The organism is Flavobacterium sp. NPDC079362, from assembly GCF_050267765.1.
GTDB lineage: Bacteria > Bacteroidota > Bacteroidia > Flavobacteriales > Flavobacteriaceae > Flavobacterium > Flavobacterium azizsancarii.
In genome coordinates this window covers 1-55,470 of sequence record NZ_JBNNFM010000032.1, presented here as the reverse complement: position 1 = coordinate 55,470, position 55,470 = coordinate 1, and the positions used below count along the sequence as shown (strand labels likewise).

Below are 55,470 nucleotides of genomic sequence, written 5' to 3'. Positions count from 1 at the left end.
TTACTTCTGTTCTGATTTGCATTTTCTGATATTTATTGACATACAGAAAATAAAAATAATAGTTTTTTACAAAAGTTCCTTACACTCTTGGTTTTAAACTTTGACAAAGTTAGTGCGACTAAAAACTTAAAGCGTAACTTCTTTCGGACAAGGAATACTTAAAGCCGCTGGTTTTGGATAAACCCGGTTATTATACATTCGATATTGTGTCGAAACGGTTCCTCCAAAGAGTTTGTCGTTTGTGAGTTTTAATTCAAATGAAATTTCATATAAACCTGCACTGATTTCCTTGTACGTTCCTTCTCCTGAAATAGAAATAATATGGGTGTTTGACGCACTGGATCCAATCGTTAAATCTTGCGGAATTACCAGAACCGTTCCCTGTGTTTTGCTGTTTCCGTTTTCCGGGAAAAACTCTAAAGCAGAAGTAATATTAAATCCCGGAGATACGGCCGCAGCGTTGCTTTCGTTAGAAAACCATCTTTTTAAACCAAAAGAGTTTACTGTATTTGCCCCCGTAGAAACGTTAAAACCAATTTTAAAGGCATCGTGATATACATCGTCATTAGGGTTTGCTGTTCCTTTGTCGCTATAAAGTATGGCATTTTCATTATCCTTAGTAACCACAACAGGAAAGGTTAAAGCATTAAAGGTCTGCCATGTGCAAGTGCCATTATTGTTAAACCAGTGTTCCCCGTAGGTCAAATAAAATGCATTTGTAGGATCTGTAAATTTTGAAGCTGGATATGCCTGTAAATCTCTGGGTGATTTTGTTGGTTTTACAATCGTCAGGTTAAGGTTTCCGGTTGCATTGTAATTCGGAATATTTACTAAGCTTATTTTGGATTCGTAACGGGCATCGTCATTCTGAAGATCCTCTAAAAGAGTCAGATGATAGGTTATTGAACTTCTGTTGTCGCCATAATCATCATGTGTTAAAGAATATTCAAAACCATTTTGAAATTTAAAAATAGCAGCCTTTTCTATTTCAGAAGGAAAAAATCCGTTTGGGAAGTTAACTTTAAAATCAATTGTTTCGCCAACTTCGCCTTTTATCACATATTGGGTAACCGGAAAAGTATAATTGGTAGTAATGGTTCCCAGATCAATCTTAAAGGTATCATTAGGATAAGTTGAATTTAGATTTCCAATATGGATCTCCGGATCAGATACAGTTTCTAATTTTAAAGTAATACTTTGATTGGCAGTCCATCTTTTATCAAAAGAAACAAAAATAGTATCCGTTACTTTGCTTCCTTCAAAGACTAACTGATTGACCGGATTTACTGTAAAACTATCGTTATCACCAGTTGTTGATACTGCACTGAAGTGAGCCGTTACAGCACCTTTTAAAGGATTAGCTGTTAAAGCAACCGGAATTTTCAAAGTTTTTACCGAACTATTTTTGTAAGTAGATTGAGGGATTAGAATTCCGCTTACTGTCGGATATTCTAATGGAACATTATTACTGTTTACCATGAAGTTAAATCTTAAATAAGGATCTATTTTTGAACCTAATTTATAATCGTCTTTTGAGCATGATGCCAATAGCAATGCTATGCCAAATATGCTGAATATCTTAATAAGATTCATTTTGTTGTAAGTTTGAATTAAGATTAATATTGGATTGTGGTATTGGTAATACGAATTTCAGAGACGGATAAGCCATACCGCAATTTGTCGAAATACAGCCATCATTTCTTGTAATTCCTTTATGGTTGCGAACAAGATCAAAGAATAAATGCCCTTCAAAACAAAGTTCTTTTCTTCTTTCTAAAAAGATATCCTCTTTCAGGTTGGCAGTATTCGTTAATAAAGCGGCATTGGCGCGTGCACGAATGGTATTAACATCGGCCATTGCAAGTGCTGGCTGATTGTTTTCGAGAGCGGCTTCGGCACGAATTAAATACAATTCACTTAGTCTAAAAGCCACATATCCGGCATTATCCTGAAATTTACGCGTAAAATTGTACGGAACAGCCGTTAAAACTCCGTTTACTAAAGTCTGAAGATGTACAGTAATAAATAATTGTTTCCTTATATCATTACTTTCATAAAGATCAACAAGGTCGTTTGAAGCTACATAATGGGCATAAGTGCTTGAAGTAACACCAAAATAATTTGACATTGATGTTGATACGATACTTTCTGAATCCTTTGATACTGAAAATTCTAGCAAAGCTTCAGAAACAGGAAGATCTGGCTGTGCCCATTGGGAAACTAAATCAGTAGCATTTACTAATTTAAATCCGGAATTTGCAATTACGTCATTTGCAGTTTGGTAGGCATTAGCCCAATCTTTTTTGTACAGATATACTCTTGCCAGCAACGCTTTTGCATTATTTTTATTGAAATAAGAATAAATGGGGCCCGCCATGGCAGCAGTTTCAGAATAATTCTCTATGGCTGTTTTTAAATCAGTAATGATTAAGGAATAAGTATTTGTAAGAGTTTCCCTTTTAGGATATTTAAGTCCCGATTTTATCGATTCAGTATTATAGACAATTCCTAAATGCGAAGCATCAGGCGTGTATTCATAATCCTGGCAATAAATCTGTGATAAAACAAAATGGGCATAAGCTCTAATGGTTAAGGCTTCTGCTTGTATCTGCTTTTTTTCGGTTTCAGTAGCATCTTTAAGCTTTGGCGTATATTCTAAAATCAAGTTAGCCTGATTAATAATGCTGTAATTACCACTGTAAAATGATGCAAAATTGCTTGTCTCGGCCATATCTTCAAAAGAATATGCTTCCCTAAGATTAACTCCCGGTGTAATCTGTCCTAAACTGTTTCCTGAAGAAGTGGGTGTAAATTTGATATTTCCGCCTTGTAAATCAGAATAAACAGAAAAACGTTCTTCTCTTACCGTACCTTCTACATTGCGATAAAGACCTTTTAAAGCTATTAAGACACCTTCCTTATTTTGTAGAAGTTCGTCTATAGAAGTTTGTGTTCCGGGTTCCTGCTCCAGAAAATCACTGCAGCTTTGCAATGTAAAAATCAGGAAAGCTATTGTGATATATTTTAAATAATTCATCGTCTTAAAATTTTGCATTTACACCAAGTGAAATTGTTCTTGCCTGTGGATAAGTGTAGCTAAACTCCCGTATTCCGTTCATTCCTTTCGGACTTTTGTCTTTGTACCAGTACAACACATTTGTAGCATCTGCAAAAACAGAAAGTGTATCCAAGAAAATATTTTTTACAGGCACATTATAACTAAGATTAATGTTGCTTAATCGTACATAAGTAGCGTCATAAACATACTTGCTTAAATTTGCCGTAACCGGTACAATTGTTACCGCTGAATACGGTACAATATCTCCTGGATTTCTCCAGTGATTAGCAGCATTTACAGAAAGATTTCTGTTGGATGTATTCGAGTATTTGTCAATTATAGCATCAGATGCAAAGAAATCGCCACCCAATTGGAAATCTCCTCTTAGTGATAAAATTAAATTGCTGAAAAAGGTAAAACTATTATTGAAACCACCATATGCTTTAGCCTGCGTGTCGCCAATAGGTTCCCAGTCTGCTATTGTAAATAGCGTTTTATAAGTGGCTAGGTCATATACCTGTCCGTTTTTAGTAACCAGGTCTCTGCCGGTAGCGGGATCAACCCCCACCCATTTTATTCCCCAGACTGAGGTAGTGCTGTAACCAATTTTTTGTGCCAAAGCAAGTTCTGCTGTAGAGAATTCGCTTCCTAAACCTTTTAAATCAGTTACTTTACTATCTACGGTAGAAATATTAAAAGAAGTAGTCCATTTAAAATTTGTGTTGGTAATCCATTTAATTCTAGTCTGAAATTCAAACCCCTGATTGTACATGCTTGCCGCATTCAACAACATAGAACTATAACCGGTTTCAGTAGGAATATTTCGGGTTGTAATTAAATCACTTTTGTCATCACGATAATATTCTACAGAAAACTCGACGCGATTGAAGATATTAAAATCGATTCCGGCATTAAACTTCGTGTTTTTTTCCCAGCTTAACCTTCCATTTGGAGCAGAGCCCGGAGTAGCACCAGTTCCGCCATTATAATTATTTTGTTGATAATTGTATAAACCCTTTGATCGGTAAGAACCAATTCTCGAGTTTCCTGTTGTACCGTAACTCGTTTTTATTTTTAAAAAGTTAATCCACGAATTGTTATTAAGGAAGTTTTCATTACTAATAATCCAACTGGCTCCAAGGCCGCCATTATTAGCCACATCAGTATCATCTCCGAACACAGAACTTTGATCGCGACGGAAATTGGCTAATACATAATATCGTTTTTTATAATTATAATTTAGCTGAGAAAATAAAGATACTCGCGAGTTATAACTAATTTCCTTTCCAATTACCTGATTACTTGTAGATTCATCCACATCAGGAGTTAATGGATTATCATCTTTTATAGCATTAAAGATCGGATTGATAACATTAGGATTTACAAAACCAGTTCCGGACTGATAATCAAAATCAGTTTTATCCTCAGAAAGTTCAAAACCAACAACACCATCAATAGCATGATTTTTAGTAAGCTGTTTGTTAAATAAAGCTTGTCCTTGCCAGTTCCATTTAGTCGTGTTTCTTTGGTTTAAAAGTCGGCGCCCCCATCTTTTATAAGTGGTATCTTCTAAAACAAAAGTTCCGGGAAACTGACCACTTTCATTTTCAGCCGAAAAATATCGATCCTGATCTTTATCAGTATAGTCCATACCAAACAGCGTAGAGAATTTTATAGCATTACTTAGTTTATAAGAAAGACTTAAACTACCTAAAATGCCATACGTTTTTGCTTCATTTTTGTTTTGCTCTATCGCTGCCAACGGATTTCCTCTCATCATGCCACTAACGCCTAATAATGAGTACGATCCATCCTCATTATAAGGAGAAAGAGTAGGCAGGTAAGCAAAAGAATAAAAGATATTGGGTGCAGTCTTCTGAGTATAACTTGGATTAAGCATTAAGCTGATATCTAGTTTACCGGAACTGTAACCTAAATTGATCCCCGCGTTCAATTGTTTGGTATTGTTACCCATTTGCGGTTCATCAATTTTTGTATAGCTAATATTGGTGCGATATGAAATTTTTGATGTTGAGCCGGAAACATTAAAATTATATTTATTGAAAATTCCTGATTGATTCAATAGACCAAACCAATCTGTATTGACACCATTATAGGGAGTCAGGACGGCTCCCGGAGTAGTATTTTTTACAAATTCGTTCCTAAGCTCATTGTATTGCTCTCCGTTAAGATATTTAATCTGATTGATGGCTGATGAAACCCCAAGCTGATTGGAGAAACCAAATTGTGTTTTTCCTTTTTTTCCTTTTTTGGTCGTGATCAAAATAACACCATTTGCACCGTCAGCACCGTAAATACCTACAGCCGCTGCATCTTTAAGAACTGAAATGCTTTCAATATTTTCGGGAGCGATTTTCATCAGCGGATTACCAAAACTTTCTGTAAAATCTCCGTTTCCGCTAAAATATGCGCTGTCTATTCCGTACTCTTCTCCCATGATTACGCCATCAATAATGATCAGTGGCTGACTTGAAGTTCCCGTTCGTGCACCGGTAAAAGAAGATAAAGTTCCCTGTCCGCGAATATTAATTTTTACCGGACCACCAACACCAGAAGTATTTTCGACCAATACACCGGCGATTTGACCAGTAATCATTTTATCGACACTTTCTGAAGCTTGCTCAACGGCTATATCTTTGGCATATAGGGTAGAAATACTCCCAACGATTTCCTCTTTTAGTTTTGTAGTACCGTAAGACGAAGTAATTACGACAGGATTTAATTCGTCCGTCGCTTCTTTAAGATAAAAAACAAACTGTTTTTTGTCATTTGTTTTTTGCGATTGAGATTCCATTCCTAAAAATCCAACTTCAAGAATCGTATTAGCAATATCATTCCCTTTTAACTCATAAACAAATTTCCCGTTAAAATCAGTTATAGCGCCCATTCCTGTATCTTTTATGCGAATGGTTGCTCCGGGAAGCGGTTGTTTGTCTTTTGCACTATAAACTGTTCCGCTAATGAATCTCTCTTTTTCATCAGAAGATATAGTAGATGTTGGAGCAGGAGCAGCGTTCGTTAATAAAACCTGTTTTTTCTGGATATAAAACGAAATGTTTTTACCGGCTAACAATTGTGTCAGCGCCATTTCTAAAGTGGCATTCTGAACATTAATATCTGCTAACTGATCAGCATCTATTTTTCTGGCGTTGTAAATAATCCTAAAATCAGTTTGTTCTTCAATAGCTTTAATAATCAAACTAATAGGTTTGTTTTTGAGCTGTAAAGTGATGCTTTTATTCTGAGAAAAACCTTTGAAACTGGATAAAAGCAGGGCTAGGAAAAATAGAATTTTCCTTAAATCGGGTATCGTAAAAGTCATGTTTATTTAGTTATGGAAGGTTGGTAATGGTTATTGTATTTCCTTTAATGGAATAATTAAAAGGCGTGTCACGTTTTAGAAGTTCTAAAATGTTTTCGACACTGGATTCGCTAATTTTAATAGTACCGGTAAAATTCTGTCTGGCCAAAACAGTATTTTCATTGATAATTTCGACGTCGTAAGTACGCTGAATTATTTTAGCGATGGTAGAAAATGGAGTGTCTTTAAAAGCAAGTTCACCTTTTGTCCAGGCAGAATAGAAAGCAGGATCAACTTCTTTTGTTGTAATTTTTTTAGAGTTGTTTTGCCAGGTTGCCATTTGGTTAGGCTTTAACAAAATAACATTTTGTTTGTTTTCGACTTCATACATCTGAATACTTCCTTCGACCAGAGTACTGTTGACCGTTGGGTTTTCAGGATACGCACTAACGTTAAATTTTGTTCCCAGAACTTCAACATCAACCTGATTGGCGCTGACAATAAAAGGATGTTCTTTGTCTTTGGCCACTTCAAAAAAAGCTTCACCGGTTAAATACACATTTCTTTTTCCGTTGATGCCAAATTGCTCCGGATATCTTAATGTTGTTCCTGAATTTAAACTCACCACCGTTCCGTCTGAAAGCGTCAATTTGAATCTTTTTCCGTAAGGAACTTTCAATGTATTGTAAACCAATTGCTGATCCTGAACTTTTCCAAAGTAAATGATTTGGTTTGGAAACTTCTTAGCAATTAGATCGCCTTTAGCGTTTACCAATTTTGTATGGTTGTCTTTCGTAATATATTCAGAACGTCCATCAGCTAATTCTAAAACAATTTCTTTTGCTGATTTTGTTTTTTCATTCAAATTGAACGCTAATTTGCTTAATCCGATCAGGACAATAAATACCGCGGCATATTTCAGATAATGAATTATTTTATTTTTTGGTCGAATTAAAACTACAGGAACACTATCGCTTGAAAGATTTTCAGAAAGTGCCGTTAACGCCCAGGTTTTCTTTAAAGTTATAAAATGCTTTTTATTTTCTTCCGAGGCTTCAATCCATTCAAAAAGAATTTGAACTTCTTGTTCTGAAGCTTCATTAGAAAGGTATTTGTAAATGATTTCTGATGTCATATTTGAGTTTTTAAACTTCTCGCTGTAGTAAGTACACTTCAGAATTAAAATACCCTACCTTTTATTTTTAATTATTACAAATAAGGATAAAAATAAGAAATAAATAATCCGATAATTTCGTTTTTAAAATCTTCAAAGCCTTTGTCATATGGGCTTCTACAGCTTTTAAGGTCACTTGCATTTCTTCGGCGATTTCTGCATTTTTTTTATCTTCGTAACGTTTTTTTATAAAAACCTCGCGGGTTTTGGGAGGAAGTTCACTAATCGATTCCTGAATTAAACGTTCTAATTCCGTTAATTCTAAAGTATCAAACTGAACCGAATTTAAGATTTCGATATCCAGTTCCCTTTCTTTCTGATTTAAAATCTCACTTTTAAATTTATCTTTCACCTTATTGTGCCGGATCATATTCAGACATTTCGATTTGGCATAAGTATACAGGAAGGATTGAATACCATTTACAGATTCAACAGTTTCTCTGTTTTGCCATAAATGAACAAATGCCTCTTGCGCAAAATTCTCAGCTTCGTCTTTATCATAAATAAACTGAACGCTGAACGCTGTAATTCGGCGAAAGTATTTGTCGTAAAAATAAGTGAAAGCAGTTTCGTCTCCTTCTTTGAAAGATTCAAAAAGATGTAATTCGAAACTGGTAGTATTGTTCATTATAAAAGGATCACTTTTTTAGAAAGCAATATAGGTAATTTATCCAAAAGACCTTTTTTGCCTGGAAATCGGCAAATATAAAAGTTTATTTATATTAATTCTAAATAAAATTTAAATAAAGATCGTTTTAAAAAATATTATTCAGAATAAGTGTAAAAAATGCCTTTATTTTATACGTTATAATTAAGTTTAGTATTGCTGTGTGTTTTTTGAACCATATAAGTTATAGAATCTCGATGTTTTTTTGAATTGTAAAAATCATATAAGGAAGTCTAATATGAACTTATACGTTAGAACCATTTTAATTATACGAACCAATTTTAATATGAACTTATATAGTGAAGCATTTTTATTAAAAAACAAAAATTGTGCGAAACAACTTTAATAGGTACTTATATAATGTATCAGGTAAAAAATTTCATACTCAAATATTGGTAACTAAATTTTAATTTGTATCATTGTAGTATAGAATAGTATAATAACTTAAAAATTTATTGAATGAGACAATATCCTTTCCTACTAAAGAGCCTGTTTCTGTCCGTTTTATTAACGGCATTTTTTTGCAATCCGGCTTTTGCACAAAATGATATCAAAATGACTTTTGGCAAAAACGGTACTATTACTTATGATGCAAAACAAAAAACAATTGCAGTAAGTCAATCCGGCAAAACTATATTTAGCGGAGCAAAAGCTTCAGTAGTTGTAAATGGTAAAACAATTTCAATAAGTTCTTATCCGAAAGCTGTTTTTGCAAAAGAAACTCTTAATGATGATTTAGGAAAAGGTCTAAAATATACGCTTACTTATAAAGATAAAAGTAAAGCGACGGTAGTTCAGAGTTTTTATACGTATAACGATCAGGACTATTTTATTACTCAATTAGAAATTTTGGGTAACGGGCAACAAATCGCAACCAACTATATTGCTCCATTAGATTTAGGAAAAATTGCTTTTGACAAAATAGAAAATCTGCAAACGGTTTTTGTTCCTTATGATAATGATGCCTTCATTAGTTATAACTCTAAAAAGTTAGATACCATTTCTTATAATACAAGTGCCGAAGTTGGAATCATATTTAATAATACTTCCCGTAACGGTTTTATCGTAGGTTCTCTTGAACATACAATCTGGAAAAGTGCCGTAAAAACGATCAATCAAAACAAACAACCTTTGTTTTCTGCCTGGGCAGGATATTCAGAAAAAGAGAACACACGTGATAGTATTGCCCACGGGATTGTAAAAGCGGATAAAGTTGCTTCTCCAAAATTTTTCGTAGGATACTATTCAGATTGGAGAAACGGTATGGAACAATATGCGAAAACAAATCGCATTGTAGAAAAGCCTTTTGTTTTTGCATGGGACAAACCAACTCCGGTAGGCTGGAACAGTTGGGGAGTTTTGATGGAGAAAATTAATTTTGAGAACACGACTAAAGTGGCTGATTTCTTTGCTAATTCAGTTCCGGAATTTCGTGTTGGCAATACCGCTTATATTGATCTTGATTCGTTTTGGGACAATATGGTTAAAGGTGGTTTTACCGGTGATTTTAGTAAACTAAAAGAATTTGCAGATTATTGCAAAAAGAAAGGTTTAGAGCCGGGAGCATACTGGGCGCCATTTACAGATTGGGGATGGAAAGATGGCCCAAACCGCAAAGCCGAAGGAAGTGATTATACGTTTGGAGAATTGTGGACAAAAACCGGAAACACTTATTTTGATTTTGATGGCGCGAGAGCGATAGATCCTACACATCCGGGAACGCTTAAACGTGTTGATTATGTGATTAATAAACTGAAAGAGTGTGGTTTTAAGATGATTAAAATCGACTTTTTAGGTCACGCAGCTGCCGAATCGACTTCGTTTTATGATAAAAATGTAACTACAGGAATGCGGGCTTATAAAGTAGGTATGGAACATTTAGTAAATGCGCTGGATGGCCAAATGCTTATTTATGCAGCAATTTCTCCAAACATGGCTACATCTCGTTATGCGCACATTCGCCGTATTGCATGTGATGCCTGGAAAACAATCGAGCAAACACAATATACCTTAAATAGTGTAAACTACGGTTGGTGGCAAACGTATTCATACGATTATATAGATGCAGATCACGTTGTTTTTGCTGATGTTACAGAAGGAGAGAACCGTGCGAGATTAATTTCGTCCGTTATTACAGGAACTTTAATTACGGGTGACGATTATAGCAAAGACGGAATCTGGAGCAAACGCGCAAAAGAATGGCTTCAGAATAAAGAAATACTTAAGATTGTAGAAAATGGTGTAGCGTTCCGTCCGGTAGAAGGGAACACAGGAAAGTTGACTACTGAAGTTTTTGAACAAAAAATAGGTAACGATTGGTACATCAGTATTTTGAATTACGGAAATACGAGTAAAACATATGCGCTTCCTTTAGAACGATTAGGCATAAAAAACGGAAATTATAAATTACACGATGTTTTTACTGCAGAAAATATTGAAGTAAAAAACAACACTATAAATCTAAGTCTTGGGGCTAAAGATGCTCGTTTATTTAAAATTGTAAAATAAATTACCGGCATGAATAAATACCTCTTAAGAAAAGCGATACTTGTATGGGTACTCTTTAGTGCATTCAATACAGCCAATGCTGCGGTAATATTGCCGTCATTCTTTACCGATAATATGGTGCTGCAACAAAAAAGTGCAGTTCCGTTTTGGGGAGAAAGCGACGCAAAATCAGTAAACATTAAAACTTCCTGGGATAAAAAATCATATACAGGCAAAGTAGTGAACGGCAAATGGAATGTAGTTTTGAAAACCCCAATTTATGGAGGACCTTATACGATTACCATAAATGACGGAACGATTAAAACGCTAAAGAATGTTTTGATTGGCGAAGTTTGGTTGTGTTCCGGACAGAGTAATATGGAAATGCCATTAAAAGGCTGGGGAAAAATTGATCATTATAAAGAAGAAATATCCAATGCCAATTATCCTCAAATACGATTATTACAGGCCGAACATATAGAAAGTACGCTACCATTAAATACACTAAAAGTACAACACGGCGGATGGAATGTTTGCAGCCCTGAAACCGTAGCTGATTTTAGCGCAACGGCTTATTTTTTTGCCAGAAAGATTTACAAAGAAAAAAATATCCCAATAGGGTTAATTCATTCTTCCTGGGGAGGAACACTAATTGAAGCATGGACAAGTTCCGGAGCGTTAACCACTATTCATGATTTTGATACCGAAATTCAGGCAATGAAATCGGAGGTTGATGCAGCAGCATTATTAAAAAAGTATAATGCTGATATGGAGGATTGGGAAATGAAATTAAGAGGTTCAGATCAAGGATTTGAGACTGGAAAAATAATTTGGGCAACACCCAATTTTGATGATTCATCCTGGAAAACAATGACATTGCCTTCATTTTTTGACAGCAACGGATTAGGCAATTTTGATGGTATTGTTTGGTTTAGAAAAAAGGTAACACTTTCAGAAAATAGTATAAAAAAAGACCTGATCATCAGTTATTATGCAGATGATGATGATATGATTTGGGTAAACGGAAATTATATTGGTGAAACCAAGGGATATAATGTAAAACGTCATTACACAATCCCCTCTCAATTTCTAAGAAAAGGCGAAAACACCATAACCATCAGGGTTTTTGACGGATCAGGAAATGGTGGAATTTACGGAGACGAAAACTTTGCTGCAAAATCAGAAAAAGAAACCATTTCGTTAGCCGGAGACTGGAAATATAATATTGGTGCAGATAGTAAAAATTTGCCTGCTAAACCGTATTTGGCTCAAGGCCAAAACAGACCAAGCGCCATATACAACGCAATGATCGCACCTTTGACAGATTATAAAATAAAAGGAGTAATCTGGTATCAGGGAGAAAGCAATGCAGAAAGAGCATACCAATATCAAAAGTTATTTCAGTTGTTGATAAACGATTGGAGGGATAAATTTAAAGATAAAAATTTGCCTTTTTTCTTTGTTCAGTTAGCCAATTACAAACAACAAAAACAAGAACCGGGAGAGTCAGATTGGGCAGAGTTGAGAGAAGCACAGTTTAAGGCTTTAAAGTTGCCAAACACCGGAATGGCGGTTACAACTGATATTGGGAACGGAGAAGATATTCATCCAAAAAACAAACAAGATGTTGGAGGTCGTTTGGCCAGTATAGCTTTGGCAAAAGTATACAATACCAAAATTGATTATTCCGGACCATTGTATAAATCCTATAGCATAAAAGGAAATACAGCTACAATAGATTTTGACTTTAATAAAAATATAAAAGCGCGAGACGATGCACTTAAAGGATTTAGTATAGCAGGATCAGACCAGAAATTTTATTGGGCAGATGCTAAAGTAGTCAAGGGAAAAGTTGAGGTATATTCTCAGGAAGTACCAAATCCGGTGTCTGTTCGCTACAATTGGGCTGATAATCCTATTGGGAATTTAACGAATGCATCAGGATTACCGGCATCATCGTTTAGAACAGATATTTGGGCAGGAATTACACAAGAAAAGAAATAGAAATAAAAATATAGTAAAAATGAAAAAACATATTACCACTTTAAGGCAATCTTTTGGGATAGCATTTTTTATGCTGGCGAGTTATTGCAGCCCGGTTACGGCGCAACAAATTATCTCAGTAAAAACAAAAAGTAATGCGCTTGTTTTGCAGGTAACTCCCGGAAAAGAATTGAACACCATTTATTTAGGAGAAAAACTGGCAAATGATTTTGAGTACGTAAAAATACAAGCTCAGTTCAAACAGGGAGTAGATTATTCGGGGATTTATAATGCAGCTTATACACCATCGGGTTCTAAAAACTTACTGGAGCCGGCAATTGCAGTAACGCATGCTGACGGAAATAATTCATTGGATTTATTATATGTAGAGCATAAAACAACAACAATAAGTACAGGGGTTTCTCAAACAGAAATTACATTAAAAGATAATGTATATCCGGTTGAGGTTCATATGTTTATTCAGTCCTACTATGATACTGATGTTATCGAGCAATGGACAACAATTAAACACACAGAGAAAAGTAACATTACTTTGAACAAATATGCTTCGGCTAATTTGTATCTGAAAGGATACAACAACTTTTATCTGAATCAATATCACGGAGACTGGGTAAAAGAAATGCAGCCTGAAGAAACAAAACTGACTCACGGTATCAAAGTATTGGATTCTAAATTAGGATCGCGTGCCAATTTGTTTCAGCCGTCGGTTTTTATGGTTTCTCTGGATAAACCGGCAACCGAGGATGAGGGGAAAGTTTTGTTTGCAGGTTTAGAATGGTCAGGAAATTTCCGTACAGATTTAGAATTGGATCCATTGAATAATCTTCGTGTTATTTCAGGGATTAATAATGCAGCGGCAGCTTATTCTTTGGCAAAAAACACAGTATTTACAACGCCTAAATTTTGGTATACATTATCTTCTAAAGGAAGAGGAAATGCAAGTCGTAATTTGCACGACTGGTCAAGGAATTATAAAATTTTAGACGGAAAAGGAAGTCGTTTGACATTGCTGAACAACTGGGAAGCTACTTATTTTAACTTTGATGAAGATAAACTAAAAGTACTTATTGCTGATAGTAAAAAACTGGGCGTTGATATGTTTTTATTAGACGACGGATGGTTCGGAAATAATTATCCTCGTAATAATGACGATGCAGCTCTTGGAGATTGGGATGTAAACAAAAAGAAATTACCAAACGGAATTGGAACTTTGGTAAAAACAGCCAAAGACAATCAGGTAAAATTCGGAATCTGGATCGAGCCTGAAATGGTAAGTCCAGCGAGTGATTTGTACAAAAAACATCCGGAATGGGTTATCAAACAACCAGGAAGAGCAGAACATTATTTCCGTAACCAATTGGTATTGGATTTATCAAACCCAAAAGTACAGGATTTTGTTTATGGAATTGTGGACAATCTTTTTACCGAAAATCCGGAATTAGCCTATATCAAATGGGATTGTAATGCAGTAATTTACAATGCGTACTCGAGCAATCTAAAAGACAAACAAAATAATTTTTATACAGATTATGTAACGGGATTGTATAATGTTTTGGAACGTATTCGTGCCAAATATCCTAAAGTACCTATGATGTTATGCTCCGGTGGTGGAGGAAGAGTGGATTATGCAGCATTAAAATACTTTACGGAGTTCTGGCCAAGTGATAATACAGATCCTCTGGAGCGCGTATTTATGCAATGGGAATACTCTTATTTCTATCCTGCTTTGACCATTGCTGCACACGTAACAGATTGGGGAAAACAACCCATAAAATACCGTACAGATGTTGCGATGATGGGAAGATTAGGTTTTGATATTGTAGTGAAAGACCTGAATGAAAAAGATTTGGCTTTTGTTCAACTAGCGATTAAAAATTATGGTGCATTGAGCAACACCATCTGGCAAGGAGATCAATATCGTTTGCAAAATCCTCTTGGTAATGATGCAGCAGCAGTGATGTTTGTAAATAAAAATGGTAACGAAGCAGTAGTATTTGGTTATTCAGTTAATTCTAGATACGAAGCGGGAACACATCTTCCGATAAAACTAAAAGGATTACAAGCAGGACAAAATTATAAAGTAGAAGAAATCAACGTATATCCGGATAAAAAGCCAGTTGTAGAGACTGCAACTTATTCAGGTGATTTTTTAATGCAGGTTGGAATTAATCCAAATGTGAATTCTTCGAATACAAGTGTTGTTTTAAAAATTACAAAGGCCTAAATCTCAAACATTAGTATATATTTGTATTATCATTTCTAAATAAATACCTATTAAAAACGTTTTATGAAGCAAATTATTCAGCAGATAAAAAATCTTGAATCTATAAATTCCTTCTCTAAACATGAACAATTGGTTCAGGGAATAATTAATTCTATTGATGAAAAAGTAGTAACCAAAGGAGATTTACTTCCGTCTGTAAATACTTTTATAAACGAGTTGGGGTTTGCGAGAGAAACCATTGCGAAGGCTTATAAAGAACTTGTTCATAGAGGCATAATCGAATCTAAAAACCGATTAGGGTATTTTGTTGCTACCAATGATGTGAAACAAGAATTAAAAGTCGCATTGCTGATATTTGCATTTGATATTTTTCAGGAAACGTTTTATGAGAATTTCAGAAAAGGTCTTGGAAAAAATATTCAGTTGGATATCTTTTTTCACCATAATAATTTTGATACGTTCGAAAGTATTGTTCAGAATATAAAAGGAAAATACGGAATGTTTGTTATTGCTCCAATTCCGAGTAAAAAAACGCCGGCTGTTTTAAAACAATTGCCTACCAACAGAGTATTACTGGTAGACCGTTTTATAGAAACAGATGAAGATTACAATTATGTTGCACAAGAGTTTGGAGATTCGTCTTACAATGCTTTTGTGCAGCTTAAAGATAAAATTAAAAAGTACGACGAAATCATTTTCTTTTTCAAACCATCGTCTGCAGAGCCTGATGAAATCTTAAATTCGTTTAAAAGATTCATGAAGGATTATGATATCAAAGGTGTTATAAAAGAAGAGTATGTGTCCGGTTCTCTGGAGAAAGGAAAAGTATATTTTACGATTCACAATCTCGAGCTTTGGGAAATGCTCAAAGACTCCAAAATAAAAGGACTCAAAATAGGTTCAGATATTGGTTTTATATCCCACAATGATGATATCGTAAAAGAAATCATCTTTGATGGCGTTACCACATTCTCAACTGATTTCTCTGAAATGGGAAAAAAAGCAGCTAATTTTGTTCTGAACCGTAAAAAAATTCAGGAGATTATTCCAACCATTTTAGTTGATAGAAATTCGTTGTAGTTTATGAGTGTATTGTCCATTGTTAGTTTTTTACTAATTACCGGTTTTATAGCCTTATTTTCAGCTTTAAAAACACGCACAAAAAAAGTACAAACCACGAACGGGCTTTTTTTTGCAGATCATAATAACAATTTTTTTATAGTAGGAGGAGCACTATTATTAAGTAATATTAGTGCAAATCAATTTATAGGCGAAAACGAATCCATATACACCAACAATATGAGCGTTATAGCATGGGGCGTAAGCTCTGTGTTTGCGATGTTGCTTGTGGCGGAGTTCTTTTTGCCTATTTATTTTCGTACCGGAGCCATGACAATTCCCGATTATCTGGGAAAACGTTACGATAATTCGACCAAAAAACTGGTGTCAATTGTATTCCTGTGCAGTTATATAGTAAATTTATTGCCAGCCGTTTTATATGGTGGTGCAGTTGCTCTTACCGGAATGTTCAATTTTTTACTGCCTTTGCAATTAACCTATTGGCAAAATATCTGGATTATGGTTTGGGTTATTGGCCTGACAGGATGTGCATATTCAGTTCTGGGAGGATTAAGGGCGATCTCTATAAGTGATACTATTTTAAGTGTTGGATTATTGACGATTGGAATTGCTTTTCCATACTTCGGATTTAAATTTTTAGGCAATGGCGATTGGTCAAAAGGATTCCATATTTTGCTTTCTCAAAATACAGAGCACTTAAATGCTATTGGAGGCGCTCATGATGAAATTCCTTTGAGTACCATTTTTACAGGTATGTTTATAATGAACCTTTATTATTGGGGAATGGAACAGTTTATCGTTCAGCAAGCGCTTTCGGCAAAAAGTTTATCACACAGTCAAAAAGGCATGGGATTAGCTTGTCTAGGCAAATTGCTTTGTCCTTTTATTATTAATATTCCCGGATTGATAGGCGTTCACCTTTATAAAAATCTTGAAAACACTGCTGAGGTTTTTCCTTTGGTTGTAAAAGATACATTGCCGGCTATTATGATTGGATTAACTGCTGCCGTTGTTTTAGGAGCAGCAATTAGTACTTTTAATGCAGGATTGAACAGTAGTAGTACACTTTTTGTCCTTAACCTTTATAAACCCTGGTTAGAGAAAAGAAACAAAGAAGTTACAGAGAAACATTTGGTATATACAGGACGTAAATTCGAGATCATTGTTTCTGCTTTGGCCATGTTTTCGGCGCCTTTTATAATGTTTAGTAAAGCAGGTTTTTATACTTATCTGCAACAGCTTGGCGGAATGTTTTGTCTGCCAATTTTTACTATTATTCTGGTTGGTTTTGTTTCGAAAAAAGTCCCGCCGCAAGCCGCTAAAATCGGAATGATATTTTTTATATTTAGTTACATCATCTTTAATTATATATTGAATATTCAGTTGCATTATTTGCATATGCTCGCAATATTATTTGTTTTCACTACAATATGTATGTTGGCAGTTTCTAAGTTTTATCCTAATTATCATTATACCGAAATCAAACTTGAATCTGTTAAACTGTCTCCATGGAAAAACCGTTACTGGTATTTTGGCGCATTGTTGATAGGTATGATAAGTATATTCGTTTTGTTTTCGAAATGGGGAATAGCTTAGGAAAGGATCAGAGGAGCAAAGGGATAAAGGAACAAAAGGTTTTCTTGTAGAGACGTACAGTTTTTTGTACGTCTTTTTTTGTTCGGTACAACCCCAACAGGATTTTAAAACCTGTCGGGTTTAAGAGCGTAAAAATCTTCGGCGATAAAGGTTTTCTTGTAGAGATGCTTTTGCGTCTTTTTTTGTGTTCAATACAAACCCGACAGGGTTTTAAAACCTGTCGGGTTTAACAGCATAAAATTCTTCGGCGATAAATAATCTCTCTTATTTCTGGGATGCATAGGTATGGCAGCGTTCCTAAATATTGTCTTTTATAAGATAAAAGTTTAATTTTTTGGTAACAGAAAGATATTGTAGCGTATTATAAAGTGTTAAATACATTAAAAATTATGTGCTAAAATTCACAAATTAGTCTCTTTGTCAGATTATTAAGAATGGTTTTGAGGCTTTTATCGCTGTTTTTTTTGTGTTTTGTTTAACATTGTGCAAAATGTAATTTGTAAGTTTTGAATTACGAGATAATCTTCATTATCACTTTTTTATAAGAGATGGTGCTTATTTATGCCTGAGATTTCTCTATTTATTCCTTGGTTTATTTATTTTTTTCTTTTTAAAGTTTAAAATTTATACTAAAGCCGAAAAAAAAACTCGAAAAAAATATCAATTTCCTAAAACATAAATTTGGATGTTATGAAAATATTTGTATGTTTGTAATGTTGTAGTATAGTATAGTATAAGTCAATTCGTTTTCTCATATTTTAAATGCTCAATATTCAAAAAACCAAACAAAAGATTTTATTAACTAAAAACCAAATCATTATGAGAATTGCAATAAGATACTTATGCTTCTTAGTAGTTATGATGTCCGCCGGTACACTTTATTCCCAAACCATCACCGGTAAAGTTACAGATAATGAAAATTTACCACTGCCCGGTGCCACAGTACTTGTAAAAGGCACACAAAACTCAACCGTAACTGATATTGACGGAAGTTACAAAATTACAAATGTTAAATCAGGATCTTCTTTAGAATTTAGTTTTATTGGATTCAATTCACAAAGTGTTTCTGCCAATAATGCAGTTGTAAATGTTGCATTAAAACCAAGCTCACAGGAACTAAATGAAATTGTTATTGTAGGTGCAAAGGTAAAACGTAGCGATCTTACGGGTGCTGTGGGAAATGTTTCGGGCGATAAATTGACTGAAACACCAACGGCCAACGTTGTACAGGCATTGCAAGGACGTGCGGCTGGGGTTTATGTAACACAAAGTGGTAAACCCGGAGATAGTGGTGATATTAAAATTAGAGGAAATAACTCGATACAATATGGTACAAAGCCAATATTTGTAGTCGATGGTCTTATTATAGAAGGTGGATTCGAATCGATCAACCCGAATGATATTGCTAACGTTGATATTTTAAAGGATGCATCTTCTACAGCTATTTACGGAGCCAGAGGAGCAAACGGAGTTGTTGTAATTACGACCAAAAAAGGAACAAAAGGAGAAGGTAAAGTAAACTTTGATACCTGGGTTGGATTGTCTGAGTTTAGTAAAATGTTACCATTGATGAACGGTCAGCAATTATTTGATCTTAGAGTTGACGCTTTTGCGAATCAATACATGGATCAGAACCCAACAGGAGATCGTGCTGCTTATATCAACCAAATTAAATCTGACGGTTCTAAGGTATTTGCTCCTTATGAATTAGACTCTTATAGAAATGGTAAAAGTTATAATTGGTTAGATGAGATCAAGCGTACAGGTGTACAGACGAATTATAATCTTTCATTTTCTGGAGGCGGAGACAAAGGTTCCTACTTTATGAGTTTCAGTTATGCTGATCAGGATGGTTTACTTAAAAATTCTTCCTTTAAAAGATATAATGGTAAAATCAACCTGACACAAGATGTAAAAACATGGTTGCAGGTAGGTACAAATACTACTTTTTCAAATAGCAAAGCTACTTACATTAATGATAGTGCTTTTCCTAATGCTTTAGGAGCGAATCCTTTATTGCCAATTGATCTTAATGCAACGTATTTGAAATACGGAGATGCTTTAAATTCAGATGCTTACAATCCTATAAGAAGTTTAACTATAGATGATAATAGTACAAAGAACCGCTTGATGTCAAGTAATTACGTAAATATTAAAGCAGCTGAAGGATTAAATTTCAGGACTACTTTTTCTGTAGATGTTCTTGATCAGGCTAACTTTAAATATTATCCATCAGATACAGGACAATCGATAAGAAATTCTGCAAGCGGAGAAGCAAATCACTATAGATATAGTGAGTTAAACTACCAATGGGACAATACGGTAACCTATAATAAAACAATTGGTAAACATGATTTAAATGCGCTTGGAGCTTTCTCAATTCAAAAAAACACAAATAACAACTCTGAAGTTACTGCAAGAGGATTTGCATCTGATGATTTTACTTATATGTATTTGGATGGTGCTTCGCAAAAAAATAATTTCACACTTAAATCTGATTTTATAACGACAACATTAATGTCATATACAGGAAGATTAAATTATTCTTACGATAAAAAATATTTCGCAACCGTTACAACACGTTTAGATGGTTCTTCTCGTTTTGGAGGTAACAATAAGTGGGGAACTTTCCCTTCTGTGGCTTTAGGCTGGGATGTTGCTAAAGAATTTTTACAATCTGTAGAAGCTATCAAATTATTAAAACTTCGTGCAAGTTACGGTATTGCAGGTAACCAAAACATTCCTAATTATGCATATGTGAGTCAATACAGACCACAATATACTAATGGAACAGCAATATTAAGATCAGATGGTCGTTTGGGAAATCCTGATTTACAGTGGGAAAAACAAAAGCAATTTGATTTAGGTTTAGACTTTGCCTCGGCGAATAATAGATTGTCTATAACTGTAGATTATTTTAATACAACAAATGATAATTTATTAATGGAAAGAACATTATCAACCGTTACCGGATTCAAGAATATGATAGATAATGTTGGTACAATGGTAAATAAAGGAATTGAATTTGGTGCCACTTATAAAATCTTAAAACAAAATGATTTGAGTTGGGATGTTTCAGGAAATATTTCATCTGCTAAAAATAAAATTACAAAATTATATGGCGGAGCAGATGTAATTTACAAAAAGGGCGGTTGGACTGGTGTCGAAATTCAAAGAGAAGGAAATTTATTTGTGGGTAAATCAATCAATTCTATTTACGTTTATCAGTTTGATAAAATTGCTCAAACAGCTGATATGGCTGAAATCAGTAAAATTGATTTTGGAGGAAGAACAGTTAAACCTGGGGATCTTGTTCCTGTTGACAGAAACAAAGATGGTAAAATCGATGATAATGACCGCTATGTAGTAGGAAATACAGATCCTGATTTTTACGGAGGATTTGCAACTGATTTTACTTACAGAGGTTTTGGATTGAATGCTGTATTTGCTTACTCTTATGGAGGAAAAAAAATCAGTTCAGCTTACGAAAGTTATATGAATTCAGGCGGAATGAGCGCTGCTCATACAGATCTTTTAGATCGTTGGACACCGGAAAATACAAATACAAATGTGCCAAGAGCGTATTATGGTGGCGGAAGATTCAATACTTACGAAACATCACTGGCCATCCAGAATTCATCTTTCTTACGTTTGAATGCACTTACATTATCTTATAATTTACCAAGTCTGTTTTTAGAAAAAGTATATCTTCAAAATCTACGTCTGTATGTTACAGGATCTAATTTATTTACGATCACAAAATACAAAGGTTACGATCCGGAAGGTGGAGATGCATATCCTAATTCAAGAATGTTTGTTTTAGGCTTGAATGTTTCATTATAACAATTGTTTTGGCAATAATTAAAAATACAATTATGAAAATAAAAATTTTAACAGCAATGGCATTCGTAATGCTTTTTGCTTCCTGTTCAGATTTTTTAGAGCAGGATCCAAATACTTCTCTTACAGAAGAACAGGCTTTTTCGACATTAAAAAATATAGACCCAATTGTTTTAGGAATGTATATCTCATGGAGAAATATACAAAAAGACAGGGGAGGCTTGATGTTTCAATTAGGAACAGATGAAACACAACAAGGTGCACTTCAGGTAATGACTACTCCCGGGCAAGCAGGATTAGATTATTATAATGGGTTTCTTTCTAAAGAGAATACCGCATTGGCAGAACAATGGGATTCTCGTTGGCCGGTGGTAAGTACTGCTGCAAAAGCCATATTTGCATTAAACAAGAATACAGAAGCTGATATTGAAAAAAGAAAAATATTATTAGGAGAAGCTAGTTTTATTAGAGCTACCATAATGTTTGAGTTAACACAGTATTGGGGAGAAATCCCAATTCTTGATGAAACACATAGCAAAGAATTAGGTCACGGAAGACAACCTTTGAAAGATGTCTATGCCTTTATTATAAATGACCTTAAGGTAGCTGAAGAAAACTTACCTCTTACACAAAAAAATCCATCTTTTCCTGTAAAATATCTGGCACAGGCACTATTGGGTAAAGTATACTTATATGCTCCTGAAGCATCTGGTGCACACGATTATACCCTGGCTAAAGAAGCATTTGCTAAGGTTATAAATTCCGGTAAATATAATCTGTTAGCAACTTATGCGGATGTTTTTAGCCCAGATCACGCTAATTCTTCAGAATCACTTTATGAGTTTCAGTTTACCAATGATTATCCGGATAACAACCAAATACAATGGCAAACAGGATCCAGAGCATTAGCAAACATAGATCAGTACGCTTATTTTGGAGGATACGATTTGTTGTTGCCTACAAAGTATTGTTATAATGATAAAACGAGCGGCGGAATTTGGGAATCTGGTGATAAGCGTAAAGATGCCAGTATCCGTTATGATTTTACTTATAAAGGTATTGTACCAACAATTCCGTCAGGTTTTGGAGGAGATGAACTAGATCCACACATAAAAAAGTATGAGGATATTCGTATCGATGGGAAACAATCGTTCTGGAATTCAGGTAAAAATAAACCTTACATCCGTTATTCAGATGTATTGCTTTGCTATGCAGAGTGTTTGAATGAATTAGGAAATACTCCTGACGCAGAAGGATTTGTAAATCAGGTTCGTAAACGTGGTTTTGGAGGATCATTACCTGCAGGAATGGAGTGGAGCGGACTTTCGAAAGAACAATTTAAAGAGCAGATGCTTGATGAGCGTATGCGCGAATTAGCTTTTGAAGGGTGGAGAAGAATGGATCTTATTCGTTCCGGAAAATTGGTACAGTACGTAAAAGCACGCAACAAATGGACTGCTGAAAGCGGTACCATTGCAGAATTCCACAATAGATATCCAATTCCTTTGGTAGAGATTCAGCTAAACGATGACATAAGCGATGCTGATCAGAATCCAGGTTATTAATATCAATTAAGACAGTTTTAATGTAATTTTTTATTTTTTGGTCTTGTGATTTTGGTTAGTCACAGTTTTGATTTGTAATGCCATTTTGGATTTAGGTAATAACAGTACTTAGGGAGTTTTCTGTTAGAAAAAACTTATTCCAAAATGGCATTCATTTTTTAATGTTTACAATTCGTAAACCAAGCAAGTAACAATATGAAGTTTAACACTATTCAGATTTATATATTTTTATTGGTTTTTACTATTTTATCATTTAGTATTTATGCTCAAAACAAAGTGAGTCTAAACTCTACTGATATTGTTTGGAAAGTCAAACCACAAGTAGAAGTAGGGCAGGACAGTCTTAAAATGCTTACATCAAATTATGCAGCTACAAATTGGGTAAATGCTGTTGTTCCCGGTACAATTTTTAATTCATATGTAGTAAGCGGATTAGAGAAAGATCCCAACTTTGGAGATAATATCTATCAGGTTGATAAAGCAAAATACGATCGCAGTTTTTGGTATCGCACGGAATTTAGCATTCCTGAAAATTTTACGAAAGATATTATCTGGCTTAATTTTGAAGGAATCAATCGTGAAGGAGATATTTACCTTAACGGAAAAAAGCTGGCGACTTTAAGCGGCATGATGCAACGTGGGAAATTTGATATTACCAAATTGATACATCGCAAAGAAAAAAACGTATTGGCAGTTTTGGTAAGTATTCCAAAAACACCTTTGAATAATTACGGAAGTCCAACTTATATTTCAAGCGCAGGCTGGGATTGGATGCCTTATGTACCGGGATTAAATTCAGGAATTACAGATGATGTTTATCTTACTAATACAAACAAAATAACCATTGCAGATCCTTGGATTCATACTAATCTGCCTTCAAACGCACGTGCCGATTTGGAAGTAAAAGTAGATCTTAAAAACTCATCTGCACAAAATCAGGAAGGAGTCCTAACAGGCGTTATAATGCCGGGAAACATTACTTTTTCTAAAAAAATCAATTTAGAGGCTAATGGGATTACCAGTATAAATTTAAGCAAAGAACAGTTTCCTGAACTTTCGATTCAGAACCCTAAATTATGGTGGCCAAATGGCTACGGAGATCCTAATTTATATACCTGTCAGTTTACTTTTAAAATAGGCGATGTCGTTTCAGATGCTCAAAAAATAACCTTCGGAATCAAAAAATACACTTACGATACGGAAGGCGGCGTTTTGCATGTTTCGATCAACGGAAAACGCGTTTTTCTTAAAGGAGGAAACTGGGGAATGAGCGAATATATGCTTCGTTGCAGAGGAGATGAATACGATCTTAAAGTGAAGCTCCATAAAGAAATGAATTATAATATCATCCGTAACTGGTTAGGTTCTACTACAGATGATGAATTTTACCAGGCTTGCGATAAATACGGTATTATGGTTTGGGATGATTTTTGGCTCAATGCAAATCCTAACTTACCCTTAGATATTCACGTTTTTAACAGCAATGTTATTGAGAAAATAAAACGTGTTAGAAATCACGCCAGTATAGCAGTTTGGTGTGGTAATAACGAAGGTTTGCCACAGCCTCCGCTTAACGGCTGGATCGCTGAAAATATCAAAACTTTTGATAATGATGATCGTTATTACCAGCCTTGTTCCAACACAGGAAACCTAAGCGGTAGCGGACTTTGGGGGAATAAAGATCCGAGGTTTTATTTTACAAAATATCCTGCAGCTTACGTGGGCACGGGAGATGGACCAAGTTGGGGTTTAAGAACCGAAATTGGTACAGCCGTTTTTCCAAACATCGAAAGTTTTAAGAAATTTATTCCTGAAAAAGACTGGTGGCCAAGAAACGAGATGTGGGACAAACATTTCTTTGGAGAAAAAGCCTTTAATGCTTCGCCGGATAATTATGATAAAAGTATCAATGAACGTTACGGAAAACCAAATAATCTCGAAGAATATACCTCAAAAGCCCAATTACTAAATATCGAAACCAACAAAGCCATGTACGAAGGCTGGTTGGATCATATGTGGGAGGATGCTTCAGGGATTATGATCTGGATGAGTCAGTCTTCATACCCTAGTATGGTTTGGCAGACGTATGATTATTATTACGACTTGACAGGAGCGTATTGGGGCGTAAAATCAGCTTGTGAGCCCATGCACATTCAATGGAATTCGGTAAATAATTCGGTTAAAGTAATCAATACAACAGGAACTGATTTCAAGAATTTAAAAGCTGAGGCCGAAGTTTATAATATGGATGGAAAACCGGTATCAAAATTCAAACAAAATGCGATTGTAGATTCGTATTCGAATACTGCGACAGAAAGTTTTGTGATTCCGTTTTATTCAAATCAAAAAAATCTTGCTTTTCAGAAAAATACGACAGCTTCTTCGACAGATGGAGGAAATACGAGAGACATTACAGACGGAGATTCTAATAGCCGCTGGGCAAGTAAAGCAACAGATGACGAATGGGTTTACGTAGATCTTGAAAATGAATACACCGTAAATCGAGTAGTTTTGAATTGGGAAAATGCATATGGGAAAGAATATAAAATTCAGGTAAGCACAGACGCTAAAAACTGGATAGATGCAAGTGTGATAAAAGAAGGAAAGCAAGGACTGGAAACCATTTCTTTTGATGAAGTAAAAGCACGTTATGTTAGAATGTTAGGTATAAAACGCGGTTCAGGCTGGGGATATTCACTGTATGATTTCAAGGTTTTTGGTGCTGATGCCAACACATCAGATTTGAGTCCGGTACATTTTATCAGATTAAAATTAAAAGACGCCCAAAACAAATTAGTGAGTGAAAACTTTTATTGGAGAGGAATCAACATGAAAAATTTTACGGATTTGAATAAACTCCCAAAAGCAAACGTAAATGTTTCAAATAAAGTGGTAAAACAAAATGGGAAATATGTTATAAAATCAAAAGTTTCAAGTCCGTCAGGGATTGCTTTTGGAGTTCACATACAAGTATTGAATGATAAAACCGAAGCCCAGATTTTGCCGGCAATTATAAGCGATAGTTATTTTACTTTACTAAAAGGAGAAAGCAAAGAAGTAACTGTAGAATTTGATGAAACACTTTTGAAAAATGGTGAAAAACCAGTTATAAAAGCAATTCCATACAATAAATAATAAGATTTGTATCCTAACAGGTTTCCAAAACCTGTTAGGTATGATTATGAAGACTTAAGAACATAATTTTAAACCTACAAGGTTTTGAAAACCTTACAGGATGCATAAAAACAATAAAAAACGACAATTATGAATATCAGAAAATTAAAAACACTGCTTTTTATACTATTGCCTCTCTTAGGCTATTCGCAAACCAATCCGTTAGAATTGTGGTACAACAAACCCGCCTCACAATGGGAAGAAACATTGCCACTAGGAAATGGACGTCTAGGTATCATGCCTGATGGCGGGGTTACAACCGAAAAATTAGTTCTGAACGAAATTACCTTGTGGAGCGGATCTTCGCAAGATGCCAACAATTATAAAGCCTATTCTTTTTTACCTCAGATCAGAGAATTGTTATTAGCCAATAAAAACAAAGAAGCCCAAAAACTGATCGATGAGCATTTTATATGCACAGGAGCTGGTTCAGGAAGCGGAAATGGAGCTGATGTACCATTTGGAGCATATCAGGTTTTGGGAAATATGACACTGAAATTTGATTACAAAACCCAATCAAAACCGGTAAATTACAGCAGGAATCTGGATATTCAAACCGCAGTTGCCGGAACTCAGTTTACGATTGACGGCGTAACGTATAAACGTGAATATTTTACAGGATTTGGAGATGATGCAGGTTTTGTAAGATTGACAGCAAGCAAAAAAGGAAAATTGAATTTCACTGTTCAATTAGACCGTCCGGAGCGTTTTAAAACCGTAAACGGTACCGATAATTCTCTTGTAATGACAGGACAGTTAAACAACGGAACTGACGGAAAAGGAATGAAATATAAAGCTAAGATAAAATCGCAGCTAATTGATGGAAATGCATCCTATACCAATAACGCAATTGAAATAAAAAACGCAACCGAAGTAATATTGTTTATCTCTGCCGGAACAGATTATAAAGATAAAAACTTCGAATCATCTGTAGATAAAATTCTGGATGCAGCAATGCAGAAAAAGTATGCCGATCAGAAGAAAAAACATATTGAAAATTATCAAAAGCTGTTCAATCGTGTGGTGCTGAACATCGGAAAAACGGCAAAAAACACATTGCCTACAAATGAGCGTTTAGATACTTTTATAAAACAGCCAGATTCAGACACGGGACTTCCGGTTTTATTTTATCAATACGGACGTTATTTAAGTATTAGCAGCACTAGACTAGGATTGTTGCCTCCAAATTTGCAGGGATTATGGGCGAAAGATGTACAAACGCCATGGAACGCAGATTATCATTTAGACGTAAATGTTCAGATGAATCACTGGGCATTGGAAACAGCCAATTTATCAGAATTGAATCTTCCATTAAAAGATTTGACTAAAGATCTTGTACCAAATGGAGAAAAAACAGCAAAAGCTTATTACAATGCTGATGGTTGGGTAGCACATGTTATTACAAACGTTTGGGGTTTTACAGAACCGGGAGAAAGTGCTTCATGGGGAATCACAAAATCGGGTTCAGGCTGGTTGTGCAACAATTTGTGGAGCCATTATTTGTACACCAATGATCAGCCATATTTGGCTGAAATTTATCCTATTTTGAAAGGAGCTGCACAATTTTATAAAAATATGTTAGTAAAAGATCCTGAAACGGGCTGGTTAGTAACATCGCCATCTGTATCACCGGAGAACTCATTTTTGTTACCAAACGGAGATGCATCTCATGTTTGTATGGGACCTACAATCGACAATCAGATTATTCGCGAATTGTTTAATAACGTGATAATCGCCTCTAAAAAACTTGGTTTAGATAATGATTTGAGTCTTGAACTAGACAAACAATTAAAATTATTACCGCCCCCGGGAGTTGTTAGTCCTGACGGAAGAATTATGGAATGGTTGAAAGATTATAAAGAAGAAGATCCTCAACACCGTCATATTTCTCATTTATATGGTTTATACCCAGGATCTTTGATTACTCCTGAAAACAAACCAGAATTGGTTGACGCAATTAAAAAAACACTTGAAGTAAGAGGAGATGATGGAACAAGTTGGTCAATTGCATACAAAATGCTGTTTTGGGCTCGTTTAAAAGATGGAAACAGAGCTTACAAATTATTAAAGACAATACTTAGGCAAACACACGATACCAATATTAATTACGGACCAGGCGGAGGTGTATATCCTAATTTACTTTCTGCAGGACCACCATTTCAAATTGATGGTAATTTTGGAGCAGCAGCAGGAATTGGCGAAATGCTGATTCAAAGTCATGCAGGGTTTATTGAATTATTACCTGCAATGCCGGATGCTTGGTTAAACGAAGGTGAAGTAAAAGGACTAAAAGCCGAAGGAAACTTTACGATAAACATCAAATGGGAAAAAGGTAAAGTAACAAAGTATGAAGTTTTATCTCCTATACCTACAAAAGTAAAAGTGAAGGTGAATGGAGAAATGAAAGAAGTTACTTCTACAAAATTATAAAATACACTTTTTAGACAATTAAGATTAAAAAAAATCGCGCCAAGCCGTAAAGCCGTCAAGTTTACACACATTTTTCTTTGCGACTCTGCGACTTTGCGCGAGATTTATTTGGCAAAGTCCCAAAGTTTAGGGATAGATATTTCCTTAATTTAATGACATTGCAAAAATGAAATTATGTTTCATAAATTCCCATCTTAAATCATGAATTTTACTAAAATAATACTCTTTGGAACATTATTATGTTCGATAGTTCTGGGAGCGCAAACCACAGAAAAAATAACCTCGCACGTAAACCCGTTTATAGGTACAGGAGCAGCTCATGGATCACCACTTTCAGGAAATAATTATCCCGGAGCAACAGTTCCGTTTGGAATGGTACAATTGAGTCCTGATACCCGTAACACACCAGATTGGAGCGTTGCAAGCGGTTATAATTATAATGATAATACGATTGCAGGTTTCAGCCACACTCATTTAAGCGGAACTGGTGTAGCTGAATTATTCGACGTGATGTTAATGCCTTTTAGTGGTACAATAGTAAAAGAAGAAGCAGGACAAAATGCGTATCAATCTAAATTTTCTCATGAAAAAGAAACTGCAAAACCGGGTTATTACAGTGTCGAACTTTTAGATTATCAGATAAAAGCCGAGCTTACGGCAACGACACACGCAGGTTTTCATAAATACAGTTTTCCAAAAAACAAAGAAGCTCATATCGTGATTGATCTGGATCATTCGATGAAAAAGTCCGATTGGAATACGCGCATTATTGCATCGCAATTGTCATTTCCTAATGATCATACGGTCGAAGGTTATCGCATTATTACGGGTTGGGCGCCAATGAGAAAGGTGTTTTTTCATGCCGAATTTTCACAACCTATAATTCGTAATCATGTTACGGATGGCGGAAATGTTTATGATAATCCCAGAATAGTCAATGGGAATGCCATTCGTGCGATACTGGATTTTGATACTTCAAAACAACAAGAAGTTTTGGTAAAAGTGGGTATCTCGGCAACTAGTATCGAAAATGCACGTCTGAATGTACAATCTGAAATTCCTGCCTGGGATTTTGATGGAACTGTAAATACTGCTGATGCTGTTTGGGAAAAAGAACTCAGTAAAATAAAAATTGAAGGTACAGCAGAACAAAAACAAATTTTTTATACGGCTTTGTATCACACTTTTATTCAGCCCAATACTTTATCAGATGTAAGCGGAGATTATCCATCAGCTGATTTTACAACCAGAAAATCATCAAAACCCTATTATTCAACATTCTCTTTGTGGGATACGTACCGTGGTGCGCACCCTTTGTACACCATTTTGCAGCCGGAACGTTCTATTGATTTTGTAAATAGTATGTTGGAATACTACAAAGTCTTTGGTTATTTCCCAATATGGCAATTATGGGGACAGGAAAATTACTGTATGATAGGCAATCATGCTATTCCGGTCGTGGTTGATGCTGTGCTGAAAAATTTACCTGGCATTGATTTAGATTTGGCATTCGAAGCCGTTAAAAATTCTGCAACTCGTGAACATCCCGGATCTCCGTTTGGTATTTGGGAAAAGTACGGATACATTCCTGAGAACTTAAAATCACAGTCGGTTTCATTGACGCTTGAAATGGCTTACGACGATTGGTGTGTGGCTGAATTAGCGAAGAAGTTAGGTAAAATGGAGGATTACAATCATTTTACAAAACGTTCTCAATTCTATAGAAATCTATATGACAAGGAAATAGGTTTCTTTAGGGCCAAAGATGACAAAGGCAATTGGATTGGTCCTTTCGATCCATTGAAATATGGCGCAAATGGAGGATATCCGTTTACAGAAGGAAATGGTTGGCAATACTTTTGGTATGTTCCACAAGACGTAAAAGCATTAGTAAATTTAGTAGGAGGAGATCATCTTTTTACCAAAAAACTAGATGCTTTTTTTACATTAGAAGACAAACCCGAAGAAGTAAATGACAATGCTTCAGGATTTATTGGACAATATGCTCACGGGAACGAACCAAGTCATCATATTGCGTATTTATATAATTACGCAGGTCAGCCTTGGAAAACCCAGCAATATGTCGCAGAGATTTTGAAGAAAATGTACAACACAACTTCGTCCGGTTATTCCGGTAATGATGATTGCGGAGAACTTTCGGCTTGGTATGTCTTTAGTGCTATTGGTTTTTATCCTGTTAATCCTGCGAGTAGTGTTTATGTTATTGGATCACCAATAGTTAAAGAAGCTTCTATTGAGTTAAAAGGAGGAAAGACATTTAAAGTTATCGCAAAAAATGTTTCTGATAAAAATATTTATATCCAAAGTGCCAAATTGAATGGTAAAACCTATACCAAAACTTTTATTCATCAATCAGATATTGATAATGGTGGAGTTTTAGAATTTATTATGGGATCAAAACCAAATAAAAAAAGGGGAAGTAAATTAGAGGATAGACCAGTTAATTAGATTTAAAATTATAAAATTGCCCACGGATTATGCGGATTGAACGGGTTTTCGCAGATTTTAATTTTATTATTAGAAAGCAATCTTGTCATCTCGACAGAGGAGAGATCACACAAGAAACTCCACAACTAAAAGAGCTGATCTTTGTCGATCTGCTGGTGTGATCCTTCGTTCCTCAGGATGACAAGATTGCGGAAATTGTATTAGTATAAAACCTGCTAGGTCTAATACTTGAATTGCCTCCGCAAGAAGCTAACATGATCTTGTCATCTCGACAGAGGAGAGATCACACAAGAAACTCCGCAACTAAAAGAGCCAATCTTTGTCGATCTTATAGTGTGATCCTTCGTTCCGCAAGATGACAAGATTGTGTCAGTTTTATTGTTTTAAAACCTGTTAGGTATAATATTTGAATTGCTTCCGCAAGAAGCTAACACAATCTTGTCATCTCGACAGAGGAGAGATCACACAAGAAACTCCACAAAAAATAGAGCGAATCTTTGTCGATCTTCTATTGTGATCCTTCGTTCCTCAGGATGAAGATTGTGTTTATCCATTGTGAGCAAAATAAAAAAATCCGTTTTTATCCGCGTTTTCGTGAAGCGAATCAGTGCGATCCGCGTGCTATATTCAATTCTCAGGATGACAAGATTATGATAAAAAAAACAAAAAGGTTTGATGAAATTAATCATCAAACCTTTTTTTGTTACTGAAGAACCAAAGTTTTCAAAACCTGTCAGGACTACATATTTAAACTACTAACTTAAACAGAAACTGATTCCTCATTCTTCAATAAAGACAAATGAATCGTAACGCCTGAATGACTTTTTTCTTCAGATAAAACACTTTCAAAAATTTCCTCAGCTTCTGCTTTTTTATCCAGACCCAGAAGTCCTAATCCCTGCATATACAAACAGTGAATTTTATTACGTTTGTCTAGATCATCTTCCCAAATCATAAGATCCGGAAGCGATACAGCAAAATAATCGATGGTAACATGATCGTTCAGATGTTTTTTTGCGTAAGCGACTAACTTCTCAAAACGTTTATCAGCTTCAGATTGTTGGTTTAATTTTAAGAAAGCCAATCCCTGATAGAAAATTTTATCCGGTTGCTGATCGTTATAGAAAATAGCAGCCGTTGGTTTGTCTAATCCCTGAGTTGCTTTATGCCACCAACTATTCGCTTGTTCTAAGTTGTTTTTCTTTTCGAAAGCAACACCCAGCCAATAATGAATGTCATTTTCCTGCGCTCCGGGTAATTTTCCTTCGCCTAAATTATCAGGATAAAATTGAGCTTGTTCCAGATTTTCGATTGCGTTATCGTAATTTCCTTCTGAGATTTGTTGTTTGGCAATTTCTGTTAAACTCGTAAGATATTGCCCGCTTACTTTTCCTTCACCGCCTTCCCACGGGTGAAAAATTCGGTTTTGTAATAAGGTTAGCGCTTTATCGTGTTTACCTAAAAGGTTGTACAAAGACACTCTTTCTAAGTAAACATCATCACGCTGAATCACCAATTCTAAATGTTTTTCTAAGAAAGCCAGTCTGAAAACCAAATCTCTATTCAAACGTTTGTACAATTGATCCAATTCCATTAGAATTCTCGAATCTTGTAAATCCAATGAAAATGCTTTTTCTAAACTGGAGAGTGCTTTTTCCGGATTGTTTAATTTATTGTAATACGCCAAAGCCAAATTACGATGTACAGTTGGGAAAGTATCATCGATAGCGACAGATTGTTCCCAACAGGATATAGCATCATCATAAAATTTTGAAGCATACCAAAAGTTTCCTAAATAATACAATGCTTTTGCGTCATTGGTTTGTTTCTGAATTACATTTTGAAGTAATAAAGCAGCTTCAATCTGATTTGGGAAACAGTAATCTGGTTTTGCCTGAGACGCCATTTTGAAGCATTTTTCGGCTTGACCTAAATCATTTAATTTTTCATAAAAAGAACCTGCGTAATACCACGCCATAGGGTAGGTTTCTTCGTCCTTAAGACCTTCACTCAATAAACCAATAGCTTGATTATATAAACCAGCCAAAGCATAATCTAAGGCATATTCTATATACGTATGAATGTTATTTCTGATCAATGAATTGAAATAATCCAACTCTTTTTTGTCATTGCTTAAAAGATATTTCTCATAAAGCAATCCGAAGTTGAAACAATCATTTTCAAGATAAGTATTCGCCAGTTTTAAAGCTTTTTCCTGTTGTCCTAATTTTCTAAGGAATGCAACTTGCAAATGTAACGCTTTGTGATCTTCGGTATTTTTAGAAATTGCCTTTTTGATATGCGTTAATGCCAATTCATAATCGCCATTTAATGCATCCAGTTGTGCAACATAGAAATAACCCTGATTTTGCCAGGCCGCATTCCACGTTGATTTGTAGAAAGCGTCGTATGCTTCTTTATTTTTATTCTGATATTTAAGACATAATCCTAAATTAAAATAAGCTTCGCCTTCATACGGATTTGGGTTTCTTTGGGTGAGCGTTTTTATAGCAGCTCTAAAATAAGGCTCGGCTTCTTCAAACTTCGCTCTTCGCATCAACCATAACCCCATCGCATTATTCGAACGAATATCTCCGGCATCACGTCTAATAGCTTCTTCGTAATAGGGAATCGGACTATAAGTGGCGTGTCTGTATTGTTCAAGATGCTGTGCGGTCAGGAACAATTGTTCGTTGTTTTCGATATCTTCAGGAGCAAGGGCAGGTTTTGCAGCTTCCGGGATTTTGTCTTCATTTGGTCCTTCGTACGTCCAGTCTACCAAAACTTTATTATCACCATCGGTTACAGAAATCGATAATCCTTCTAAAGATGTAGTATCAAAATTAATAGTTTCTTCGAATGAATTGTACGGAGAAGCATCATATTGTTTTTGAAATAAAATAGTATCGTTATTCTTTAAAGTAACCGTTGTATTTGGATAAACACCCGTTGTATAAGCTTTAATCACTAATTTATTATCGATGCTTTCGAGATTTACCATTGCATTTTTAGTCGCATTTTTCACGATACCTAGATCACGATACGGCATAAAATACTGCGTAAAATCCTTTTGTTCCCCCGGCATAATCCACGAGAAATCAGGCTGATTATCGGTGTAAACGCCACACATTAATTCGATATAAGGACCATCTTCGTCGGTAAGGTTACGATCCCACGCACGACCAAAATCTCCGTGACCCCAAGTCCATTGTTTTTTTCCGGGCGAAACATGATGATTGGCTACGTGCAATAATCCGCCTTTTGAATCATTTTCGTATCCGCCCACAAAATTATATTTAGACGCAATTGCCATATACGATGTTGGAACAGGGATGTTTTTATAACGCGAAATATCAGTTCCCGGAGAATAATCTACTTTATAATACGTTCCTTTTGCAATAGGGAAAGACGATACATCACGTTTTCCATGATCAAAAACAGCATTTACATCCGGCGGAAAAACCGATTGATAATCGTCATTTACCTTCACAGCAGGATTTGCCCACCATAAAAATGTTTGAGGAAACGAAGTTCTGTTATACAATTGTGCTTTAATTTCCAGATACGCTTTATCAGGATATAAACGGAAACCTGCCATACCTTTGGTTCTGAACATGCGCTCGACTTCGCTGCACCAAACCGTTGCGCTTCCGTCTTCGTGTTCTTCTATGTTAAAATCAACGGGATCAAAAGTGGTTGGTCTGTGGTGTTGTGGCCAGTTAAATTCGATTCCGCCAGAAATCCACGGACCTGTAAGACCTACCAAAGCCGGTTTTACAACCTGATTGTAATACACAAAATGGCGTTCTTTAGTTTTATCATATGCCATATGAACGCGTCCGCCAAGTTCAGGTAAGATCATTATTTTAACAAACTCATTTTCAAGATAAACGGCCTGATATTCTTTGTCGACTTTTTCGTCTGCGATTTTTTCAATAACCGGATAAGGATATACAGATCCGTTACTTCCCTGATACACTCTTTTCTCAATAAATACAGGATTTTTTTCAGGTTTACCCACCTCATAGGTTGGCAGGATTATTTTTTCCTTCCAAACATTTACTTTTTGCATGATGTAATGAAATTTAAATTATTGAATATTCTTTGATTTTTTATCAGCAACCATTAGTTCCTCAATCTCTTCAAGACTTTTGTTTTTGGTTTCAGGAAGTTTTTTGAATACAAACACAAATCCTAAGGCGCAGATAATACCGTACAACCAGAAAGTGCCTGATGTACCTAAGTATTCGTTAAAAATAGGGAATGTTTGCACCAATAATGCAGAGGCGATCCAGAGCGCAAATGTGGCTACAGACATCGCAACACCTCTGATTCTGTTAGGAAAAATTTCAGATAAAATCACCCATGTTATTGGAGCAAGGGACATTGCATAGATTGCAATGGCTAATAATACCAATAATAATAAAGGCAATCCGGTAACATTGGTATAATAAAAATATCCTAATAAAGCATAAATTACGGCAAGTGCACCGGAACCAAAAAGCATTAGTTTTTTACGGCCAATTTTGTCTACAGTTCCCATCGCAACCAAAGTAAAAATAAGATTGATACTTCCGGTAATGACAATATTCATGAACAAATCATTGATACTATAACCCGCCGAAACGAAGATTTCCTGCGCATAATTGAAAATGATATTAATACCGCACCATTGCTGGAAGGCTGCCAACACAATCCCGATTGTTAGAATGGGTAAAGCTTTTTTGTCCAGCAACATTCTGAAATCGGTTTTCTCGGTTTCGTGTGAGAAGGTTTCTTTTATTTTTACAATGGCATCTTTGGCATAGACCAATCCACCGATTTTAGTAAGTGTTTCTTCAGCAGTAGAATGATTTCCTTTTTTAGCCAGATATCTAGGACTTTCAGGAATTAAAAACATTAGGATAAAGAAGAGAACTGCCGGAAAAAATCCTGCCCAAAACATCCATCTCCAGCCCATTTGCCCATTCCATGAAGCCAAAATTTCGGCATGAGAATAACCTGCCGGAATAACCTCTGTAATCACCATATTGGTAATTTGTGCGGCAAGAATACCAATAACCACAGTAAGTTGGTTGATTGATACAAAAAGCCCTCGTGTTTCCTGCGGCGCGATTTCGGCAATATATAAAGGGGAAATAGTCGATGCGATCCCAATTCCGATTCCTCCAATAATGCGCCAGATGATGAATATCGTAAAAGTTTCTGACGCTCCTGTACCAAGTGCAGATATAGAGAATAATACTGCGGCAACGATTAACATAGGGCGTCTGCCATAAGTATCGGCCAGTTTTCCTGCAACGGCGGCACCCGCAACACAGCCAACAAGCGCGCTGCTCATTGCCCAGCCTTGTAAAGCGGGAGAATCTGAAATGCCAAAATAAATTTCGTAAAATGGTTTTGCATCACCTATTACAACCCAGTCGTATCCAAAGAGTAGACCACCCAATGCTGCAACAAGGCTAATTGATAGTAAAAAGGTATAATTATAGTTTTTCATAAAAAGGTTTTAATAGCTTTTGTAAAATTAGCGGAATAGGAACCTTTGATTTATGGATATTTTTTTTGAATAGATGGATTATAATCTGATTTTTTAGGCATATATACTAAAATACGAAAACAATTGCGTTACTGCTTGTATTCGGTGCGATATTGTATGGGCGAAGCACTCATTACTTTTTTGAAAAGACGAGAAAAATACAGTGGATCATTAAAGCCCAGTGCAAAGCTTATTTCCTTTATACTCATAGTGGTAAAGCTTAGATACTGACAGGCTTTTTGCATTTTTAAATAGTTGAAATAATGAATAGGAGAGTAGCCTGTTTGCTTCTTAAACAATGTAAAAAAGTGTGATGAAGAGTAATTAAAATAAGTTGCTACATCATTGATTTTTAAAGACAAATCAAGATGCTTTTTCATATAGTCAATAGCAGACTCTATAGTATTATCCTCTGAAAATATCCTGTTTTTTTTGATAAAAAATCGTTCATATAAAAAAGCATTCAGTAATTGCCACAAAGAGAGATTGGCATATTCAAGATTACTGGCACTATAACCGTCTTCCATAATATCTAGTATGTTTTCAAAAAGTTCGATACGTCTTTCTTCGAGTGATAATTGTGGAGCCGTTTCTGGATATTCAGTGATGAATTTTTCATAAAAATGTGGGGCTTGTGGTCCGGTAAAGTGGATCCAGTAAATACTCCACGGATTTTGTTTTAAAGCATAATAATCATGTGCCACTTCCGGCGGTATAATATAGAAGGTATTGGCTTTGAGTGTTATCGTTTTATTTTCTTTACTAATAATGCCTTCGCCTTTATAACAATAAATCAGGATGTATTGTTTACTTCCGTGTTTTCGTTTCATCGAGTGATGACTTGCATTTGGGAAAACACCAATATCAGTAAAATATAAACTGGATATAAGAGCATTCTTCTTAATGCTTGAAAGTATGTTTTTAGGAATCACAATCATGCGTTGGCCTAAAAAACCTTCTTTAACTTTTATTTTTTCCTTTTGTGATGCATTCTTCATTTTGATGATACTATTTTTCAAATATCGTAATTTAATCCATGCTTTTAAAAAAAATGTCCATTTTGATGATAATAATCAAAGGTACTTTTGAAATACTATTATAACCCGTTGGGTGTAATTATTTTTAACACATAGAAACATAGATTTTTTCTTAAATAGAATAAGACGTTTCACTTATTTAAAAGACACAAAGTTGGCTGTGTGATAGAAACGTGTTTCCTTTTGTATTCTTTGTTACACATAAATTCTATGTTTCTATGTGTTTAAGTGAATATTTACAAATTACGCTCAATGGGTTACTATAAAAATAGTGTTTTTTTAATCATTTTTTTTAAACAATATGAATCCTATTAATAAGATTACATACGAACCTTTTGGGGTTTGTAATGGAAAAGAAATCTTTAAATTTCAACTTACAAATAGTCACGGAAACTACGTTGAGCTTCTTAATTATGGTGCCATAGTAAAGTCCATAATAGTGCCGGATAAAAACGGAATTAAAGAGAATGTAGTTTTAGGATTTCCAACTTTAGAAGATTATCTAAAAGATACCTCTTATATAGGTGCAACAATTGGACGTTTTGCCAACAGAATCAATAATGCCGAATTTTCTATTGAAAATGAAACATATTATCTCGATAAAAACGATGGAAAAAACAACAATCATAGTGGGTCGGCAGGATTTAACAACAAAGTATTTGATTTTATAATAAAAGAAGATACTGTCATTTTTATACTTGAAAGTAAAAGTGGAGAAGGTGGTTTTCCCGGAAACCTAATGACCAAAGTCGTGTATAACTGGACGGATAAAAATGAACTGAAAATTAAATATTTGGCTTTAGCCGATGAACCAACTCCGTTAAATTTTACCAATCATTCTTATTTTAATTTATCGGCTTGTAAGGAAAAAATATACCAGCACAATCTTACGATTAAGGCAAAAAGTATAGTAGAAAGTTCTCAGGATTATATTCCGACAGGAAAAATTATAAATGCGGATTCTTATTTGTTTATAAACTACAAGTTAGCAGATGTTATGCATAATAGTGGACTTAACATCTATTACATCTTTAATAATGATAATATACATTCTGATTTTACATGTGAATTATTCGAAGAAAAATCAGGAAGAATTATGCGTGTGTTTACATCATATCCCGGCGTGCAATTATACACAGGAAACTTTTTAAACAGTACAACTATCGGAGAACATAGCAAGTTTTACGAACCTTTTGACGGACTTTGTTTAGAATGCCAATATTATCCGGATAGCCCCAATCACAGGCAATTTCCTAATACTATATTCGAAGCGGGGCAGGTTTATAATGAAACGATTACGTATGCTTTTGATGTTAAAAATTAAAAAAACATGCCACAGATTACACAGATAAAAAAGATTTTTTTAGCCACTAATTTCACAAATTTTCACAAATTAATTCGTGCTCATTCGTGCAATTTTTGGCTAAAAAACTTTGCGAACTAATAAAATTGAAACTAATCTCTAAAAACCATATAAATGAAAAAAATGTTTATTAATCGATCTTTAATTTTACTGATACCTGCAATGTTTTTTGTACAGGTCAGCAGTAAAGCACAAAATGAAGGACTTTTTCTAAAGTCTAAGAACAATCTAAACAAAATTGAATTGTCGTTAGCTAAAGATGGAAAGTTGTCTTATGAAGTTACGCGTCGCGATAAAAAGATAATTTTAGATTCTCCGCTTGGTCTAACTTTCGAAAATAATGATTTTACATCTGGTTTATCAGTTGTAAAAGTGTCGCGTGTTGAAGAAAAGCGTGAAAAGTATGAACTTAAAGTTGCTAATAATAAAGTCGCTGACCACGTTTTTAAAAGTAAAAGCATAATCTTTAAAAACAAACAAGGTGCTTTAATGACCATAGATTTAATTGCGGGAGAAGAAGGGGTTGCTTTTCGATATAAGTTTACTGAAAAAGAAAATCAATCCAGAGTTCTTAAAAATGAATTGACAGGATTTCATATTGAGCAAAATGCAAAAGGATGGTTACAGCCTTACAACAAAGCCGGAGATTATACTCCCGGTTATGAGGATTTTTATGTTGATGTAAAGTCTGGCGATCCAATAAGTGGGGCACGAAATGAATCAGTTGGTTGGTGTATGCCGGCTCTTTTTAATGTAAATGATACTAAAAACTGGGTTTTAATTGCAGAATCAGGAGCAGACGGAACATTTCCGGGTTGTCATTTACAACCTGACTCTAAGGGAGGAATTTACAGCATAGCATTTGCAAAAAAAGACGAGAAATTTACGTTGCCTTTACCGGATAAAGAAAACGCATATCCTGAGTCAAATTTACCATGGACAATGCCGTGGAGAGTGATTATGATAGGAGATAAAGCGGGAGATATATTATTGTCGACCATGATTACAGATTTGGCTCCGGCATCAAAAATCGCGGATGCTTCATGGATTGTTCCGGGAAAAGCAGCCTGGTCATGGTGGTCACATCCTGAGGATTTTACGCCTGAAATGTATAATAAATTTACAGATGTTTCAGCTTCATTTGGTTTTAGATATACGCTTTTTGATGCAGGATGGGAAAAAGCCAATAAAGAAGGCAAAATTATTGATTATGCTTTATCAAAAGGAGTTCAGCCATTGGTGTGGGGTTATTCGGCAGAATATTATGATGCAGAAAAAAGAAAGAAGAGATTTAAGGAGTTGGCTGACATGGGAGTAAAAGGGGTTAAAATCGATTTTTGGTGCTCAGACAGACAAGAAGTTATAGCAGCACTTCAGGGAGTTTTTGAAGATGCAGCAAAAGAACATTTACTGGTAAATCTGCACGGTACAACAGTACCAAGAGGATGGCACAGAACATGGCCAAATTTTGTAACGGCAGAAGCTATTTTAGGAACAGAAAGTTATTTTTACGAACCAAGATTTCCTGAGAAAGCAGCAGAACAAAATACAGTACTGCCCTTTACAAGAAATGTGGCAGGACCTGCTGATTATACACCATTTGCGCTAACTTTTAGAAAATACACGCGTTTAAACACGGCAACGCATGAGTTGGCTATGGCTATGATTTACACATCAGGTATTATCCACTTTGCCGATTCAGAAGAGGTTTTTAATTCACTTCCTGATGCACTTAAAAATTTATTAAAAGAAATGCCGGCTACCTGGGATAAGACAGAATATGTGATTGCAGATCCGGGTAAAGCAATAGTTTTAGCGCGTCAAAAAGACAATCTTTCTTACATCGTAGGGATAAATGGTACTAATACAGCATTGCCAGTTGCAATAGATCTTAAAAAATACAGCAAAGGCTTTTCGAAATTCAGGATTATCTCCGAAGGCAAAGACCCATTAATGGAATTTAATGTGCAGACTTATCCTGTAACTTCAAACTGGAAGCATAATCTAGCTCCTAAAGGTGGGTTTATTATTCAGTTTATAAAGTAATAAGACTTTTAACCTGAGTGTCTTTTTAACCGTAAAGCACGAAAAAGTCTTGTTTTATAGGGTTTTATAAAAATAAAAGTTCGCAAAGCTATATGTTGAAATAGCTTTGCGAACTTTGCGCGCTTTTCGGTTAAAAAAACTTCGAGTTTAAATTATTTCTACTATTAAAATTCCTCCATCCAAAGCCAATTAGTAATAAATTTAAAATTAATAAAGGCAAGAATGCTTTTACAAAGTTTATTTTTGATGGATCGTTAAATGTTTGAACTTTAAATTTCGACCAGTTTTCTTTGCTAACATCTGCATTATCGAATATTTTTGGATAGAAATACAAACGCATTTTTTCGTGAAATAGCTTCGTTTCTTGCAAAAACAAAAGCTGGTTTTCTAAGTCAGATTGGGCAATTTCGTTCAACTTAATCTGAGTATGCAAAGTAGGAATAAATTGCGCGATCAATTGACTTGCTTGATTTCTTTGTTTTAGTTTGTTCTCTAGTTCATGAGATTGTTGTGCCGAATCATCATCACCTGCTTGTTGCATGGCATAATACCAAAGCCAGCTAAATTCAGTATTTGGCAAAGGATAATGCGCAAATTGCGGATAGTGCTGATAGAATGTATCCATTGTAATTTTTTTATCCATATCCCATTTTTCATGATAGGCATTTCGCTGTTTAACGGTCAATTCCAAAGCTTCGGGAATTGGATATTTATTTACTATATAGGTATTAATTGTTGCAGGTAAAATAATGATAAGAAATAGCCAGATTGTCAATAAAATAACAGCATTAAAGTTTGAATTTTTCTGTAATGAAACAATGAAAAAACTGATAGCAAACCAAAAAAGAATGTATAAAATTCCGAGCCCGTAAAAAGTAAAAAGTAACGAATTTAATGGAATATTCAGAAGCAATGCGGCGGCGAAAAGTACAATAGTTAATAATGCAATAAGACTTAGAATCCTGATGTAGAATAACTTCAGAATGTATAAAAAAGTGTTTTGACTTTGTGTTGCAACAATTTTCCAGGTACCGCTTTCTTTTTCTTCCGAAACCAAATTGTAAGAGAATGCAATAATTAAAAGCGGAAAAAGATAAATCAGTACAAAACTAAAATCCATATTTCCTGATAATAAATTATTAGGATTATTGAGTTCGGCATCGTATTTCTGAGCTTCCAGACCCCGAATTGTAACACTTTGTATCGACGGATTTACATCGCGCTGACCAATTGCCAAACTGTTTATGGGCAGTGTTTTATTTACCAATGAGAACTTGATGTAATAGAGCAGGAGTCCTATTTCATCTTTATGAAAAGCGGCATTTCTCGCAATGTGTTCCTTTTGATAAATTGCTGCTTCTTTAATATTATTTTGTTGTTTCTGCTGAAATTGCAGTCCAATTAAAAGACTTATAAAACAAATGATTAAAAGAAATAGCAATCCAATTTTGGTGCCCTTAGATCGTATGAAATTTTTAAAAAGTAATGCTAACATATTAGATGGCTTTAAGGTTTTTAGCTGCAATTCGAATAACAATAAACAGCATTATAATCCAGAGAGTTATAGAAATTACAGAGATAATTTCGGATTTTAAAACGTCCCAAATTCCTTTAGGTTCATAATGAAATTCGGCTACATCAGCCCAATGTTCTTTATTAATAGTCGAAGGTTTGTCGTTTGGTCCCGGTTTTTTATTACTAATGTATTTTACCTGCAATGCATTCATTTTTTGCGCCATAGTATAGCGATAAGCTTCGGCTTGTTTCTGGAAATCGATATATGAATCATAATCCGTATTCGATAATCCCATCGATAGGTTTTTGATTGCGATATACGGATTTATAAGAGAAATCATCTTAGAAAAACTGTTTTGTTTTTCATAGACATGAAGTAAGGTTTCTAAATGTTGATTGTATATTTTAGAACTTATTTTCTCGCCTTCGCTCATTATAAATCCTGAATAATTGAAAGGAAGTTTTTGTACGGAATCGACTTTGTGTACACTCAAAAGCGAATCTTTGATGGCTTTATAATGCAAATCATTTGGATTGTGACTATCTCCTTGTTTTAGAATGTCTTTTTCGATATCGCTCTGAAATTGAATTTTAGAGGGAGCTTCGTATATATATGCCCCAATTGCCTGCGTGGTTCTTGGGAGAATAATGGTGAAAACCAACCAAATTCCAATCAATGAAATCAAAGCTTTTTTAGATGTTTTGCTCGTGGTAGAAACTAAAACTGCAATCACACAAAAGAAAATCAGATAAATAAAATGAAACAGAATAAACAAAAACATTTTAATGGTTTCATCAGCAGAAATCGAGAAATTCTGAAGCAATAACCAGATAAAAACAAGTACAATAATGGTTGGGACAAAAAGAAGCATGATAACGCTGACGATTCCCAGTATTTTACCCCTTAATAATTGTTTCCAGCTAATTCCCTGACTCAAAAGCAGTTTTAAAGTTCCGTTTTCACTTTCGGCCGCGACCGCATTAAATCCCAGGAAAAAGATCAATAAAGGCAATAAAATTTGTAAAACCATCGCAATACTGATTTCACCAAACCGAAGCAGACTGTTCGAAAATCCGGCTTCAGAGAAATTGGCAGTATTTTGTTTGTGCGCTTCCAGAAAAATGGCATTCCCAAAAAACGGTTCCATTCCAAATTCAAAAATACTTAAAGGTGTACTTTTTCTGAATGCAAAATTTCCGTAATGCGCCATTCGGTGCGGGTTTTTGTCAGGATTTTTAAGCCAGTCTTCCCTGGATTCATGTTGGTATTTTTCGCTGGTTTCGTTTTGATTGGTATAATTCTCCCAGCCAGAAAACGCAGCATAAAGTAAAACAATCCCAATAAAAAGGGTAATGATAAAGACAGCCGTATTCTTAAAAACGGAATTCTTTAAATGTCCGGCGATTAAAATTTCAGTATGTAATGATTTCATCCCAATTAGAATTTATAAGTTACGGTCAGGCTAAAATTTCTGGGAGCTCCCGGAAATAGTCTCAAGTAATTCTGAGCACCTAACCAATAGGTTTTGTTGAATAAATTACCCGCATTTAGGGCAATTTGCATATTGCTTTTGTTTGGTTTGTAATACAATGCAGCATCAAAAATCATAAAATCAGGAAGTGTGAAAGCCCTTGTAAACCAAGGCACTTTGCTGCTTTGATATTGCATCCCGAAACCAACGCCCAAATCTTTTAAAGACGAATCAGAATTGAAATTATAACGGGTCCATAAATTGGCACTGTTTTTTGGCGTATTTTGTTTTCTGGCACCAATTAACGACACATCACGATCGTTGGTAATTTGAGCGTCAATATAACTGTACGAAGCGTTTATTTGCCAGTCTGCCGTGATATAACCTGCCAGATCACACTCAAAACCGCGGCTTCTTTCAGCACCTCTGGTTACCAATAAATCAGGATTTGCCGGATCATTGGCATTCATTAAAATATTACGCTGATTGATTTCGTAGATTGCCGCATTAAAACTCATCGAATTATTAAAGAAGGTCGCTTTTACACCCACTTCTTTCAAGTTACTTTTGAGAGGATCGAACAAACTTCCGGGAGATAAACTTCCTGTTTGCGGCATTAAGGTCACCGTATTTGATTGTGGCTGATAGCCTTCAAGATATGTCGTATAGACATTAATTTCATTGTTTACGGCATAAGTCAAACCTACACGAGGCAACAAAGCCGATTTTTTTACCGTTATTTCATTATTAGATTTGTAATTGGTAATGTCCTCAAACCATTCGTTACGCACACCCAGTAAAAAAGTAAATTTTTCCCACTGAACCTGATCCTGAATATATATAGCATTTGTAGTTGTCAATGCTGATGGTAATGCATTCCTGACGTTCAGTGTATAATCATTGGCAGTTGTTATGGTGTAAGTTGGGTTGTTTAAATTAAAATAATTGACGTTTGGTTTTGGCAAAACTACTCCTTCAATCGTTGTGGTTTGATAATTTACAGCATTTGCAGGAACAAAAGCACTAGCGACAGTTCCGTCTTTTAGTAAATAACCTCTTGCAGCATTTTGTCCTCCGCCTTTAGTTTTGTTCCAACTGCTTAAATCATAGCCAGCCAATAATTTATGCCTGATTTTTCCGGTTTTTAAATCGAAATTAAAATACGTACTTAAATTGTCAATGTCCCAATATTGCTGACGTTGAACAAATTGCATCATCGCTAAATTTGTTACCGGCTGATTGTTCATATCAACAGCAAAACCATTTGTTGTTCTGTGTTCCTGAAGATTCTCTGTCCAGGTTTGTTTCATGTACTGCGCATTAAAACCAATTTTAGAGCTGAATTTATGAGCCAAACTGGTAGTGAAAATCATTTCTTTCGATTTAAAAAAGTCACCAGGAGCACCTAAATTCAAACTTATTGGTGTTTTATTTAAGCTCGTAACTCCGGCAACAGCACCAAATATAGGTTGACCGCGGTCCAGAATTCCTGTCATATCGCTCAAAATCAATTCAGTATTGATAGCGGTTTTTTCATTTGGGATATAACTGAAGGAAGGAGAAATCAAAAACGATTTATTACTAACGAGATCACGAAACGATTTCGCTTCCTGATACGCTCCGTTTACACGGTACAAAAGTGTTTTAGAATCATTTAAGGGTCCTGTAAAATCCAAAGTTCCACGTAAAGTGCTAAAACTTGCAACACTTAAACTGATTTCCTTTCGATCAACAGCCAAAGGTTTTTTGGTAACAAGATTAATACTCCCGCCAGGATCTACAGATGAAAATGTCGCACTCGACGGACCTTTTATTACTTCTATCCGTTCGATATTATTAGTCAAAGGCTGTAGAAAATAATATTGACGTGTTCGCATTCCGTTGATAATCTGACCTTCTTCGTTTTGACTAATGCCCCGAATTGTGTATTGATTGTAGTAACTGGACGGAATTACGCCACTTGCCATTTTTACTGCATCGGCAAGATAAAATGCGCCTTTATCAGCAATTAATTCTTTTGTTATTGTCGATATTGATTGCGGAATATCTTTGTTGAGTGCTGCAGTTTTTGTGGCTGCAAATGAATAATCGCTATTGTATTTTTTTGATGAACGGCCAACAATTTCTACGGTTTGCAATTCGTTTTTTGCTATTTTAGTGGAATCCTGTGTAATAGTGTCCGTTGTTTTTTTATTAATTGTTTGAGATTTCACGCAGTGCGTCCCAATTATTAAAAATAAAAAAGGATATATATGTTTCATTTTAATGAGGATGGAATTATTCTTCCTTTTATACTGTTTGTAAATACAAATTCTCGAGTTCATTTGCTGATATCTTGTTAGCTTCGATTACCGTTACTAAGTTTCCTTCTTTCATGATGCCAATATGCGAAGCCACTTCTCTTGCTCTGAAAATATCGTGCGTAGCCATTAAAATTGCAGTTCCATCTGCGGAAAGTTCTTTTAAAATTTGAGAGAATTCATTTGAAGCTTTTGGATCTAATCCGCTTGTCGGTTCATCAAGCAGCAGTACTTTTGCCTTTTTGGCAATTGCAATGGCAATACCTACTTTTTGTCGCATTCCTTTAGAATATCCACCAAGATTTTGATCATGTGCGGCAACCTGCAAACCGGCTTTTGATAGAAAATAAGCCAGTTCTCCTTTAGAATATTTAAATCCGGCAAGAGAAGAGAAGAATTTTAAGTTTTCTAAACCAGTAAGATTGGGGTATAACATTACTGTTTCAGGAATATACGCGACATATTTTTTAGTTTCCTGAGCATTTTCTACAACTGATATATCATTGATTTTGAGATCTCCGCCAGTTGGTTCTATAAAACCTAAGAAAAGATTGATAGTCGTTGTTTTTCCGGCACCATTCTGACCTAAAAGCGCAAAGATTTCGCCTTTATTAATGGTTAGATTTAATTTATTTAAAGCGATAGTATTGCCATATTTCTTGGTCAGATTTTCAGCTATAAGCATAGTTTTTATGTATTTGGAATGATTATTAATTTTTAGTCGCAGTCGCATTGACGGTCATAGTCGTAGTGACAGTCGCTGTTAGAGAATTAAATTGTGAGGACAGGGATAGTTTACTACTGTTTCTGTAGAAAGAAATTAATTAGTATTTGAAAATAAGAATGACATTTTGCCTCTTTTTCAACACGATTTCTTGTGGGAATAGAATGCGTCAAATGAAAATGCAGTCATTTTCCTTTTACCAATTGAGAACAGGTAAGAGGGAGTAATTTTCGAAAATAAAAATGTAGTAAGCTAAATTAGGACAGGAGGTGCTCTAAGAGCAAAAAGGCTGCCTTTAAAAAATGTAGATGTATCTCTTGTATAAAAGTATACATAAGATGTTTCAGGATTTACTTTATGAAAGTATAAAGTCTCAAATGAATTTGGAATAAAAGTACTAAAAGCAAAGTGACAAACGTGACAATGACTATCAACAGAATGGGTGTGTGTTATTTGCTTTTGACCATCAACATATTGATGATCACAAGGTTTATCCGTTAATTGTTTGTAAATGTGTTCGTAAGAATGTATCGTCTGAAACAGCATTGCGAACAATACGGTTAAAGACATAAAAAGATTAATTAGGAGAATTTTCTTTTTCATTCTTGTTTTGGAAATCCTTTGTTTATTGCGAATATGTGGGTTATTAACTAATGCAACTTAGTTGCAAATATAAGCATCTTAATTAAAAAAATACTGGAATTGAATAATAATTTAAAATTATGAATAGAAAATTTTACAATATGAAACATCAAATTACTTATCTAATACTTCTTGAAATGTAGGTTTTGAAGTTTTTTTTTTTTTTTTAACTTAACGTATAATCCTCAACGTATAGAAAAAAAATCTTTTTCTGATGCTTCGGTTCGAGAAATTGACACTATTATTCCTGTTAACAAGGTTCTTTTTTGTTACAAATCTCAATAATCTTTAGTGTGACCGTTATAATATTTCTATTTTTACTAATAGAGTATCATTATCAGCTTAGATAATAATTGAATTTTTGATTTGGCATTAGCTTCATAAAATGCCAATTTTCGCTAACGGGCTTTCTGCTCAATAAAAAATAAATTATGAAAATAGGATTAATCGGATTTGGAAAGACTGGAAAATCAGTAGCATCAATACTACTTGAAAATAAAAAATTTTGTTTAGAATGGGTTTTAAGACAAAGTACTGTTTTAGAACACAGATCTGTTCCCGAATTTTTTGGAATTCAGTCAGACGAACCCGGATTAATTTATTCAAGCTCTAAAACTACTATGGAAGAATTACTGGATAAACATCCAGTTGATGTGATTATCGATTTTTCGTCTAATGAAGGTATTTATACTTATGGTGAACTTGCTGCAAGCAGAAACATTAAAATTATCTCAGCAATTTCCCATTATAAAGATAAAGAATTGCAGTTATTAAAGAAATTAGCACATAAAACGACTGTATTTTGGTCTCCAAATATTACACTTGGGGTGAATTATCTACTTTTTGCGGCTAAGTTTTTAAAGAAAATTGCACCGTGGGTTGATATTGAAGTCAATGAGGAGCATTTTAAAACAAAACAAGGAACTTCCGGAACAGCTGTAAAAATTGCCGAAGCTTTAGATATCGATAAAGAAAACATCAATTCAGTCAGGGCAGGAGGAATCGTTGGAAAACATGAAGTTATATTTGGATTCCCATATCAAACAGTACGTTTAATTCATGAATCGATTTCAAGAGAAGCTTTTGGAAATGGAGTTGTTTTTGTAGCTGAGAACTTAGAACACAAACAAAAAGGATTATATAATTTTGAAGATATATTGACGCCTTATTTTGCTGTTTAGCTTACTTTGTGGTTTACCACGAAGACGCTAAGGCACAAAGTTTTTCTTTTTTAAGTTTTTAACCTTAGCGTCTTTGCGATTTTGCGCGAAATTCTCGTTGAAATAACAAAAAAACAATACCCGACAAGTTTTTAAAACCTGTCGGGTTTATTTGTATGCGCTAATTTTATATAATTAATTTAAATATACTTGATATATCAAATAAATAATTATATTTGACATATCAAATACATTTAAAGATAAAGAGTTTAATATGATTCAGAAAACCCCAACAGGAACAGTTTTATATACCATAGAACAGACCATTAAAGAATATCGGAAAATTTGCCAAAGGAATATACAGAAGATCGCAGATGACATTACAGTTGATCAATGTTTAGTACTTATTATTCTAAATGATAATACGACGATTTCTCAGATAGATATTGCAAAATTAATATTTAAGGATAATGCATCGGTTACAAGGATAATTGAGTTAATGGTTAAAAAAGATTACTTGACCAGAGAAACGGATGAATTAGATAAAAGGAAATCTAAACTGATCATAACTGAAAAAGGTAAAAAAACAATTGTCTTATTGGCACCTGTTTTTAAACTTAACCGCAAAACAGCTCTTAACGGATTATCGCTTGATGAAATCGAATTACTGGACAAAATCCTCCACAAAATAATTTCAAACTGTAAAACTTCGTAAATATGAAACACCTTTTAACTTTACTATTGCTGTCAATATCAATGATTTCGGTTGCACAAAATGATATAAAAGAAGAACATAATCTTACTGAATTAAGTAAAAAACAAATTATCGATTCGCTGACCAAACAACTTGAGGAGTTTTATATACGACCAAATGCAGTTGGAGAGATTAAAAAGAAACTGAATGAGAAATATAAAAAAGGTGTTTACAGAGATATTGTAAAACCAAATGAATTTGCGGGTAAACTAAGCTCAGATCTTATAGAGGCTAGCAAAGATTTACATTTTGGAGTTGTGTATGATCCGGAATGGACGGAAAATCATCTAAGAAAAGAGAATAAAGAGGTACAGAAAAAAATTAAGGCCGAGGAATTAGCAGAAGCTAAAAAGAAAAATTTCGGTTTTCAACAAACACGAATTTTAGAAGGAAATATAGGCTATCTAAAGTTCGATTATTTTGAAGATCCTGCAATAGCAAGTGAAACTGCAGCATCGGCGATGCAATTTTTAAGCAGTACAGATGCGCTAATTATCGATTTACGCCAAAATAATGGAGGGGCTATGGAGATGGGACAGTTTTTAAGCAGTTATTTTTATTCAGGGAAAGAGTTACCTCTTTATAAATATTATTATACCGAAAAAAACAGAAAAAAAGTCGAAAGAGAAATGTGGTTATTACCGTCTGTACCAGGAAAACGTATGGAGGATGTTGATATTTATATTTTGACAAGCAACACTACTTTTTCTGCTGCTGAATGGATGAGTTACTCGCTTCAAAATTTAAAACGTGTTACTATAGTTGGTGAAAGAACGGCTGGAGGTGCGCATCCAATTGATAGAAAGGTATTACCAAATGGTTTTTTTGTAAATATCCCTTTTGGAGAAGTCAACGACCCTATTACAAATACAGATTTTGAAGGAAAAGGCGTGATGCCCGATGTTTTGTGCAAAAGCGAAGAAGCTATAAATACATCTCATATACTGGCTTTGCAAAAGCTTTCATCAAAAAGCAAAGATTTAGAAAACAATCTCGATTGGTATATTCCTATCATTAAAAACAGACAAAAAAAGGCAAGTGTTACTGATGAAATTTTAAAATCTTACCAAGGAAAGTATGGGAAAGTCGAACTGAAATTTGAAAACAACAATTTGTATTACAAATGGAATAATATAGCAACTTTATTACTGATTCCTTTGGATCAGGATTTATTTCTGCTGGATGGAATAGATGATTTCCGTATACAAATTGTTTCTGAAAATGGTGTAGTAACAGGGTTTAAAAGAATTTATCAGGTTGGGCAGGATAAGTTCTATAAAAAAGAGTAGCGATTAGTGTCTATTGACTAGTAATTATAATAATTATAGAAAAAGGCTTTAGCCAAAAAACGACATTTGGCTAAAGCCTTTCCAATGACCTTTATTAAACTCCAGCTAAAGCTGGAGTCTATTCAAAACTTTGCGACTTTTCGACTTTGCTAGATTCTTTTTTTTAAGTACAAATCACTTTCTAAAAATCAAAGCCTTAGTATATTCCGCATTCATTTTGGCGATCGAAAGGATAGAAATTCCTTGCGGACATTCGATTTCGCATGCCCTTGTATCAGAACAATTTCCAAAACCTTCAGCATCCATTTGCTGAACCATTGTTAAAACCCGTTTTGATGCTTCTATTTTTCCTTGCGGAAGTAAAGCCAAGTGTGTTATTTTAGCACCAACAAACAAGGCAGCACTGGCATTTTTACAAGTTGCCACGCAAGCACCACAACCAATACAAGCCGCAGCATCAAAAGAAGCTTCAGCAGTTTCGTAAGAGATAGGAATACTATTTGCTTCCGGTGCCTGACCAGTTGAAGCGCCAATAAAACCTCCGGATTCAATAATAGAATCAAAAGCAGAACGATCAATTTTTAAATCTCTTAAAATAGGAAATGCTTTTGCACGAAAGGGTTCAATATAAATAGTATCTCCATCTTTAAAACTCCGCATATGAAGCTGGCATGTTGTTGTGTTCTTTAATGGTCCGTGAGCTCTTCCGTCAATCATAACGCCACATTGTCCGCAAATACCTTCTCTGCAATCATGATCAAATTCAATGACACGTTCTTTTTTCTGAATGAGCGATTCGTTCAAAAGATCGAGCATTTCCAGAAAAGACATATGTTCAGAAACCCCGTCAATTTCGTAGTTTACCATTTCTCCTTTAGAAGAAGTATTGAGTTGTCGCCATATTTTAAGATATAGTTTCATATTCTTAAGCTTTTGATTATTTGTAACTTCTAACTGCCAGTTCAACCGATTCGAATACGAGCGGTTCTTTGTGTAATTCAGGTTTTTGTGCAGCGCCTTTCCATTCCCAAGCCGATACGTAACAAAAATCAGCATCATTTCGAACAGCCTCACCATCCGGAGTTTGATATTCTTCTCTAAAATGGGCACCACAGGATTCTTCTCTTTGCAGAGCGTCATGGCACATTAGTGCAGCCAATTCGATATAATCAGCAATGCGTCCGGCTTTTTCAAGTTCACTGTTTAAAGTATCATCTCCTGTTATGAGCAAGTCTTTTTCAAAAGAAGTTTTTAGAAGTTTGATTTCATCTAACGCTTCTTCGAGTTTTTCCTTACTTCTCGAAAGTCCACATTTTTCATAAAGCAATCGTCCTATTTTTTTATGAAAGTGATCTGTTGAAAGTGTTCCTTTACTGTTCAGGAATTTATCTAATTGTGCTCTTACAGCTTTTTCGGCTTCATCAAAAGCAGGATGGGCAATTGTATTTTTAGGAGCATTTAATTCTCCTGCCAGATAATTCGGAATCGTGTAAGGAGCAATAAAATAGCCATCTACACAAGCCTGAAGCAATGAGTTGGCACCCAGTCGATTTGCGCCATGATCAGCAAAGTTTGCTTCTCCCAAAGCAAATAAACCCGGAATTGTAGTCATTAATTCATAATCTACCCAAAGTCCGCCCATTGTAAAATGTGCCGATGGAGATATTAACATGGGTTCTTTGTAAGCATTGATCCCTGTAATTTTTTCGTACATCGCAAAAAGATTACTGTATTTAGCTTCAATATTATCTTTTCCCTGGGTTTTAATGGCATCCGAAAAATCAAGATAAATAGCATTTTTCATTGGTCCAACGCCATGTCCGGCATCAATTTGTTCTTTTGCCGCTCTTGACGAAATATCGCGTGGAGCCAGATTGCCAAAAGAAGGATATTTACGTTCTAAATAATAATCTCTTTCTTCTTCAGGAATTGTATTTGGGTTTCTGTCGTCTGCGGCGGCTTTTGGCACCCAAATTCGCCCGTCGTTACGAAGCGATTCTGACATTAAGGTAAGTTTTGATTGATTTTCTCCATGTTGCGGAAGCGAAGTAGGGTGAAACTGAATCCAGCTTACACCTGCCATATAAGCGCCTTTTTTATGTGCCCGCCAAATTGCTGAACTATTACAGCCCATGGCAAGTGTAGAAAGATAATATACTTTTCCGTAACCTCCTGAAGCTAAAACCACAGCATCTGCAATATGACGTTCGAGTTCTCCGGTTTCAAGATTTCGGGCAATAATACCTTTAGCTTTCCCGTCTATAACTACCAATTCCAGCATTTCGTGACGTGTATGCATAGTCACTTTTCCTAAAGAAACCTGACGCAATAAACCTTGATAAGCACCCAGTAAAAGTTGTTGTCCGGTTTGTCCACGTGCGTAGAACGTTCTTGAAACCTGAACACCACCAAACGACCTGTTATTAAGATATCCGGCATATTCCCTGGCAAAAGGAACACCCTGAGCAACAGCATGATCGATTAAAGCGGCAGAGCATTCCGCCAGACGGTAAACATTTGCTTCACGAGATCTGAAATCGCCGCCTTTTATAGTATCATAAAACATTCTGTACGTGCTGTCACCATCATTTTTGTAGTTTTTTACAGCATTGACTCCACCTTGTGCAGCTACAGAATGTGCTCTTCTTGCAGAATCCTGAAAACAAAATGACTGAATATTATAGCCTTGTTCAGCCAATGATGCGGCACAAGAAGCTCCTGCAAGACCAGTTCCTACAACTATAATGTTCAGTTTTTTTCTGTTGGCAGGATTTACAAGTTTAGCTTTTGCCTTATAATTATTCCATTTTTCTGCAAGCGGGCCTTCAGGTATTTTTGAGTCTGTCATTTTTGTTTGTTTAAAATGAAACTTATCTTAAGAAGCTGTAATTTACTACAAAAAAATGAATTAAATCAGAGTGAATGTCTTTAAATTCAAGGATAAATGAAAAAAAGTTAACAAATAGATGCATAGATTTAAAATTGAAAGAGGAAGCAGGTTGCTGCAAAATCATCATTTCTTAAACCTGGGCTTCATAATAGCGAATATAGATTTCGAACTCCGTGGTTCTCTATCGTTAAAAATTAAATCCAACTGTCCCAAACCTTCAGGATAAAAACCAGGATTTTAATTTGAACATAATTATCTAATGCCCAATGATTTCTTTTCTGTGCAAAGTTCCCCATTCATTTAATGCTCCGATAACATTGTATAAAGTGTGGCTGTGTTCTGTTCTTGCATATTCAACAGTTGGCGGAAACGTGTCATAAACAGTTCTGGTAACCAGTTTATTTACCTCAAGATCTTTAAGTTCTTTTGAAAGCATTTTATCAGTAATTCCGTTTACATCTTTAGAAATTTCCTTAAATCGTTTTGGCCTGTTTGATAATGCAATCAAAATTGGCAGCTTCCATCTGCCGCTTAAAACTTCCAGAGCATCCCTTACAGGCAGTAATGCTGCCAGACATTCCTCTGGTTCGCCACAGCGTACTTTTTTTGTGAATTGGTTCTTTGTTTCCATAAGTTGATGTTGAAATTGATTTCACGCAGATTGATTTAAAAATCTGTGTAAACCTCTTATTTAAATGTCATTTTGTCTAATACTATCCTCAAGGATAGCGCTATCCTTGAGGATAGTACTATAAAAGAGATAGCAAATGTAGATAAGTTTGTATCATAAAACAAAATAGTAATAAAATGAGCAAAAAGATTCTGAATATAGTAACAAGCATCAAAGGAGATGCTTCATTTAGTAACCAATTATCCAATGCAGTTCTGGAAAAATTGTCAAGAGAATATCCGGGAAGTAACGTACAAACTTTTGATCTTTCTAAAACACCTTTACCTTATTTAAACGAATTGCAGCTTAATGCATTTTATACTCCTGAAGAAGCGTATACAGAAGCTCAGGTAGATTTTGTTAAACTTTCTGATGAAGCTATAAACGATTTATTGGAAGCTGATATTATCGTTATCGGAGTTCCTATATACAATTTTGGAATTCCGGCATTATTAAAAGGATGGATTGATCAGGTGGCAAGGCCAGGAAAGACTTTTAGTTATGGTGAGAGTGGACCAAAAGGATTGATAACGGGTAAAAAAGTATTCTTGTCTGTTGCGTCCGGTGCTGTATTTTCTGACGGTCCCTATAAAAGTTATGATTTTGCGGAACCGTATTTGCGTGTAGTTTTAAGTTTTTTAGGAATTACTGATGTAACGACTTTTAGGGTAGAAGGGACTGCAATTCCTGATTTTGCAGAAAGCGCCTTGCCAAATGCTTTGGCTGCCGTAGAAGAATTCACTTTTTAAATTGAAAATAAAAGTACGATAGTTGGACATTTTCGTATTTAGTAAGAGGTTGTCTGAAAAGACGACCTCTTTCTTTTATTATACTAGTAGATTTACAGAGTGTTTCTTGAAAAATGTAAATTTGGGCTAAAATGGGGTCTTCTATAAACTTTTCTAAAGCTTCTACGAGATCAAAAATGAGGTTAAAATTGCCCAAACGGATTTTAGCGATCCATTTAGAAAAGTTGTGA

At 35.0% G+C, this 55,470-nt stretch carries 33 protein-coding genes; 16 read left to right on the top strand and 17 right to left on the bottom strand.

What is annotated here, in order from left to right; all coding sequences use genetic code 11:
- Positions 1–126 precede the first annotated feature (126 nt).
- The 5 genes from ACQKCJ_RS20345 to ACQKCJ_RS20325 all read right to left on the bottom strand — a co-directional run bounded on the left by ACQKCJ_RS20345 (position 127) and on the right by ACQKCJ_RS20325 (position 8,182).
- Positions 127–1,593, bottom strand: coding sequence for a hypothetical protein (locus ACQKCJ_RS20345; protein WP_427402824.1), 1,467 nt, complete (start codon positions 1,591–1,593; stop codon positions 127–129).
- Positions 1,580–3,037 (bottom strand): RagB/SusD family nutrient uptake outer membrane protein, encoded by a 1,458-nt coding sequence (locus ACQKCJ_RS20340; protein WP_427402823.1) that lies wholly within the window; start codon positions 3,035–3,037, stop codon positions 1,580–1,582. Before ACQKCJ_RS20340 ends, ACQKCJ_RS20345 begins: the two co-directional genes overlap by 14 nt.
- 4 nt (positions 3,038–3,041) lie before the next feature.
- Complete coding sequence (locus ACQKCJ_RS20335; RefSeq protein WP_427402822.1) at positions 3,042–6,401, bottom strand: SusC/RagA family TonB-linked outer membrane protein; 3,360 nt, start codon at positions 6,399–6,401, stop codon at positions 3,042–3,044.
- A 10-nt stretch (positions 6,402–6,411) separates the two neighbouring features.
- The gene (locus ACQKCJ_RS20330; RefSeq protein WP_427402821.1) at positions 6,412–7,515 is read right to left on the bottom strand and encodes a FecR family protein; all 1,104 of its coding nucleotides are present in this window, start codon (positions 7,513–7,515) and stop codon (positions 6,412–6,414) included.
- A 67-nt stretch (positions 7,516–7,582) separates the two neighbouring features.
- On the bottom strand, positions 7,583–8,182 hold the full coding sequence (locus tag ACQKCJ_RS20325) for an RNA polymerase sigma-70 factor (protein WP_271337141.1): 600 nt from the start codon (positions 8,180–8,182) through the stop codon (positions 7,583–7,585).
- Positions 8,183–8,680: 498 nt separating this feature from the next.
- On the opposite strand from ACQKCJ_RS20325, the gene ACQKCJ_RS20320 reads away from it, so the two are divergent.
- From ACQKCJ_RS20320 to ACQKCJ_RS20275, 10 genes are all read left to right on the top strand, one after another.
- Positions 8,681–10,729, top strand: coding sequence for an alpha-galactosidase (locus ACQKCJ_RS20320; RefSeq protein WP_427402820.1), 2,049 nt, complete (start codon positions 8,681–8,683; stop codon positions 10,727–10,729).
- A gap of 9 nt (positions 10,730–10,738) precedes the next feature.
- Positions 10,739–12,712, top strand: a complete 1,974-nt coding sequence (locus ACQKCJ_RS20315; protein ID WP_271337139.1) for a sialate O-acetylesterase — start codon at positions 10,739–10,741, stop codon at positions 12,710–12,712.
- 19 nt (positions 12,713–12,731) lie between these two features.
- A complete protein-coding gene (locus tag ACQKCJ_RS20310; protein WP_271337138.1) occupies positions 12,732–14,936 on the top strand; it encodes an alpha-galactosidase in 2,205 nt (734 codons plus the stop codon).
- 63 nt (positions 14,937–14,999) lie between these two features.
- Positions 15,000–16,016 (top strand): GntR family transcriptional regulator, encoded by a 1,017-nt coding sequence (locus ACQKCJ_RS20305; RefSeq protein WP_271337137.1) that lies wholly within the window; start codon positions 15,000–15,002, stop codon positions 16,014–16,016.
- A gap of 3 nt (positions 16,017–16,019) precedes the next feature.
- Positions 16,020–17,612 (top strand): solute:sodium symporter family transporter, encoded by a 1,593-nt coding sequence (locus ACQKCJ_RS20300; protein WP_271337136.1) that lies wholly within the window; start codon positions 16,020–16,022, stop codon positions 17,610–17,612.
- 819 nt (positions 17,613–18,431) lie between these two features.
- Complete coding sequence (locus ACQKCJ_RS20295) at positions 18,432–21,455, top strand: SusC/RagA family TonB-linked outer membrane protein (protein ID WP_427402819.1); 3,024 nt, start codon at positions 18,432–18,434, stop codon at positions 21,453–21,455.
- A gap of 32 nt (positions 21,456–21,487) precedes the next feature.
- Complete coding sequence (locus ACQKCJ_RS20290; protein WP_427402818.1) at positions 21,488–23,017, top strand: RagB/SusD family nutrient uptake outer membrane protein; 1,530 nt, start codon at positions 21,488–21,490, stop codon at positions 23,015–23,017.
- Between the two features lie 195 nt (positions 23,018–23,212).
- Positions 23,213–26,152, top strand: coding sequence for a discoidin domain-containing protein (locus ACQKCJ_RS20285; RefSeq protein ID WP_427402817.1), 2,940 nt, complete (start codon positions 23,213–23,215; stop codon positions 26,150–26,152).
- A gap of 129 nt (positions 26,153–26,281) precedes the next feature.
- The gene (locus ACQKCJ_RS20280) at positions 26,282–28,621 is read left to right on the top strand and encodes a glycoside hydrolase family 95 protein (protein WP_427402816.1); all 2,340 of its coding nucleotides are present in this window, start codon (positions 26,282–26,284) and stop codon (positions 28,619–28,621) included.
- A 201-nt stretch (positions 28,622–28,822) separates the two neighbouring features.
- Positions 28,823–31,090, top strand: a complete 2,268-nt coding sequence (locus tag ACQKCJ_RS20275) for a GH92 family glycosyl hydrolase (RefSeq protein ID WP_427402815.1) — start codon at positions 28,823–28,825, stop codon at positions 31,088–31,090.
- Positions 31,091–31,850: 760 nt separating this feature from the next.
- On the opposite strand, the gene ACQKCJ_RS20270 is transcribed toward ACQKCJ_RS20275, so the two are convergent.
- The 3 genes from ACQKCJ_RS20270 to ACQKCJ_RS20260 form a co-directional block, all read right to left on the bottom strand.
- Entirely contained in the window at positions 31,851–35,162 is a 3,312-nt protein-coding gene (locus ACQKCJ_RS20270) for a DUF5107 domain-containing protein (protein WP_427402814.1), read from the bottom strand.
- Between the two features lie 18 nt (positions 35,163–35,180).
- A complete protein-coding gene (locus ACQKCJ_RS20265) occupies positions 35,181–36,590 on the bottom strand; it encodes a sugar porter family MFS transporter (RefSeq protein WP_427402813.1) in 1,410 nt (469 codons plus the stop codon).
- Between the two features lie 128 nt (positions 36,591–36,718).
- A complete protein-coding gene (locus ACQKCJ_RS20260; protein ID WP_271337128.1) occupies positions 36,719–37,648 on the bottom strand; it encodes an AraC family transcriptional regulator in 930 nt (309 codons plus the stop codon).
- A gap of 319 nt (positions 37,649–37,967) precedes the next feature.
- Between ACQKCJ_RS20260 and ACQKCJ_RS20255 the strand changes: the two genes are divergently transcribed.
- Both ACQKCJ_RS20255 and ACQKCJ_RS20250 read left to right on the top strand, forming a co-directional pair.
- Complete coding sequence (locus ACQKCJ_RS20255; protein ID WP_427402812.1) at positions 37,968–38,990, top strand: aldose epimerase family protein; 1,023 nt, start codon at positions 37,968–37,970, stop codon at positions 38,988–38,990.
- Positions 38,991–39,143: 153 nt separating this feature from the next.
- Entirely contained in the window at positions 39,144–41,075 is a 1,932-nt protein-coding gene (locus ACQKCJ_RS20250; RefSeq protein WP_427402811.1) for a glycoside hydrolase family 97 catalytic domain-containing protein, read from the top strand.
- 130 nt (positions 41,076–41,205) lie between these two features.
- Here the strand turns inward: ACQKCJ_RS20250 and ACQKCJ_RS20245 are convergent, their stop codons facing one another.
- The 5 genes from ACQKCJ_RS20245 to ACQKCJ_RS20225 all read right to left on the bottom strand — a co-directional run bounded on the left by ACQKCJ_RS20245 (position 41,206) and on the right by ACQKCJ_RS20225 (position 47,689).
- On the bottom strand, positions 41,206–42,570 hold the full coding sequence (locus ACQKCJ_RS20245; RefSeq protein WP_271337125.1) for a DUF3526 domain-containing protein: 1,365 nt from the start codon (positions 42,568–42,570) through the stop codon (positions 41,206–41,208).
- 1 nt (position 42,571) lies between these two features.
- A complete protein-coding gene (locus tag ACQKCJ_RS20240; RefSeq protein ID WP_427402810.1) occupies positions 42,572–44,023 on the bottom strand; it encodes an ABC transporter permease in 1,452 nt (483 codons plus the stop codon).
- A 5-nt stretch (positions 44,024–44,028) separates the two neighbouring features.
- Positions 44,029–46,323 (bottom strand): TonB-dependent siderophore receptor, encoded by a 2,295-nt coding sequence (locus tag ACQKCJ_RS20235; RefSeq protein WP_271337123.1) that lies wholly within the window; start codon positions 46,321–46,323, stop codon positions 44,029–44,031.
- Positions 46,324–46,351: 28 nt separating this feature from the next.
- On the bottom strand, positions 46,352–47,047 hold the full coding sequence (locus tag ACQKCJ_RS20230) for an ABC transporter ATP-binding protein (protein WP_271337122.1): 696 nt from the start codon (positions 47,045–47,047) through the stop codon (positions 46,352–46,354).
- Between the two features lie 291 nt (positions 47,048–47,338).
- Positions 47,339–47,689 (bottom strand): hypothetical protein, encoded by a 351-nt coding sequence (locus tag ACQKCJ_RS20225; RefSeq protein ID WP_271337121.1) that lies wholly within the window; start codon positions 47,687–47,689, stop codon positions 47,339–47,341.
- Between the two features lie 470 nt (positions 47,690–48,159).
- On the opposite strand from ACQKCJ_RS20225, the gene ACQKCJ_RS20220 reads away from it, so the two are divergent.
- The 3 genes from ACQKCJ_RS20220 to ACQKCJ_RS20210 all read left to right on the top strand — a co-directional run bounded on the left by ACQKCJ_RS20220 (position 48,160) and on the right by ACQKCJ_RS20210 (position 50,931).
- On the top strand, positions 48,160–48,909 hold the full coding sequence (locus ACQKCJ_RS20220) for a 4-hydroxy-tetrahydrodipicolinate reductase (protein ID WP_271337120.1): 750 nt from the start codon (positions 48,160–48,162) through the stop codon (positions 48,907–48,909).
- 253 nt (positions 48,910–49,162) lie between these two features.
- Positions 49,163–49,603 (top strand): MarR family winged helix-turn-helix transcriptional regulator, encoded by a 441-nt coding sequence (locus tag ACQKCJ_RS20215; RefSeq protein WP_271337119.1) that lies wholly within the window; start codon positions 49,163–49,165, stop codon positions 49,601–49,603.
- A 2-nt stretch (positions 49,604–49,605) separates the two neighbouring features.
- Positions 49,606–50,931, top strand: coding sequence for a S41 family peptidase (locus ACQKCJ_RS20210; protein ID WP_427402809.1), 1,326 nt, complete (start codon positions 49,606–49,608; stop codon positions 50,929–50,931).
- A 174-nt stretch (positions 50,932–51,105) separates the two neighbouring features.
- Here ACQKCJ_RS20210 and ACQKCJ_RS20205 read toward each other — a convergent pair whose 3' ends face one another.
- The 3 genes from ACQKCJ_RS20205 to ACQKCJ_RS20195 form a co-directional block, all read right to left on the bottom strand.
- Positions 51,106–51,852: a succinate dehydrogenase/fumarate reductase iron-sulfur subunit gene (locus tag ACQKCJ_RS20205; RefSeq protein WP_271337117.1), complete on the bottom strand. Its 747-nt coding sequence runs from the start codon at positions 51,850–51,852 to the stop codon at positions 51,106–51,108.
- Between the two features lie 16 nt (positions 51,853–51,868).
- Positions 51,869–53,779: a fumarate reductase/succinate dehydrogenase flavoprotein subunit gene (locus ACQKCJ_RS20200; RefSeq protein WP_427402808.1), complete on the bottom strand. Its 1,911-nt coding sequence runs from the start codon at positions 53,777–53,779 to the stop codon at positions 51,869–51,871.
- Between the two features lie 298 nt (positions 53,780–54,077).
- Complete coding sequence (locus ACQKCJ_RS20195; protein WP_271337115.1) at positions 54,078–54,452, bottom strand: winged helix-turn-helix transcriptional regulator; 375 nt, start codon at positions 54,450–54,452, stop codon at positions 54,078–54,080.
- A gap of 176 nt (positions 54,453–54,628) precedes the next feature.
- Here ACQKCJ_RS20195 and ACQKCJ_RS20190 point away from each other — a divergent pair, with 176 nt between their 5' ends.
- Complete coding sequence (locus tag ACQKCJ_RS20190) at positions 54,629–55,240, top strand: FMN-dependent NADH-azoreductase (protein ID WP_271337114.1); 612 nt, start codon at positions 54,629–54,631, stop codon at positions 55,238–55,240.
- Here the strand turns inward: ACQKCJ_RS20190 and ACQKCJ_RS20185 are convergent.
- Positions 55,230–55,470: hypothetical protein (locus ACQKCJ_RS20185; protein ID WP_427402807.1), on the bottom strand; the 241-nt coding region annotated here is incomplete at its 5' end. The genes ACQKCJ_RS20190 and ACQKCJ_RS20185 overlap by 11 nt on opposite strands.

Coding starts and splice junctions, on each gene's coding strand:
- ACQKCJ_RS20270 (WP_427402814.1), bottom strand. CDS start 35,162: ATGCAAAAAGTAAATGTTTGGAAGGAAAAAATAATCCTGCCAACCTAT.
- ACQKCJ_RS20300 (WP_271337136.1), top strand. CDS start 16,020: ATGAGTGTATTGTCCATTGTTAGTTTTTTACTAATTACCGGTTTTATA.
- ACQKCJ_RS20345 (WP_427402824.1), bottom strand. CDS start 1,593: ATGAATCTTATTAAGATATTCAGCATATTTGGCATAGCATTGCTATTG.
- ACQKCJ_RS20310 (WP_271337138.1), top strand. CDS start 12,732: ATGAAAAAACATATTACCACTTTAAGGCAATCTTTTGGGATAGCATTT.
- ACQKCJ_RS20295 (WP_427402819.1), top strand. CDS start 18,432: ATGAGAATTGCAATAAGATACTTATGCTTCTTAGTAGTTATGATGTCC.
- ACQKCJ_RS20200 (WP_427402808.1), bottom strand. CDS start 53,779: ATGACAGACTCAAAAATACCTGAAGGCCCGCTTGCAGAAAAATGGAAT.
- ACQKCJ_RS20335 (WP_427402822.1), bottom strand. CDS start 6,401: ATGACTTTTACGATACCCGATTTAAGGAAAATTCTATTTTTCCTAGCC.
- ACQKCJ_RS20190 (WP_271337114.1), top strand. CDS start 54,629: ATGAGCAAAAAGATTCTGAATATAGTAACAAGCATCAAAGGAGATGCT.
- ACQKCJ_RS20205 (WP_271337117.1), bottom strand. CDS start 51,852: ATGAAACTATATCTTAAAATATGGCGACAACTCAATACTTCTTCTAAA.
- ACQKCJ_RS20245 (WP_271337125.1), bottom strand. CDS start 42,570: ATGTTAGCATTACTTTTTAAAAATTTCATACGATCTAAGGGCACCAAA.
- ACQKCJ_RS20215 (WP_271337119.1), top strand. CDS start 49,163: ATGATTCAGAAAACCCCAACAGGAACAGTTTTATATACCATAGAACAG.
- ACQKCJ_RS20305 (WP_271337137.1), top strand. CDS start 15,000: ATGAAGCAAATTATTCAGCAGATAAAAAATCTTGAATCTATAAATTCC.
- ACQKCJ_RS20285 (WP_427402817.1), top strand. CDS start 23,213: ATGAAGTTTAACACTATTCAGATTTATATATTTTTATTGGTTTTTACT.
- ACQKCJ_RS20210 (WP_427402809.1), top strand. CDS start 49,606: ATGAAACACCTTTTAACTTTACTATTGCTGTCAATATCAATGATTTCG.
- ACQKCJ_RS20255 (WP_427402812.1), top strand. CDS start 37,968: ATGAATCCTATTAATAAGATTACATACGAACCTTTTGGGGTTTGTAAT.
- ACQKCJ_RS20225 (WP_271337121.1), bottom strand. CDS start 47,689: ATGAAAAAGAAAATTCTCCTAATTAATCTTTTTATGTCTTTAACCGTA.
- ACQKCJ_RS20230 (WP_271337122.1), bottom strand. CDS start 47,047: ATGCTTATAGCTGAAAATCTGACCAAGAAATATGGCAATACTATCGCT.
- ACQKCJ_RS20290 (WP_427402818.1), top strand. CDS start 21,488: ATGAAAATAAAAATTTTAACAGCAATGGCATTCGTAATGCTTTTTGCT.
- ACQKCJ_RS20315 (WP_271337139.1), top strand. CDS start 10,739: ATGAATAAATACCTCTTAAGAAAAGCGATACTTGTATGGGTACTCTTT.
- ACQKCJ_RS20280 (WP_427402816.1), top strand. CDS start 26,282: ATGAATATCAGAAAATTAAAAACACTGCTTTTTATACTATTGCCTCTC.
- ACQKCJ_RS20325 (WP_271337141.1), bottom strand. CDS start 8,182: ATGAACAATACTACCAGTTTCGAATTACATCTTTTTGAATCTTTCAAA.
- ACQKCJ_RS20320 (WP_427402820.1), top strand. CDS start 8,681: ATGAGACAATATCCTTTCCTACTAAAGAGCCTGTTTCTGTCCGTTTTA.
- ACQKCJ_RS20220 (WP_271337120.1), top strand. CDS start 48,160: ATGAAAATAGGATTAATCGGATTTGGAAAGACTGGAAAATCAGTAGCA.
- ACQKCJ_RS20340 (WP_427402823.1), bottom strand. CDS start 3,037: ATGAATTATTTAAAATATATCACAATAGCTTTCCTGATTTTTACATTG.
- ACQKCJ_RS20250 (WP_427402811.1), top strand. CDS start 39,144: ATGAAAAAAATGTTTATTAATCGATCTTTAATTTTACTGATACCTGCA.
- ACQKCJ_RS20195 (WP_271337115.1), bottom strand. CDS start 54,452: ATGGAAACAAAGAACCAATTCACAAAAAAAGTACGCTGTGGCGAACCA.
- ACQKCJ_RS20275 (WP_427402815.1), top strand. CDS start 28,823: ATGAATTTTACTAAAATAATACTCTTTGGAACATTATTATGTTCGATA.
- ACQKCJ_RS20235 (WP_271337123.1), bottom strand. CDS start 46,323: ATGAAACATATATATCCTTTTTTATTTTTAATAATTGGGACGCACTGC.
- ACQKCJ_RS20330 (WP_427402821.1), bottom strand. CDS start 7,515: ATGACATCAGAAATCATTTACAAATACCTTTCTAATGAAGCTTCAGAA.
- ACQKCJ_RS20265 (WP_427402813.1), bottom strand. CDS start 36,590: ATGAAAAACTATAATTATACCTTTTTACTATCAATTAGCCTTGTTGCA.
- ACQKCJ_RS20240 (WP_427402810.1), bottom strand. CDS start 44,023: ATGAAATCATTACATACTGAAATTTTAATCGCCGGACATTTAAAGAAT.